Genomic DNA, 57,671 nt, shown 5'->3' with positions numbered 1-57,671 from the left:
GAAAATCCACTGTTCCTGGTTGGCGCACAGCAGGCCAATATTCTGATAGCCGCGCTTAATGACCATTTCCGTGAGTTCATACATGGCCGCCACGTTATCAATCCCGATGTTCATATCGATCGGGTCGGCGCGCATGGCCCCCATCTCCATCACCGGAATAGAGGCATTCTTCAGCCAGTGACGAACGGTGTCGGTATGTTCAACGCTGAGCAGGATAGCGGCGGCGATATTTGACGCCAGCAGCGTCTCCAGCAACTTCTCTTCCTGCTCAAGGCGGTGCTGGGATTCAGCCAGCATGATTTGATATCCGGCGGGCTGCAGCACCTGCTGTAGCCCGGCGAACATCTCCGAGCAGCCTGCTTCGGAGAGGTTAGGCACCACCATGGCTATGGTCCATGAGGAGGCCGAGGCCAGCGCGCTGGCGGCAAGATTGGGCATATAACCCAGCTCCTGCACCGCGGCTTCAATTTTTTCTCGTAGTTTATCGGAAACCTGTTCAGGCGTGCGGAGTGCACGGGACACGGTCATCGTGCCCACACCGGCAAGCTGTGCGACATCGGCGAGTGTCACTTTACCAGTACTGCGCCGTTTTCGGGTTAGAGACATACACCTTCCTGCTGACCAGACGCGTTCGTTTTCCTTCATTTCACGTGACACGCAGTATACGCCTTAAATCCCTTTTTTTGCTGTGATTTCACGCCAGGATGGTAATTTGATAGCGCTATCACACTTCTGAATGTTAGATCTTGGTAGCGCTATCTTTGTGATAATTATCACGGTTAATAATGGATGTGTTGAATAAAGTTTGCTCATCTTTTGCAGTCTGGCAGGAGTGAAAAGTGCTGAAAAAATGGATATATGATACAACCATCACGCTGCAGGACAGCGTTGAAAGCTGGCCGCAGGCCCTTGAGATCTGCGCGAAACCGCTGCTGGAGCTTAAGACGATAGCGCCAGAATACGTGACGGCAATCATTGAGCAACATCATACGTTAGGACCTTATTATGTGCTGGCACCAGGGCTGGCTATGCCGCATGCGCGGCCGGAGGAAGGCGCCAAAGGACTGGGGTTGTCATTATTAAAACTAAATCAGGGCGTCTCTTTTGGTGCCGGTGAGTTTGACCCTGTCGATGTGATTATTATGCTCGCGGCACCCGACAAAAATAGCCATATCGAGATGATCTCGGCGCTGGCTGAGTTATTTTCCAGCGAGGCCGATATGGCCGAACTGCATCAGGCGAATACGCTGGAGGAGATAAAAACGATTATTAACCGCTTCTGATTTATTTTTTAACCCGCTTTTTCACAACATTACGCGTCAGCGTGGTGGGGCGTACTCTACTCAAAATAAGGGGACAACAATGAAAATCATGGCTATTTGCGGTTCCGGTCTGGGCAGCAGTTTTATGGTTGAAATGAACATTAAAAAGGTGCTCAAAAAGCTGGAGATTGAGGCTGACGTTGAACACTCCGATCTCTCCTCGGCCACGCCGGGCGCGGCCGATCTGTTCGTGATGGCAAAAGACATTGCGGCCAGCGCCAGCGTGCCGGAAAGCCAGCTGGTGGTGATCAACAACATCATTGATATCAATGAACTGGAAGCGCAACTGCGCAGCTGGTTCGACAAACGTTAAACCTGATAAGGCGAGGTGGATATGTTTATCCTTGAAACGCTGAATTTCGTTGTTGATATATTAAAAGTCCCTTCGGTGCTGGTGGGGTTAATTGCATTAATTGGTCTGGTCGCGCAGAAAAAAGCCTTTTCTGATGTGGTGAAAGGGACCATTAAAACCATTCTTGGCTTTATTGTTTTGGGCGGCGGTGCCACGGTACTGGTTGGGTCGTTAAATCCTTTAGGCGGCATGTTTGAACATGCCTTTAATATCCAGGGAATTATTCCAAATAATGAAGCGATTGTGTCCATTGCGCTGGAGAAATACGGCGCCTCAACCGCGTTGATTATGGCCTTCGGGATGGTGGCAAATATTATCGTCGCCCGCTTTACCCGCCTGAAGTATATCTTCCTGACCGGGCATCACACCTTCTACATGGCGTGCATGATTGGCGTGATCCTGACGGTGGCGGGTTTTGAGGGGGTAGGGCTGGTGTTTACCGGTTCACTGATCCTCGGCCTGATCATGGCTTTCTTCCCGGCGATTGCGCAGCGCTACATGAAGCGCATTACCGGCAACGACGAGATTGCCTTCGGCCACTTCGGCACGCTGGGCTACGTGCTCTCCGGCTGGATTGGCAGCAAGGTGGGGAAAGGCTCGCGCTCAACCGAAGAGATGAACCTGCCGAAGAACCTGAGCTTCCTGCGCGACAGCTCCATTTCTATCTCCCTGACCATGATGATTATCTACCTGATCATGGCGGTGAGCGCCGGACGTGAGTATGTCGAGGCCACCTTAAGCGGCGGTCAGAACTACCTCGTTTACGCCATCATCATGGCGATCACCTTTGCGGCGGGCGTGTTCATCATCCTGCAGGGCGTGCGTCTGATTCTGGCGGAAATCGTCCCGGCCTTCACCGGTTTCTCGGAAAAGCTGGTACCCAATGCGCGTCCGGCTCTGGACTGCCCGGTGGTCTATCCGTATGCGCCAAACGCGGTGCTGATTGGCTTCCTGTTCAGTTTCCTCGGGGGAATTGTTGGGCTGTTCATCTGCGGGCAGTTCAGCTGGGTGCTGATCCTCCCGGGCGTGGTGCCGCACTTCTTCACTGGCGCAACGGCGGGCGTGTTCGGTAACGCCACCGGTGGACGTCGCGGGGCCATGATTGGCGCCTTTGCCAACGGTCTGCTGATCACCTTCCTGCCGGTCCTGCTGCTGCCGGTACTGGGCGCCATTGGCTTTGCCAACACCACCTTCTCGGACGCGGATTTCGGTGCTGTCGGGATTGTGCTCGGCAACCTGGCGCGCTTCCTGTCACCGCTTGCCATTACCGGGCTGGTTGTGGCGCTGTTCGCGCTGCTGGTGGTGTACAACGTGTTCGCGAAAAACAAACCTGCGGGCGGTAACGCGCAGGAAAACAGCGGAGCCAAATCATGAATGAGAAAGAGATAACTGAACTCGCGCGTCACATTCGTCTTGAGACCCTGAAATCGCTGACGCAGTTGGGGTTTGGCCACTACGGCGGCAGTATGTCGGTGGTTGAAACGCTCGCCGTGCTGTACGGCGCGGTGATGAAGATTGACCCGGCAGATCCGGACTGGCCTGAGCGAGACTATTTTGTCCTGTCGAAAGGCCATGCGGGCCCGGCGCTCTACAGCACGCTGGCTATTAAGGGCTATTTCCCTATTGAGGAGCTGAGCACCCTGAACCAGAACGGTACGCGGCTGCCCAGCCACCCGGACCGGCTGAAAACGCGCGGCGTGGATGCCACGACTGGCTCGCTGGGGCAAGGGATCTCCATCGCCGGCGGCATGGCGCTGTCGCACAAGCTGGCAGGCAGGCCGAACCGGGTCTTTTGCATCGTCGGTGACGGTGAGCTGAACGAGGGGCAGTGTTGGGAAGCCTTCCAGTTTATTGCCCACCATCGCCTGAATAACCTGACGGTGTTCGTCGACTGGAATAAGCAGCAGCTGGATGGCGAACTGGATGACATCATCAGCGCATTCGATCTGGAGGGGAAATTCCGCGCCTTTGGTTTCGACGTGGTGACGGTGAAAGGTGACGATATCCCAGGGCTGCTGGAGGTGACGTCCCGTGTGCCAGCCACGGATGCGCGCCCGCGGGTGGTGATCCTCGACAGCATTAAGGGGCAGGGGGTGCCATATCTGGAGCAGCTCAGCAACTCGCACCACCTGCGCTTGACCGCAGAGAGCAAAGCGGCCCTCAACGAGACGATTCGCCAACTGGAGGCATCACATGATTAAGGTTGCACCGCCACGACAGAAAGATGCCGTTGAGATGCGCAAGGTTTACGCGGGTTTTGTGGCAAAACAGATAGAGGCAGGCAGTGAGATTATCGCGCTGGAAGCGGACCTGATGAGCTCGATGGCGATGGACGGCGTAGCGCGCGATTATCCGCAGCACGTGATTAACTGCGGCATTATGGAAGCCAATGTCATCGGCACCGCGGCGGGGCTGGCGCTTACCGGACGTAAGCCGTTTGTTCACACCTTCACCGCCTTTGCCAGCCGTCGCTGCTTCGACCAGCTGTTTATGTCTCTGGACTACCAGCGCAACAACGTGAAGGTGATTGCCTCGGATGCGGGGGTAACTGCCTGTCACAACGGCGGGACCCATATGTCGTTTGAGGACATGGGGATCGTGCGCGGTCTGGCGCATTCGGTGGTGCTGGAGGTGACTGACGCGGTGATGTTTGAAGACGTCCTGCGCCAGCTGATTGACCTGGAAGGGTTCTACTGGGTGCGCACCATCCGTAAGCAGGCGCCGAGCGTTTATGCGCCGGGCTCCACCTTCACCATCGGCAAAGGCAACGTGCTGCGCGAGGGGAGTGATATTACGCTTATCGCCAACGGCATTATGGTGGCGGAAGCGCTTGAGGCGGCGCATCAGCTGGAGCAGGAGGGGGTCAGTGCGGCGGTCATCGACATGTTTACCCTGAAGCCCATCGACCGGATGCTGGTGAAAAACTACGCCGAGAAAACCGGACGGATTGTGACCTGTGAAAACCACAGCATTCACAACGGGCTGGGATCGGCGGTGGCGGAAGTACTGGTGGAAACCTGCCCGGTGCCGATGCGGCGGGTGGGGGTGAAGGAGCGTTACGGTCAGGTGGGGACGCAGGAGTTCCTGCAGAAGGAGTATGGCCTGACGGCACATGACATAGTGTCGGCGGCGCGAGAGCTGCTGTAATAAAAAAGGCGACCCTTTGTGGTCGCCTTTCTTGCCGGATGGCGCTCCGCTTATCCGGCCTACAAAACCGTAGGCCCGGTAAGCGTCAGCGCCACCGGGCTTTTTGGCTTACTGCTGCTGTGAAGACTGGATCGCCGTCAGCGCGATGGTGTAGACGATATCGTCAACCAGTGCGCCACGGGACAGGTCGTTCACAGGTTTGCGCATACCCTGCAGCATCGGCCCGATGGAGATCAGGTCTGCAGAACGCTGTACCGCTTTGTAGGTGGTGTTACCGGTGTTCAGATCCGGGAAGATGAACACGGTAGCGCGACCTGCAACCGGAGAGTTCGGCGCTTTGGATTTCGCAACGTCAGCCATAACGGCGGCATCGTACTGCAGCGGGCCATCGATCATCAGGTCAGGACGTTTTTCCTGCGCCAGACGGGTCGCTTCACGCACTTTCTCTACGTCGCTACCTGCACCAGAGGTACCGGTGGAGTAAGAGAGCATCGCCACGCGAGGTTCGATACCGAAGGCAATCGCGGAGTCCGCGGACTGGATTGCGATTTCTGCCAGCTGCTCTGCCGTCGGATCCGGGTTGATCGCGCAGTCGCCGTAAACGTAAACCTGTTCCGGCAGCAGCATGAAGAACACGGAAGAGACCAGAGAGCTGCCCGGTGCCGTTTTGATCAGCTGCAGCGGTGGACGAATGGTGTTTGCGGTGGTGTGAACCGCACCGGAAACCAGACCGTCAACTTCATCCTGCTCCAGCATCAGCGTACCCAGCACCACGTTGTCTTCCAGCTGTTCGCGCGCAACGGCTTCGGTCATACCCTTGCTCTTACGCAGCTCAACCAGACGGGCAACGTAGCTTTCACGAACCACTTCCGGGTCAACGATTTCGATGCCAGCGCCCAGCTCAACGCCCTGAGACGCCGCCACGCGGTTGATCTCATCCGGGTTACCCAGCAGCACACAGGTCGCGATGCCGCGCTCTGCACAGATAGCTGCCGCTTTCACAGTACGCGGTTCGTCGCCTTCTGGCAGCACAACGCGTTTGCCTGCTTTACGCGCCAGCTCGGTCAGCTGGTAACGGAATGCAGGAGGAGACAGACGGCGGCTGCGCTCGGAGGTCGCCGTCAGGGATTCAATCCAGTCTGCGTTGATGTAGCCCGCAACGTATTCCTGAACTTTCTCAATACGCTCATGGTCATCAACCGGCACTTCCAGGTTGAAGCTCTGCAGGCTCAGGGAGGTCTGCCAGGTGTTGGTGTTCACCATGAAGACCGGCAGGCCGGTCGCGAACGCGCGTTCGCACAGTTTGCTGACGCGTGGGTCCATCTCGTAAGCGCCGGTCAGCAGAATAGCGCCGATTTCCACGCCATTCATCGCGGCCAGACACGCTGCAACCAGCACGTCAGGACGGTCTGCGGAGGTCACCAGCAGGGAGCCTGCGCGGAAGTGTTCCAGCATGTGCGGAATGCTGCGTGCACAGAAGGTCACGGACTTCACGCGGCGGGTGTTGATGTCGCCTTCGTTAACGATGGTGGCGTTCAGGTGACGCGCCATATCGATTGCACGGGTGGCAATCAGATCGAAGCTCCATGGCACCGCGCCCAGTACTGGCAGCGGGCTGGATTCCTGCAGTTTCGCCGGGTCAACTTTAATGACTTTCGCTTTGGAAGAGTCGTCAAAGATCTCAGACAGGTCAGGACGCGTACGGCCTTGTTCATCCACTGGCGCGTTCAGTTTGTTGACGATCACGCCGGTGATGTTGGTATTTTTCGCACCGCCGAAGCTGCTGCGCGTCAGTTCGATACGCTCGTTCAGCTGCTCTGGGGTATCTGTGCCCTGAGACATCACGAAAACGATCTCTGCGTTCAGGGTTTTCGCGATTTCGAAGTTCAGAGACTGAGCAAACTGGTGTTTGCGGGTTGGAACCAGGCCTTCAACCAGCACCACTTCCGCGTCTTTTGTATTGGCGTGGTAGTTGGCGATGATCTCTTCCATCAGCACGTCTTTCTGGTTGCTGGACAGCAGAGATTCAACGTGGTTCATCTTCAGCGGTTCAGCCGCTGGCAGATTGGAGTTCTTGCGAACAATGGTGGTGGTCTGGTCTGGCGCATCGCCACCGGCACGTGGCTGGGCGATTGGCTTAAAGACGCTCAGACGAACGCCTTTGCGTTCCATAGCACGGATCACGCCAAGGCTGACGCTGGTCAGGCCGACGCTGGTTCCGGTAGGGATCAGCATAATAGTACGGGACACGGTTTATCCTCTTTCGTTACCGCCTGAATGTGGCGGGTTACAAAACAGCACCGCCAGCATTGCTGGCGGTGTGGAATCAGGCAGTCAGGCGGTGCGCGTCTTGCGCGATGACCAGTTCTTCGTTAGTTGGGATAACGAGAGCAGGGCGGGTGCCTTCTTTGTTGATGAAGCCAGACTTGCCGAAGCGAGCAGCCAGGTTACGCTCGTGATCAACGTCGAAGCCCAGAACGCCCAGTTTGCCCAGGGACAGTTCACGCACCATTGCCGCGTTCTCACCGATACCACCGGTGAAGACTACCGCGTCCAGACGACCGTCCATCAGCGCAGTGTAAGAGCCGATGTATTTCGCCAGACGGTGGCAGTAAACGTCCATTGCACGTTTAGCGTCTTCTTTCTCTGCGTAGTTGTCTTCAACGTAACGGCAGTCGCTGGTGACTTCGGTCAGACCCAGCAGGCCAGACTCTTTAGTCAGCATTTTGTTGATCTGGTCAACGCTCATGCCCAGGGTGTCGTGCAGGTGGAAGATGATCGCCGGGTCGATGTCACCGGAACGAGTCCCCATCACCAGACCTTCCAGCGGGGTCAGACCCATGGAAGTATCTACACATTTACCGTTGCGGATAGCAGAAACAGAACCACCGTTGCCCAGGTGGCAGGTGATGATGTTCAGTTCTTCAACCGGCTTGTTCAGTACTTTTGCGGCTTCCTGAGTCACATAGAAGTGGCTGGTGCCGTGTGCGCCATAACGACGTACGCCGTGTTCTTTGTACAGGCTGTAAGGCAGGGCATAGAGGTAAGACTCTTCCGGCATGGTCTGATGGAACGCAGTGTCGAAGACGGCCACGTTTTTGTCTTTCAGATTCGGGAAGGATTTCAGCGCTTCAGCGATACCGATCAGGTGCGCCGGGTTGTGCAGCGGTGCAAAAGAGGCAGAGTCTTTGATGCCCTGAATAACAGATTCGTCGATCACGACGGAGCTGGTGTATTTTTCGCCGCCGTGGACGATACGGTGACCAATCGCAGTCAGCTGAGCAGACAGTTCTGGTTTTTGTGCCAGAATAGTGTTAACGATAAAGTTCAGCGCTTCACTGTGAGCGGCGCCTGCACCTAAAGCCGCTTCTTGTTTGCTGCCGTCCATCTTCCACTTGATACGTGCTTCAGGCAGATGGAAACATTCGGCCAAACCAGAGAGGTATTCGTCACCGTTGAGCGCATCGATGATGGCGAATTTCAGTGAGGAGCTACCGCAGTTCAGAACCAGTACTAACTTACTCGACATGGAAGTACCTATTATTGATACGTGGCTAAAAAAACGTCAGTGAGTCTAACAGCGTAACGCATGATGACTCAGACATTTATGATTAACATCATGCCAAACGAACATTGTGGCATGATGGAAGAAATAACTATGATTTTATGCCATTTTGCACAATTTTCAGCCAATGGCATAATGTGCAATAATTTGACGAGTTAATGATTCTCGTCTATGGCCCTATCAGGCTGGCACAGGATACCCGATACGGGGTAGAGATGACAAAATATTTTGAACGTTGTCATAGCTTGTTGTGGTTTTGCACGAAAATTTTAATTTTTATATGTGAAGTTGAGGTACAGCCATGTCGACACCAGAGAACCCGTCCGTAAATTTCTTCAGTCTGTTTCGTCGGGGACAGCATTACGCAAAGACGTGGCCAATGGAAAAGCGCCTTGCGCCCATGTTCATTGAGAATCGCACTATCCGCGCCACGCGCCATGCGATTCGCTTTATGCCACCCGTCGCTGTCTTTACGCTGTGCTGGCAGATTGCGCTGGGTGGACAGCTTGGTCCTGCTGTCGCAACGGCGCTCTTCGCGCTAAGCCTGCCAATGCAGGGTCTGTGGTGGTTAGGAAAACGTTCTGTCACCCCACTGCCACCTTCTATTTTACATTGGTTTTATGAAGTCCGCGGAAAACTGGAGGAGGCCGGGCAGGCGCTCGCCCCGGTGGAAGGCAAGCCGGATTACCAGGCGCTGGCGGACACGTTAAAGCGCGCTTTTAAGCAACTGGATAAAACATTCCTCGATGACTTGTGATTGATCATCGAAACGACGATGAAAAGAAGGCACAGTAACAATCCGTTACCGTGTCTTTTTTTTAAGTGCAATGCGCTACAGGAGTCGAAAGATGGAAATGACCCATGCTCAACGTCTGATTTTGTCTAACCAGTACAAGATGATGACTATGCTTGATCCCGATAACGCTGCGCGCTACAGCCGCCTGCAGACCATTGTCGAACGCGGCTTTGGTTTGCAGATGCGTGAACTCGACCGCGAATTTGGCGAGCTGAAAGAAGAAACCTGTCGCATCGTGATCGACATTATGGAGATGTATCACGCCCTGCACGTCTCCTGGACGAATCTCAAAGATCAGCAGTCCATTGACGAGCGCCGCGTGACCTTCTTAGGCTTTGATGCGGCAACGGAAGCGCGTTATCTGAGCTATGTGCGCTTTATGGTGAATACCGAAGGGCGTTATACCCACTTTGACGCGGGCACCCACGGTTTCAACGCGCAGACCCCAATGTGGGATAAATACCAGCGTATGCTGAGCGCGTGGCATGCCTGCCCGCGTCAGTACCATTTAAGCAGCAACGAAATTCAACAAATCATTAATGCCTGACGGAGGTGCGTGTGCAGTGTAGAGGTTTTCTGTTTGATCTGGACGGTACGCTGGTGGATTCGCTGCCGGTTGTGGAGCGTTCATGGTGCCATTGGGCTGACAGACATGGCATCGACCATCAGGAGGTGCTGAATTTTATCCATGGCAAACAGGCCATTACCTCGCTACGGCACTTTCTGGCCGGACGCTCTGAGGACGATATTCAGGCGGAGTTCAAATACCTGGAACACATTGAAGCCACGGACACGGACGGGATCACCGCTTTACCTGGCGCGCGTGAACTGCTTGAGCATCTGAACGAAGCGCAGATCCCGTGGGCTATCGTCACCTCCGGCTCCATTCCCGTCGCCCACGCCCGTCATAAGGCGGCTGGTTTACCTAAGCCGGAAGTGTTTATCACGGCGGAGCGCGTTAAGCGCGGTAAACCTGAACCCGATGCCTTTTTGCTGGGGGCTGAACTGCTGGGCCTCGCTCCCGCAGAGTGTGTGGTGGTAGAAGATGCGGCGGCTGGCGTACTGGCCGGGCTGAACGCCGGAAGCCACGTTATTGCGGTGAACGTTCCGGCGGGGTCCCCCCGCCTGGAGGAGGCCGACCTGGTGCTGGATTCTCTCACTGCACTGGCTGTGTCAAAAGCACCTGACGGTGTTGTAACCGTCTCGCTAAAAGTGTAACCCCATGATATAGCCCCACGTTGATGGGGCTTTTTTATGGCAAAATTTCTCATCTCCCACTGACAAGGACATGTTGTGAACGGTGAACTGATCTGGGTCCTGAGCCTGCTTTTAATCGCCATTATCCTTTTTGCCACGGGCAAGGTACGCATGGATGCCGTCGCCTTGTTTGTCATCGTCGCCTTTGTGCTGAGCGGAACGCTCACGCTGCCGGAAGCCTTCTCCGGGTTCAGCGATCCCAACGTTATTCTGATTGCCGCCCTGTTTATTATCGGTGATGGCCTCGTGCGCACCGGCGTGGCAACGATTATGGGCGCGTGGCTGGTGAAGGTGGCTGGCAACAGCGAAACGAAAATGCTGGTCTATCTGATGCTGACGGTCGCCGGACTGGGGGCGTTTATGAGTTCAACGGGGGTGGTCGCTATCTTTATCCCGGTGGTGCTGAGCGTCTCCATGCGGATGCAGAGCTCGCCGTCGCGCCTGATGATGCCCCTGAGTTTTGCCGGTTTGATCAGCGGCATGATGACGCTGGTGGCCACGCCGCCGAACCTGGTCGTCAACAGTGAGCTGATCCGGGAAGGCTTTCAGGGCTTCAGTTTTTTCAGCGTGACTCCGCTTGGACTGGTCGTTCTGGTGATGGGCGTGGTCTACATGCTGCTGACCCGTTTTGCCCTGAAAGGCGAAAAACAGGACAAAAGCAAAGAAGGGTGGAAACGACGCACCTTCCGCGATCTGATTAAAGAATACCGCCTCACCGGGCGGGCGCGCCGCCTGGCCATTCGCCCCGGTTCGCCAATGGTGGGCCAGCGGCTTGACGATCTGAAACTGCGTGAGCGCTACGGCGCGAATGTGATTGGTGTTGAGCGCTGGCGTCGTTTTCGCCGGGTCATCGTCAACGTCAACGGGGTGTCGGAATTCCGCGCGCGGGATGTCCTGCTGATTGATATGTCCACTGCGGAGGTGGATCTGCGTGAGTTTTGTAGTGAACAGCTGCTGGAACCGATGGTGCTACGTGGGGAGTATTTCTCAGACCAGGCGCTGGATGTCGGCATGGCCGAAGTATCGCTGATCCCGGAATCGGAACTGTTGGGTAAAACCGTGCGGGAAATGGGGTTCCGTACCCGTTATGGTCTGAATGTCGTGGGGCTGAAGCGTGATGGCGTGGCGATGGAAGGGGCGGTGGTGGATGAGCCGATCCTGCTGGGTGATATCTTTCTCGTCGTCGGTAACTGGAAGCTGATAAGTCAGCTCGGGCAAAAGGGCCGCGATTTTGTGGTGCTCAACATGCCTGTTGAAGAGAGCGATGCCTCACCGGCGCACAGCCAGGCGCCACATGCGATTTTTTGCCTGGTATTGATGGTGGCGTTGATGCTGACCGACGAGATCCCCAATCCGGTCGCGGCCATTATTGCCTGTCTGTTAATGGGCAAGTTTCGCTGTATTGATGCCGAGAGCGCCTATAAGGCGATTCACTGGCCAAGCATCATTCTGATTGTGGGGATGATGCCGTTCGCCCTTGCTCTGCAAAAAACCGGCGGTGTGGATTTAGTCGTCAAAGGGCTGATGGACGTTGGCGGCGGATACGGGCCGTACATGATGCTGGTATGCCTGTTTATCATGTGCGCCACGATTGGACTGTTTATCTCCAATACCGCTACGGCGGTGCTGATGGCGCCCATCGCGCTGGCGATGGCGAAATCCATGGGCGTGTCGCCGTATCCGTTTGCGATGATGGTGGCGATGGCCGCTTCCGCGGCATTTATGACACCGGTGTCGTCACCGGTGAACACGCTGGTTCTGGGGCCGGGGAACTACCGGTTCAGCGATTTTGTGAAGCTGGGCGTGCCGTTCACCGTGCTGGTGATGCTGGTATGCGTGGTGTTGATACCGGTTTTATTCCCGTTTTAGCATGAGCGCAGAAACGTAGGCCGGGTAAGGCGAAGCCGCCTCCCGGCGAAAAATTACAACGGAGAATCCTGGCTAATCTCATCCAGCGATAAATGGAAGCTCGGTACAAACACCTGCATAAAGTAGTCCATCTCTTCGCTGCGGCGGGATTCCAGCGTTTTTTCCAGGCGCGTTTTCGCCAGTAAAAATTCGTTGTTCCCTGCGGACAACTCTTCGAGACACTTCAGATAGGCACATAGCGCGTCGGCCTGTTTTACCAGCGACTTCTCTTCCTCTGTGTACTGCTGTTCATCAATAAGCGGCTCAAAGATATCGCGTAACTCGTCTGGCACCATATCAATCAGCTTCTGCTGGGCAATCTTCTCGATGGCCTTATATTCCTGCGCAATCTGCGAGTTGAAATATTTCACCGGCGTCGGCAGATCTCCGGTTAACACCTCTGATGCATCGTGATACATCGCCAGCAGGGCAATGCGCTCAGCATTAACCTGACCGTTGAATTTGCGGTTTTTAATGGCGGCCAGCGCGTGAGCGACCATCGCCACCTGAAGGCTGTGCTCTGACACATTCTCAGTGCGGACATTGCGCATCAGCGGCCAGCGGTTGATGAGTTTCAGGCGGGAGAGATGGGCAAAGAAATGACTCTGACTCATAGGTTACCTTTTGTCTTCACTGCGACAGGACTTCATTGTGCGGGGTGGGGAGGGAAGATGCAAATTTGCAGGCCGGGTAAGCGCTGCGCCACCCGGCAGAAAGAGAGTGCTACTGATGATAACCGGAGAGGAAACGCCCGAAGCGGCTAATGGCCATTTCAAGGTCATCTTCGCGCGGCAGCGTGACGATACGTACGTGGTCCGGCCATGGCCAGTTAAATGCCGTGCCCTGAACCAGCAGCACTTTTTCCTGAAGCAGGAAGTCGAGCACCATTTTCTGATCGTCGTGAATGTTGAAGCGCTTCGCGTCGATTTTCGGGAACATATACAGCGCCCCATTTGGCTTCACGCAGGAGACGCCCGGAATATCGTTGATCAGCTCCCACGCGCGGTTACGCTGTTCGTAAAGACGACCACCGGGAACGATAAATTCGCTAATGCTCTGATAGCCGCCGAGCGCCGTCTGGATTGCGTGCTGGGCCGGAACGTTGGCACATAAACGCATGGAAGCCAGCATCTCCAGACCTTCAATATAGCCTTTGGCGTGTTTTTTCGGACCGTTTAATACCATCCAGCCCTGACGGAAACCGGCCACGCGGTAGGTCTTAGACAGGCCGTTAAAGGTCACGGTCAGCAGATCCGGAGCCAGCGCGGCGATGGAGTGGTGCTGCGCTGCATCGTAGAGGATCTTGTCGTAAATCTCGTCCGCGAAGATGATCAGGTTGTGCTGACGAGCGATCTCCACGATCTCCATCAGCAGTTCTTTTGAATAAACCGCGCCCGTTGGGTTGTTCGGGTTAATGATCACGATGCCGCGCGTACGTGGGGTGATTTTCGCGCGAATATCATCGAGATCCGGGAACCAGTCAGAAGATTCATCACACAGATAGTGTACCGCTTTGCCGCTGGAGAGCGACACGGCCGCCGTCCACAGTGGGTAGTCCGGAGCGGGAACCAGCATTTCGTCACCACTGTTCAGCAGCGCCTGCATCGCCTGCACAATCAGTTCGGAGACGCCGTTGCCAATATAGATATCTTCAACGGTAACATCACGCATACCGCGTGCCTGGTAGTGCTGCATGATGGCTTTACGTGCGGAGTACAGTCCTTTGGAATCACAATAGCCTTGAGCAGTAGGAAGGTTGCGGATCACATCAACCAGAATTTCATCCGGCGCTTCAAAACCAAATGGCGCAGGGTTACCAATGTTGAGTTTCAGAACCTTATTGCCTTCTTCTTCAAGGCGTTTCGCCTCTTTCAGAACCGGGCCGCGGATGTCATAACAGACGTTATCTAGCTTGCTGGATTTTTCGATAGGGGACATGAACCTTTAACCTTTTCGCTATTATTGCCGCTCCCTGCCGTGGAAGTCAGCACGGAATAATGTACTCCCCCCTCGCTTCGTTTTGAAGGGTGTGCAGGAGAAGATTTTGTACCGACAGCAAATTATTGATAAATCTTTTACGCTGCAGGAGCCCACTTTGCTACCGTAAAGTGGCATGCATGGCAAAATATTAGGTTTATTCTGCTATTCATTTGCTGGATTACTGTATATTGTGCTGGTAAAAAATATGTGGTGAGCCAGATGAGGGGGCAATCACCCTGCGTGACTTTTCGTAAAACCTGAATGTTAGCGTCGTCTTGCTTTAATAGCGCAGTGTGGTTAAAAGTTACTCATGTGAAATTAATGTTAAGTAGCATTAATGGATGCTCTTAATCAAAATTAAAATTTATTTATTATTAACCTATAAAATGCAACTTTAGTTAATTTTAATAAAATTTGTTTAGATGCTTAACATTCTTCTTTAATCCTCAATATTGCAATAAGACTTATAAATAAAATGGATTTGGGTTAAGATGTCTTTCAGGAAAGCAGATGCCAGAGACATGGTTTTTGTCTGTCTGGAACTGCTATTCCTGTTTAATTGATTGTTATTGTTGGAGTTATCTCTGGCGGGAAGTGTTTAAAGATCTCCTGCTACGTTGACAGCGCTGCGATAAAGATGGCAGAAAAGGTGTTACACCTTTAATGTAATTTACATAATCCTGCGAACATCTAAATATCCTGAACGTTTAAGAGAATAAAAATAACGTCATGAAACGTGCTTTCTGACTGTTGATATTAAGCAGCACAATAACTATCTGTCAGGCAGTCTGCCGGGCCGGGATGCGAGGGAAAACCTTCAGAGGGAATTGCTTAACTGTTACACACACAGCTTCAACCCGGGCAGCTCCGCACGAGCAACCTGAAAGTGAATAGATATGATAAATGCAAATCGTCCGATAATGAATCTCGACCTCGATCTGCTGAGAACGTTTGTTGCGGTCGCCGATCTCAACACTTTTGCAGCTGCTGCTGCCGCCGTTTGCCGAACCCAGTCTGCCGTGAGTCAGCAAATGCAGCGGCTGGAGCAACTGGTTGGTAAGGAGCTTTTTGCCCGTCATGGGCGCAATAAGCTCTTAACGGAACACGGTATTCAGCTACTGGGTTATGCCAGGAAAATTCTTCGCTTTAATGATGAAGCATGTATGTCATTAATGTTTAGCAACCTTCAAGGCGTGCTAACGTTAGGCGCATCTGATGAGTCAGCGGACACCATATTGCCGTTTCTTCTCAATCGCATTAGTTCGGTTTATCCGAAGCTTGCGCTGGATGTCAGCGTGAAACGTAATGCCTTTATGGTTGAGATGTTAAAGGAAAATAAAGTCGACCTGGTGGTGACGACGCACCGTCCCGGGCAGTTTGATTGCCTGACGTTGCGTACATCCCCAACGCACTGGTATTGCGCAGCCGAATACGTGCTGCAAAAAGGGGAGCCGGTGCCACTGGTGCTCCTGGATGACCCGAGCCCGTTCCGCGATATGGTGCTGACAGCGCTGAATGAAGCCAACATCCCGTGGCGCCTGGCATATGTGGCATCCACGTTACCCGCGGTTCGTGCTGCAGTGAAAGCCGGGCTTGGCGTAACGGCGCGCCCGGTGGAGATGATGAGCCCGGATCTGCGCGTGCTGGGTAAATCTGATGGACTTCCCGTGCTGCCTGATACGGAGTATCTGCTCTGCCACAACGCGTCCAGTCATAATGAACTGGCAAGCGTGGTGTTCGAGGCGATGGAAAACTACCATAACCCATGGCAGTTCGAGCGCATTACCTCCGAAGGAGGGGATGATTCTCTGATTGTTGAAGGGGACTTTGAGTGATCGCTGGCTCAAAATTCTGGTAACAAAATGTAAGTGTAAAAAAAAGCCACTCGTGTGAATTTTGCATGCAGTGGCTTTTTTTTCGCAATAATACCCGCTTCGGAAGCGCGGGTTTTAAAAATTCATATTACATATCAATAATATAAATCATTTTGCTCAAAACTTATCCATTTTCTGTTCTCACTTCATCCTTATGTCACCTATGTTAATAAAACAGGAAAGATGTTGCCGTTTTCCAGGTTGAATTAACAAAAGCGTGTCTCAGATCAAGAAAATACTCCTATTTGGGGGGAGGAATCGTTGGCAAATCCTGTCAAAATAGGAGGGTTATTTTTTTTACTTCCGAAACGGACACGATTCAACAACATACATTTGACGGAAAGTCATGTACCCACCAGGGTTAAAGGGCACCAAATGTTAATGAGAATCGCTCGATGTAATTTAATGTGAAGAAACCTTTGTTAAAGTTGACAATAGGTTATAGAAAGGAGTAAAAAACCCCATCATTTTGCTGTCTACGTCTCATTTCTGACAGTTAGTGTAAGGTTATTTGTTCCTCCCCATGAATCGATGTGATGCCCATCTGCCAGCAAGAGCAGTGTCGTTGGTATCACTTTTGATGAGTAAGCAATGAGTATGTCAACATCCACAGAAGTCATCGCTCATCACTGGGCATTCGCAATCTTTCTTATTGTAGCCATTGGCCTGTGCTGCCTGATGTTAGTCGGCGGCTGGTTCCTGGGCGGTCGCGCCCGCGCAAGGCACAAAAACACACCTTTCGAATCAGGTATTGATTCGGTCGGTTCCGCTCGCTTACGCCTGTCTGCCAAGTTCTATCTGGTAGCCATGTTCTTCGTCATCTTCGACGTGGAAGCGCTTTACCTTTTCGCATGGTCAACCTCCATCCGCGAAAGTGGTTGGGTGGGCTTTGTCGAGGCCGCAATTTTCATTTTAGTGCTACTGGCCGGTCTGGTTTATCTGGTGCGTATTGGCGCGCTTGACTGGACGCCTGCGCGTTCACGTCGTGAACATATCAACCCGGAAAACAGTATCTCTAATCGTCAGCAGTAACAGCGAGGCAATAAGATGGATTATACGCTCACCCGCATAGATCCTAACGGTGAGAATGACCGTTACCCCCTGCAAAAACAGGAGATCGTAACCGACCCCCTGGAGCAAGAAGTCAATAAAAGCGTGTACATGGGCAAACTCGAGCATGCCATGCACGATATGGTCAACTGGGGTCGTAAGAACTCCATCTGGCCTTACAACTTTGGCCTTTCTTGCTGCTACGTTGAAATGGTGACGTCATTCACTGCGGTGCATGACGTTGCGCGTTTTGGGGCAGAGGTACTGCGTGCTTCCCCACGTCAGGCTGACCTGATGGTGGTCGCCGGTACCTGCTTTACCAAGATGGCACCTGTTATTCAGCGTCTTTATGACCAGATGCTGGAGCCAAAATGGGTTATCTCCATGGGCGCATGTGCAAACTCTGGCGGTATGTACGACATCTATTCCGTCGTGCAGGGCGTAGATAAGTTTATCCCAGTGGATGTCTACATCCCGGGTTGTCCGCCACGTCCGGAAGCTTACATGCAGGCGCTGATGCTGCTGCAGGAGTCTATCGGTAAAGAACGTCGCCCACTGTCGTGGGTTGTTGGCGATCAGGGTGTGTATCGCGCGAACATGCAGTCTGAGCGCGAGCGTAAACGTGGTGAACGTATTGCCGTCACCAATCTGCGTACGCCTGACGAAATTTAATTTGCGCCTGTAGGCCTGGAGAACACCTTCGCATATCACTACTCAAATAGCGCGAAGCCAGGCTCAACAGTCACCACGGACCATTTGCAATGGTGAACAATATGACCGACTTAACCGCGCAAGAAGCCGCCTGGCAGACACGGGATCATCTGGATGACCCAGTCATTGGCGAACTGCGCAACCGTTTTGGGCCGGATGCCTTTACTGTTCAGGCTACCCGCACCGGGGTACCCGTTGTTTGGGTGAAGCGTGAGCAATTGCTGGAAGTTGTCGATTTCCTCAAGAAATTGCCAAAACCGTACGTCATGCTGTTTGACTTACACGGCATGGATGAACGTCTGCGTACCCACCGCCAGGGTCTCCCTGCTGCGGATTTTTCCGTTTTCTACCACCTGATCTCAATAGACCGTAATACGGATATCATGCTCAAGGTGGCATTGTCTGAAAACGACATGCATCTGCCGACGCTCACCAAACTTTTCCCGAACGCCAACTGGTATGAGCGTGAAACCTGGGAAATGTTCGGCATGACCTTTGACGGCCACCCGCATCTGACGCGCATCATGATGCCGCAGACCTGGACCGGCCACCCGCTGCGTAAAGACTACCCGGCACGTGCTACTGAATTCGATCCGTTTGAGCTGACCAAAGCCAAGCAGGATCTGGAGATGGAAGCCCTGACCTTCAAGCCAGAAGACTGGGGCATGAAGCGCGGTACCGACAACGAGGACTTCATGTTCCTCAACCTCGGTCCGAACCACCCGTCTGCGCACGGTGCCTTCCGTATCATTCTTCAACTTGATGGCGAAGAGATTGTCGACTGTGTTCCAGACATCGGCTACCACCACCGTGGTGCTGAGAAGATGGGCGAGCGTCAATCCTGGCACAGCTACATTCCGTATACCGACCGTATCGAGTACCTCGGCGGCTGCGTAAACGAGATGCCATACGTGCTGGCCGTTGAGAAACTGGCAGGTATTACCGTTCCGGATCGCGTTAATGTCATCCGCGTGATGCTGTCAGAACTGTTCCGCATTAACAGCCACCTGCTGTATATCTCCACCTTCATTCAGGACGTCGGCGCGATGACCCCGGTCTTCTTCGCCTTTACCGACCGTCAGAAAATCTACGATCTGGTTGAAGCGATTACCGGTTTCCGTATGCACCCTGCCTGGTTCCGTATCGGCGGTGTGGCACACGATCTGCCGCGTGGTTGGGATCGACTGCTGCGTGAGTTCCTCGACTGGATGCCAAAACGTCTGGCCTCCTATGAGAAAGCCGCGCTGCGTAACACCATCCTGAAGGGGCGTTCCCAGGGCGTTGCGGCCTACGGCGCGAAAGAAGCGCTGGAGTGGGGGACAACAGGTGCAGGTCTGCGTGCGACCGGTATTAATTTCGACGTGCGTAAAGCGCGTCCTTACTCTGGCTACGAGAACTTCGACTTTGAAGTCCCGGTGGGCGGTGGTGTTTCCGACTGCTATACCCGCGTGATGCTGAAAGTGGAAGAGCTGCGTCAGAGTCTGCGCATCCTTGAGCAGTGCCTCAACAACATGCCGGAAGGCCCGTTCAAAGCGGATCACCCGCTGACCACGCCGCCACCGAAAGAGCGCACGCTGCAACATATCGAAACCCTGATCACCCACTTCCTGCAGGTTTCCTGGGGTCCGGTCATGCCGGCGCAAGAATCCTTCCAGATGATTGAAGCGACCAAGGGTATTAACAGTTACTACCTGACCAGTGACGGCAGCACCATGAGCTACCGTACCCGTGTGCGTACGCCAAGCTTCGCGCACCTGCAGCAGATCCCGTCCGCCATTCGCGGCAGTCTGGTCTCAGACCTGATTGTGTATCTGGGTAGTATCGATTTTGTTATGTCAGATGTGGACCGCTAATTATGCACGAGAATCAACAACCACAAACCGAGGCTTTTGAGCTGAGTGAAGCAGAGCGTGCCGCCATCGAGCACGAGATGCACCACTACGAAGACCCGCGTGCGGCGTCCATTGAAGCGCTGAAAATCGTACAGAAACAGCGTGGTTGGGTGCCGGATGGGGCGATCTATGCGATCGCAGAAGTGCTGGGTATTCCGGCAAGTGACGTAGAAGGCGTAGCCACGTTCTACAGCCAGATCTTCCGTCAGCCGGTAGGCCGCCATGTGATCCGCTACTGCGACAGCGTTGTCTGTCACATTACCGGTTATCAGGGCATTCAGGCTGCCATTGAGAAGAAACTCAATATCAAGCCGGGCCAGACCACCTTTGATGGTCGCTTTACTCTGCTGCCAACCTGCTGCCTGGGTAACTGCGACAAGGGGCCGACCATGATGATTGATGAGGACACTCACAGCCATCTGACGCCGGAAGCGATTCCTGACCTGCTGGAGCAGTACAAATGAAAACTGTAATTCGTACTGCTGAAACCCATCCGCTGACCTGGCGTCTGCGCGATGACAAACAGCCGGTATGGCTCGACGAATACCAGAGCAAAAACGGCTATGCCGGTGCGCGTAAAGCCCTCGGCGGCATGGCGCCGGACGACATCGTTAACGCGGTGAAAGAGTCGGGTCTGAAAGGCCGCGGCGGCGCGGGCTTCTCCACCGGTCTGAAGTGGAGCCTGATGCCGAAAGACGAATCCATGAACATCCGTTACCTGCTGTGTAACGCCGATGAAATGGAGCCGGGCACCTATAAAGACCGCCTGCTGATGGAGCAGCTGCCGCACCTGCTGGTGGAAGGCATGCTGATCTCCGCGTTTGCGCTGAAAGCGTACCGTGGTTACATCTTCCTGCGCGGTGAGTACATCGAAGCAGCAGAGAACCTGCGTCGCGCGATTGCGGAAGCCACCGAAGCGGGCCTGCTTGGCAAAAACATTCTGGGCACTGGTTTTGACTTCGAACTGTTCGTGCACACCGGTGCCGGGCGTTATATCTGCGGTGAAGAGACCGCGCTGATTAACTCCCTGGAAGGCCGCCGTGCGAACCCGCGTTCCAAGCCGCCATTCCCGGCAAGCTCCGGCGTGTGGGGTAAGCCGACCTGCGTAAACAACGTCGAAACCCTGTGTAACGTTCCGGCAATCCTCGCCAACGGCGTGGAGTGGTATCAGGGCATCTCCTCAAGCAAAGATGCTGGTACCAAGCTGATGGGCTTCTCCGGTCGCGTGAAAAATCCTGGCGTCTGGGAGCTGCCGTTCGGTACCACCGCACGTGAAATTCTTGAAGACTACGCCGGCGGTATGCGCGATGGACTGAAATTCAAAGCCTGGCAGCCGGGTGGGGCAGGGACAGACTTCCTGACCGAAGCTCACCTTGACCTGCCGATGGAATTCGAAAGCATTGGTAAAGCAGGCAGCCGTCTGGGTACGGCGCTGGCGATGGCCGTCGACCACGAGATCGGCATGGTATCGCTGGTGCGCAACCTGGAAGAGTTCTTCGCCCGTGAGTCCTGCGGCTGGTGTACACCTTGCCGTGATGGTCTGCCGTGGAGCGTGAAGATCCTGCGTGCAATCGAACGTGGCGAAGGCCAGCCTGGCGATATCGAGACACTTGAGCAACTGTGTCGATTCTTAGGTCCGGGTAAAACCTTCTGTGCCCACGCACCAGGTGCTGTCGAACCGCTGCAGAGCGCGATTAAATATTTCCGCGACGAATTCGAAGCAGGCATCAAGCAGCCGTTCAGCAATACCCATGCGATTAATGGGATTCAGCCGAACCTGCTGAAAGCGCGCTGGTAACGACAAGAATTTTGATTAACGCTCGGTTTCGACTGAGCCAACTGGAAGCATGCTAATGGCTACGATTCATGTAGACGGCAAAGAATATGAGGTCAACGGGGCGGACAACCTGCTGGAAGCTTGTCTGTCGCTCGGCCTTGATATTCCGTATTTTTGCTGGCATCCGGCGCTGGGCAGCGTCGGTGCTTGCCGCCAGTGTGCGGTGAAGCAATATCAAAACGCGGAAGACACGCGTGGTCGCCTGGTGATGTCCTGTATGACGCCAGCCACCGAAGGCACCTTTATTTCGATTGATGACGAAGAAGCCAAACAGTTCCGCGAAAGCGTTGTGGAATGGTTGATGACCAACCACCCGCACGACTGTCCGGTCTGTGAAGAGGGCGGTAACTGCCACCTTCAGGATATGACCGTAATGACCGGTCACAGCTTCCGTCGCTATCGCTTTACCAAGCGTACCCACCGTAACCAGGATTTGGGGCCGTTCATCTCTCACGAAATGAACCGCTGCATCGCCTGCTACCGCTGCGTGCGTTACTACAAAGACTACGCAGACGGCCAGGATCTGGGCGTCTATGGTGCACATGACAACGTCTACTTCGGTCGTCCGGAAGACGGGGTGCTTGAGAGCGAATTCTCCGGTAACCTGGTGGAAATCTGCCCGACCGGCGTGTTCACCGACAAAACCCACTCCGAGCGTTACAACCGTAAATGGGACATGCAGTTTGCGCCAAGCATCTGCCAGCAGTGTTCTCTGGGCTGTAACACCAGCCCGGGTGAGCGCTACGGCGAGCTGCGTCGTATCGAAAACCGTTACAACGGTACCGTTAACCACTACTTCCTGTGCGACCGCGGTCGTTTCGGCTATGGCTATGTGAACCTGAAAGACCGTCCGCGTCAGCCGGTTCAGCGCCGTGGCGATGACTTCATTACCCTGAACGCTGAACAGGCAATGCAGGGCGCGGCAGACATTCTGCGCCAGTCGAAGAAAGTGATCGGTATCGGCTCCCCGCGCGCCAGCATCGAAAGCAACTTCGCGCTGCGCGAGCTGGTGGGTGCGGAAAACTTCTATACCGGTATCGCCCAGGGCGAGCAGGAACGTCTGCAGCTGGTACTGAAAGTGCTGCGTGAAGGCGGTATTCATACCCCTGCGCTGCGTGAAATCGAATCCTATGATGCGGTCCTGGTGCTGGGTGAAGATCTGACGCAGACCGGCGCTCGTGCGGCTCTGGCGGTTCGTCAGGCGGTGAAAGGTAAAGCCCGTGAAATGGCAGCGGCACAGAAAGTGGCTGACTGGCAGATTGCGGCAATTCTCAACATCGGCCAGCGCGCGAAGCATCCTCTGTTTGTGACGAACGTAGACAATACCCGTCTGGACGATATCGCGGCGTGGACCTACTGCGCACCGGTTGAAGATCAGGCGCGTCTTGGCTTTGCCATTGCCCACGCGCTGGACAGCAACTCCCCAGCCGTTGAACTGGATCGTGACCTGCAAAACAAGGTCGACGTGATTGTTCAGGCGCTTGCGGGTGCGAAGAAACCTCTGATTATTTCCGGGACTAACGCCGGAAGCGCCGAGATCATTCAGGCTGCAGCGAACGTTGCCAAAGCCCTGAAAGGCCGCGGTGCCGACGTTGGCGTAACCATGATTGCCCGTGCGGTAAACAGCATCGGTCTGGGTATGATTGGCGGCGGCTCGCTGGAAGAAGCGTTAAGCGAACTGGAATCCGGTGCCGCTGACGCCGTTGTGGTGCTGGAAAACGATCTGCATCGCCACGCTTCTGCCGCACGCGTAGACGCCGCGCTCTCCAAAGCGCCACTGGTGATGGTTATCGACCATCAGCGCACCGCGATTATGGATAAAGCGCACCTGGTGCTCTCTGCGGCAAGCTTCGCAGAAAGCGACGGTACCGTTATCAACAACGAAGGCCGCGCGCAGCGTTTCTTCCAGGTTTACGACCCGGCATATTACGACAGCAACACCGTGATGCTGGAAAGCTGGCGCTGGCTGCACTCCCTGCACAGCACCGTGCAGAGCCGTGAAGTGGACTGGACGCAGCTTGACCACGTTATCGACGCGGTGGTGGAAAAACTGCCTCAACTGGCAGGCATTAAAGATGCCGCACCTGAAGCAAGCTTCCGTATTCGCGGCCAGAAACTGGCGCGTGAACCGCACCGTTACAGCGGTCGTACCGCAATGCGTGCCAATATCAGCGTACACGAACCGCGCCAGCCGCAGGATAAAGACACCATGTTCGCCTTCTCAATGGAAGGGAACAACCAGCCGTCTGCGCCGCGTTCACAGATCCCATTCGCATGGGCTCCGGGCTGGAACTCCCCGCAGGCATGGAACAAGTTCCAGGCTGAAGTGGGCGGTTCACTGCGCCACGGTGATCCGGGCGTGCGTCTGATTGAAGCCTCCGAAACCGGTCTGGACTTCTTCACCACCGTGCCGGCGAGCTTCCAGGCGCAGGACGGTAGCTGGCGTATCGCCCCTTACTACCATCTGTTCGGTAGTGACGAGCTGTCCCAGCGTTCTCCGGTCTTCCAGACCCGTATGCCGCAGCCGTACATCAAGCTCAACCCGGCGGATGCCGCGAAGCTTGGCGTCAACGCGGGTGCGAACATTGCCTTCAGCTACGACGGCCAGACCATCAGCCTGCCGCTGATTATCTCGGAAAGTCTGACAGCAGGGCAGGTGGGTCTGCCGATGGGTATGCCTGGCATCGCGCCGGTTCTGGCGGGTGCGCGTCTTGATAATCTGCAGGAGGCAAAAGCATGAGTTGGTTAACGCCGGATCTTATCGACATCCTGCTGAGCATTCTGAAAGCGATTGTTATCCTGCTGGTGGTGGTCACCTGCGGCGCGTTCATGAGCTTTGGTGAACGTCGTCTGCTCGGTCTGTTCCAGAACCGTTACGGACCGAACCGCGTGGGCTGGGGTGGTTCACTCCAGCTGGTCGCGGACATGATCAAGATGTTCTTTAAAGAGGACTGGATCCCGCGCTTCTCGGACCGCGTGATCTTTACTCTGGCACCGATGATCGCCTTCACCTCGCTGCTGCTGGCGTTTGCTATCGTTCCGGTCAGCCCGACCTGGGTGGTGGCTGACCTGAACATCGGCATTCTGTTCTTCCTGATGATGGCAGGCCTCGCGGTTTACGCGGTGCTGTTCGCAGGCTGGTCCAGTAACAACAAATACTCGCTGCTGGGTGCGATGCGTGCGTCTGCGCAGACGCTGAGCTACGAAGTGTTCCTGGGTCTCTCCCTGATGGGCGTGGTGGCGCAGGCCGGTTCATTCAACATGACCGACATCGTCAACAACCAGGCCGACATCTGGAACGTTATCCCGCAGTTCTTTGGGTTTATTACCTTTGCTATCGCGGGCGTGGCGGTGTGTCACCGTCACCCGTTTGACCAGCCAGAAGCCGAACAGGAACTGGCCGACGGTTACCACATTGAATATTCCGGTATGAAATTCGGTCTGTTCTTCGTGGGCGAATACATCGGTATCGTCACCATTTCCGCGTTGATGGTAACGCTGTTCTTTGGTGGCTGGCATGGCCCGTTCTTACCGCCGTTCATCTGGTTCGCGCTGAAAACCGCGTTCTTCATGATGATGTTCATTTTGATTCGCGCAGCGTTACCGCGTCCGCGTTATGACCAGGTAATGTCCTTCGGCTGGAAAGTGTGCCTGCCGCTGACGCTCGTCAACTTGTTGGTAACGGCGGCTGTCATTCTCTGGCAGCAGCCATAAGGGGCTATAGACCATGACCTTAAAAGAATTACTGGTAGGCTTTGGCACTCAGGTACGCAGTATCTGGATGATCGGCCTGCACGCGTTTGCCAAACGCGAAACCCGGATGTACCCGGAAGAGCCGGTATATCTGCCGCCGCGCTACCGTGGCCGTATCGTGCTGACGCGCGACCCGGACGGTTCCGAGCGCTGCGTTGCCTGTAACCTGTGTGCGGTAGCGTGTCCGGTAGGCTGTATCTCTCTGCAGAAAGCAGAGACGGTAGATGGCCGCTGGTACCCTGAGTTCTTCCGCATCAACTTCTCACGCTGCATCTTCTGCGGTCTGTGTGAAGAAGCGTGCCCAACCACGGCGATTCAGCTGACTCCAGACTTTGAACTGGGTGAGTATAAGCGTCAGGATCTGGTGTACGAGAAAGAGGATCTGCTGATTTCCGGTCCGGGCAAATACCCGGAATATAACTTCTACCGGATGGCGGGTATGGCAATCGACGGCAAAGATAAGGGCGAAGCAGAAAACGAAGCTAAGCCTATCGACGTCAAGAGCCTGTTACCGTAAGGAGAGGGCAATGGAATTCGCTTTTTATATCTGTGGCCTTATCGCCATCCTGGCTACGCTGCGAGTGATTACGCACACCAATCCGGTGCATGCGCTGCTGTACTTAATCATTTCGCTGCTGGCCATTTCCGGGGTGTTCTTTGCGCTGGGCGCGCACTTCGCCGGTGCGCTGGAAATCATCGTCTACGCCGGGGCCATCATGGTGCTGTTCGTGTTCGTGGTGATGATGCTGAACCTGGGCGGCTCTGAAATCGAGCAGGAACGTCAGTGGTTAAAACCGCAGGTATGGATTGGCCCGGCAATTCTGTCGGCCATCATGCTGGTGGTGATTGTTTACGCCATTCTCGGCGTCAACGATCAGGGCATCGACGGTACGCCGATCGGCGCTAAAGAGGTCGGTATTACGCTCTTTGGCCCATACGTTCTGGCGGTTGAACTGGCCTCCATGCTGCTGCTGGCAGGTCTGGTTGTTGCCTTCCACGTTGGCCGCGAAGAGCGTGCTGGCGAGGTGCTGAGCAACCGCACTGACGACCGCGCGAAAAGAAAAACGGAGGAGCGCGCATGATCCCCTTAACACATGGACTGATCCTCGCTGCGATTTTATTCGTTCTGGGTCTGACGGGTCTGGTTATCCGCCGCAATCTGCTGTTTATGCTGATCGGTCTGGAAATCATGATTAACGCCTCTGCGCTGGCCTTCGTGGTCGCCGGAAGCTACTGGGGCCAGACCGATGGTCAGGTGATGTACATTCTCGCCATCAGCCTTGCGGCTGCCGAAGCGAGTATTGGCCTGGCGCTGTTACTGCAGCTCCATCGTCGCCGCCAGAATCTGAACATCGATTCAGTAAGTGAGTTGCGTGGATGAACATGCTTGCCTTAACCATTATTTTTCCGCTGATTGGCTTCGTGCTGCTGGCGTTTTCTCGCGGCCGCTGGTCTGAGAATCTGTCTGCGACCGTCGGCATGGGCTCTGTTGGTCTGGCCGCGCTGGTGACAGCGTATGCGGGTATCGACTTCTTTAATAACGGACGTCAGCCCTTCAGCGTTCCGCTGTGGACCTGGATGTCGGTCGGTGATTTCAACATCGGTTTCAACCTGGTGCTGGATGGTCTCTCGCTGACCATGCTCTCCGTGGTCACCGGCGTCGGCTTCCTGATCCACATGTTCGCCTCCTGGTATATGCGCGGTGAAGAGGGATACTCCCGCTTCTTCGCCTACACCAACCTGTTTATCGCCAGCATGGTGGTTCTGGTGCTGGCCGATAACCTGCTGTTGATGTATCTGGGCTGGGAAGGCGTGGGCCTGTGCTCGTACCTGCTGATCGGTTTCTACTACACCGATCCGAAGAATGGCGCAGCGGCCATGAAAGCGTTCGTCGTGACCCGTGTGGGTGACGTCTTCCTCGCGTTCGCGCTGTTCATTCTCTATAACGAACTGGGTACGCTGAACTTCCGCGAAATGGTGGAACTGGCGCCGGCACACTTCGCTGCAGGCAACAACATGCTGTGGTGGGCAACGCTGATGCTGCTGGGTGGTGCTGTGGGTAAATCCGCTCAACTGCCGTTGCAGACATGGCTGGCCGACGCGATGGCGGGTCCAACCCCTGTCTCCGCGCTGATCCACGCTGCGACCATGGTCACCGCCGGTGTCTACCTGATTGCACGTACCCATGGCCTGTTCCTGATGACTCCGGAAATTCTGCATCTGGTGGGTATCGTCGGTGCGGTCACGCTGGTGCTGGCAGGCTTTGCCGCGCTGGTGCAGACCGACATCAAACGCGTTCTTGCTTATTCCACCATGAGCCAGATTGGTTACATGTTCCTGGCGCTGGGCGTTCAGGCGTGGGACGCGGCGATTTTCCACCTGATGACGCACGCGTTCTTTAAAGCGCTGCTGTTCCTCTCATCCGGTTCCGTCATTCTGGCCTGCCATCACGAGCAGAACATCTTCAAGATGGGCGGACTGCGTAAGTCCATCCCGCTGGTTTATGTCTGCTTCCTGGTGGGCGGCGCGGCGCTGGCGGCACTGCCGCTGATCACCGCGGGCTTCTTCAGTAAGGACGAAATCCTTGCGGGTGCCATGGCGAATGGTCATATCAATCTGATGGTTGCGGGTCTGGTCGGTGCGTTCATGACCTCCCTGTATACCTTCCGTATGATTTTCATCGTATTCCACGGTAAAGAACAAATTCACGCTCACGCAGGGAAGGGGATTACCCATCACCTGCCGCTGATTGTGCTGCTGGTCCTGTCCACCTTCGTTGGCGCGATGATTGTTCCGCCACTGCAGGGCGTACTGCCAGACACCACCGAGCTTGAGCATGGTCGCGTTCTGACGCTTGAAATCACCTCCGGTGTGGTCGCTATCGCGGGCATCCTGATCGCTGCATGGCTGTGGCTGGGTAAACGTACGCTGGTGACTGCCGTTGCCAATAGTGCGCCGGGCCGTCTGCTGGGCACCTGGTGGTACAACGCGTGGGGCTTCGACTGGCTGTACGACATGATCTTCGTGAAGCCGTTCCTGGGCATTGCGTGGCTGCTGAAGCGCGACCCACTGAACAGCCTGATGAATATCCCGGCGATCCTCTCCCGCTTTGCAGGTAAAGGCCTGCTGTACAGCGAGAACGGTTACCTGCGCTGGTATGTGGCGTCCATGAGCATCGGTGCGGTTGTCGTGCTGGCGCTGCTGATGGTGTTGCGTTGATCGTTAAGTGAATTTTATTCGAATTCGTTGAAAATCAGGCCCCTGCTGGGGGCCTTAAAAAGGAATGTAAATCGCCATGTTACTACCCTGGCTAATATTAATTCCCTTCATCGGCGGCTTCCTGTGCTGGCAGACTGAACGCTTTGGCGTGAAGATGCCGCGCTGGATCGCGCTGATCACCATGGGATTGACGCTCGCGCTTGGTCTGCAACTCTGGTTGCAGGGTGGCTACTCTCTGACCCAGTCTGCGGGCATTCCGCAGTGGCAGTCTGAGTTTATCCTGCCGTGGATCCCACGTTTCGGCATTACGATCCACCTGGCGATTGACGGTCTGTCGCTGCTGATGGTGGTGCTGACCGGTCTGCTCGGCGTTCTGGCGGTACTCTGCTCCTGGCGTGAAATCGAAAAATATCAGGGCTTCTTCCACCTGAACCTGATGTGGATCCTGGGCGGCGTTATCGGCGTGTTCCTGGCCATCGACATGTTCCTGTTCTTCTTCTTCTGGGAGATGATGCTGGTGCCGATGTACTTCCTGATCGCGCTGTGGGGCCATAAGGCATCCGACGGTAAAACGCGTATCACGGCGGCCACCAAGTTCTTCATCTATACCCAGGCGAGTGGTCTGGTGATGCTGATTGCCATTCTGGCGCTGGTGTTTGTGCACCACAATGCGACTGGTGTCTGGACCTTCAACTATGAAGAGCTGCTGAAGACCCCGATGTCGCACGGCGTGGAATACCTGCTGATGCTGGGCTTCTTCATCGCCTTCGCGGTGAAAATGCCGGTGGTTCCTCTGCACGGCTGGCTGCCAGACGCGCACTCTCAGGCACCAACGGCGGGTTCCGTTGACCTGGCGGGCATCTTGCTGAAAACCGCGGCCTACGGCCTGCTGCGTTTCGCACTGCCGCTGTTCCCGAACGCCTCCGCAGAGTTCGCACCGATTGCCATGTGGCTGGGTGTGATCGGTATCTTCTACGGTGCCTGGATGGCGTTTACGCAGTACGACATCAAACGTCTGATTGCCTACACCTCCGTCTCCCACATGGGCTTCGTGCTGATTGCTATCTACACCGGCAGCCAGCTGGCGTACCAGGGCGCGGTGATCCAGATGATTGCGCACGGCCTGTCCGCAGCCGGTCTCTTCATCCTGTGTGGCCAGCTGTACGAACGTCTGCACACTCGCGACATGCGTATGATGGGCGGCCTGTGGAGCAAAATTAAATGGCTGCCAGCGCTGTCCATGTTCTTCGCAGTGGCCACCCTGGGGATGCCGGGAACCGGTAACTTCGTCGGCGAATTTATGATTCTGTTTGGCAGCTTCAAAGTGGTACCGGTGATTACCGTGATCTCCACCTTTGGTCTGGTGTTCGCTTCCGTGTACTCGCTGGCGATGCTGCACCGCGCTTACTTCGGTAAAGCGAAGAGCGAAATTGCTGCACAAGAACTGCCGGGGATGTCGCTGCGTGAGCTGTTCATCATCCTGCTGCTGGTCGTACTGCTGGTGCTGCTGGGCTTCTTCCCGCAGCCGATTCTGGATACCTCGCATAGCGCGATGGGTAACATCCAGCAGTGGTTTGTTAATTCTGCTTCTACTACAAGGCCGTAATTCGCCATGACAATAACTCCACAACAACTGATCGCGCTGCTACCGCTGCTGATCGTCGGATTGACGGTGGTGGTTGTGATGCTCTCCATTGCGTGGCGACGCAATCACTTCCTGAATGCCACGCTGTCGGTCATCGGCCTGAACGCCGCGTTAGTCTCTCTCTGGTTTGTTGGCCAGGGTGGGGCGATGGACGTCACCCCGCTGATGCGCGTTGACGGTTACGCCATGCTGTATACCGGTCTGGTTCTGCTGGCGAGCCTGGCAACCTGTACCTTTGCGTACCCGTGGCTTGAAGGCTACAACGACAACAAAGAAGAGTTTTACCTGCTGGTTCTGATTGCCGCACTGGGCGGCATTCTGCTGGCGAACGCAAACCACCTGGCTGCGCTGTTCCTCGGCATTGAGCTGATCTCTCTGCCGCTGTTCGGTCTGATTGGTTACGCCTTCCGTCAGAAGCGCTCGCTGGAAGCAAGCATCAAGTACACCATCCTGTCTGCGGCGGCGTCCTCGTTCCTGCTGTTTGGTATTGCGCTGCTGTACGCACAGTCCGGTAATCTCTCCTTCATGGCGCTCGGCAAGAGCCTCGGCGATGGCATGCTGCATGAGCCGCTGCTGCTGGCGGGCCTGGGCATGATGATTGTTGGCCTTGGCTTCAAACTCTCTCTGGTTCCGTTCCACCTCTGGACGCCAGACGTCTACCAGGGTGCGCCAGCGCCGGTGTCTACCTTCCTGGCGACGGCGAGCAAAATCGCTATCTTCGGGGTGGTGATGCGTCTGTTCCTGTACGCACCGGTGGGTGACAGCGAAGCGGTTCGCGTGGTGCTGGGCATCATCGCGTTCGTCTCCATCATCTTCGGTAACCTGATGGCGCTGAGCCAGACCAACATCAAACGTCTGCTGGGTTACTCCTCGATCTCGCATCTGGGCTACCTGATGGTGGCGCTGATTGCGCTGCAGAGCGGTGAGATGTCGATGGAAACCGTGGGCGTCTATCTGGCCGGTTATCTGTTCAGCAGCCTCGGCGCGTTCGGCGTGGTGAGCCTGATGTCCAGCCCGTACCGTGGCCCGGATGCCGATTCACTGTTCTCCTACCGTGGTCTGTTCTGGCACCGTCCGATCCTGTCCGCGGTGATGACGGTGATGATGCTCTCTCTGGCGGGTATCCCGATGACGCTGGGCTTTATTGGTAAGTTCTACGTGCTGGCTGTCGGTGTGCAGGCGCATCTGTGGTGGCTGACCGCGGGCGTGGTGATCGGCTCTGCGATTGGTCTGTACTACTACCTGCGTGTGGCCGTGAGTCTGTACCTGAGTGCACCTCAGCAGCTCAACCGTGACGCCCCAACCAACTGGCAGTACAGCGCCGGCGGTATTGTGGTCCTCATCTCCGCACTGCTGGTACTGATCTTCGGTATCTATCCGCAGCCGCTGATTGATATCGTGCAGCGAGCGATGCCGCTGATGTAAAACAAAAAACCCGCCTCGGCGGGTTTTTTTATGGTTTTCTCCCTCTCCCCGTGGGAGAGGGCCGGGGTGAGGGCACCAGCCCGCACCAGATTTAAGCCAGCTGTTTCCTGCTAATCAACGGCCCGTCAATCTTCTTCATCGAGCGGTCCAGCACTTCCTCAATCACCGATGACAGTTCGTTCAGCTCAAACTTCGCCACATAACCGTCCGCCTTCACCTTACGAATATGATCTTCGTTGGCATTGCCGGAAAGGGAGGAGTGGATCACCACCGGAATATCTTTCAGCAGCGGGTCGGTTTTGATTTTACGCGTCAGCGTAAAACCGTCCATCTCTGGCATTTCGAGGTCGGTCAGTACCAGGGCAATCTTATCGGTAATCGGCACCCCTTCCGCCTGCGCCTGTGCCGCCAGGACGCCAATTTTCTCCCACGCGTCTTTACCGGTGATATGCAACTGCGCCGGAATTTCCATTGCCTGCAGACCCTTTTCCAGCATGGAGCGCGCCACTTTGGAATCTTCCGCGACAATCGCGACAGCGCCAGGCTTAATATGAAATTTGGTGGTCTTCAGATTGGTGGCATGAAGATCGTGGTTGGCCGGCGTGATGTCATACAGGATCTGCTCAACGTCCAGCACCATCGCCAGTTCGTTGGTATCCGTCTTCTCGTCAAGACACGCAATACTGGTGATGTAGCGCCCGCTGACGGCGGTTTCCGCGGCGTGCACCTGTTTCCAGTCCAGACGCATGATGTTCTCAACCGATTCCACGGCGAACGCCTGCACGCTACGTGCATATTCGGTGATCAGCAGAATGTTCAGCCCGGTAGTGGGCTTACAGCCCGCCACGGCGGCCAGATCAATCACCGGAATCACCTGATCGCGAATATTCACCATTCCCATCAGCGGTGATTTCATCCCTGCGGGTTTCGTGAACTCCGGCATCGGCACAATTTCACGCAGTTTAAAGACGTTAATGCCAAACAGCTCAGATTTATTTTCGTTAAGAGAGGTGCCGAGACGGAACAGCAACAGTTCAAAACGGTTCGACAGGGTCAGATTCGCCCTGTCATCAATATCTTTCTGGAAATTATCCATTCTACCCTCGAGAGAAATGCTGACCTTTTAATCGTTATCGGCATCCTGAGAGAAAAATGAAGGACTAAACGCTGACCTGAGCGAAATCTTCGGCCAGCTCACATTCCGGGAACAGCGCGCGACACTCTGCCAGCAGGCCTGCACACCCCCGTGCGTCGTAGCGTGAGCTGACATGGGTGATGATGAGCCTGCCGACCCCTGCATCACGGGCAAGCTGCGCTGCCTGTCGCGTTGAGCTATGGCCCCGGCTGTTGGCTTTTTCTTCCATCGCCGTTTCAAGCGTGGCTTCATGCACCATCACGTCCACGCCCTGCGCCAGGGTTAACGCTGCCGGGCAAGGGGCCGTGTCGCCAAAAATCGCCAGTTTTTTGCCGGGCTGCGGGGCGGCGAGATAATCCTGACCGTTGATGACGCGCCCATCCTCCAGCGTGACGGTCTCTCCGTGCTTCAGGCGCTGGAACAGCGGCCCGGGTTTGACGCCATCGGCCATTAGCGCGGCGGCATCCAGCGCGCCGGGTTTGTCATGCGCTTCAATGCGGTAGCCGTAGCACGCCACAGGATGATTGAGCGGGTGGGCGGTGACGTGATAATCCCCGTCATCGAAAACCAGACCGTCGTTAATCTCAACGATTTCCAGCGGATAATCCGTCCACGACCCGCTCAGGCGCAGCGTGGTTTCAACAAATTCACGCACACCCGCAGGCCCGTAAATCGTCAGCGGGTTGGCGTTGCCGGCCATGGAGCGACTGCACAGCAGCCCGGGCAGGCCAAAAAGATGGTCGCCATGCAGGTGTGTGATAAAGATTTTATCCAGCTTGCCAGGGTGATAAGCGGTGCGTAACAGCTGATGCTGCGTCCCTTCGCCACAGTCAAACAGCCACAGCCCACCGCGGGTTGGGTGTTTAAGATCCAGCAGAATCGCCGTCACATTTCGTGAGCGGGTTGGCACGCCAGCGGACGTACCCAGAAAAATCAGTTCCATAACGCAATCAGCCCTTTGCCGAACGGGGAGGGGTTTAGTATAACGTGATGAACCCCAGGAAGGAGACTGACATGATCCAGTGGCAAGATTTACACCATAGTGAACTCACCGTTAATGCGCTGTATGCCCTGCTTAAACTGCGCTGTGAAGTGTTTGTGGTCGAACAGACCTGCCCGTATCAGGACATCGATGGCGATGATCTGGTTGGCGAGAACCGCCATATCCTCGGCTGGCGCGATAACGAGCTGGTGGCGTATGCGAGGATTCTGAAAAGCGAAGACGATATTGAGCCCGTGGTCATTGGCCGCGTCATCATCAGCGGTAGCGCGCGTGGTGAAAAACTGGGCTATCAGCTGATGGAAAAAACGCTGGCAGCGTGCCAGAAACAGTGGCCAGACAAGGCGTTATACCTGGGGGCGCAGGCGCACCTTCAACCCTTCTATGGCCACTTTGGTTTCGTGCCGGTTACTGAAGTCTACGACGAAGATGGCATTCCCCACATTGGTATGGCGCGGGAAGCGAAGCAGGCGTAATGGCGAGTCGTTGGCTATAGTTAGCGGACTGGTGTACTAACATGGAGAAAAATATGTCATTTCAATCCTGGGATACCCGTATCGATGACGATCTGGCCTTACTGAGTGAAACGCTGGAAGAGGTGTTACGTTCCTCGGGCGACCCTGCCGATCAGAAATATATTGAGCTTAAAGCCCGTGCCGAACAGGCGCTGCATGAGGTTAAAAATCGCGTCAGCCACGCATCGGATACCTATTACTACCGCGCCAAAAAAGCGGTGTATCGTGCCGATGATTACGTGCATGAAAAACCGTGGCAGGGTATTGGCGTCGGGGCCGCCGTAGGGCTTGTACTCGGTCTGCTGTTAGCCCGCCGTTAGGCCGCTTAACCACTCCCTATACGTGGGTACTGATATTTCTGATGGTACCCCGTATACTAAGCGTTTTCACAGGGAGAGGTTCGCGTGCATTCGATTTCCACCGCGCTGGAACGTCTGCGTACTCAGCTTGCGCAAGCGTTACCTGCTATAACCGGTTTACGTCATTTCGACGTCTCTTTCCCGTTAAACGATGCTTTCGATCCGCTCGCCTGGCTGGGCGCGCAGCAGTGCTATCCTCAGTTTTACTGGCAACAGCGTAACGGCGATGAAGAGCTGGCAGCGCTGGGGGCGGTTACCCGGTTTTCCTCTCTGACAGAAGCCTCGCAGTTTTTGCGCGCGCAACACGCGGCAGGTGATACCCGCATTTGCGGCCTGAACGCGTTTAACCCGGAGCAGGGCAGTCTCTTTCTACCGCGCCTGCTCTGGCGACGTAGCGCGGGTCACGCCACGCTGCGCCTGCAGCTGTGGAGCGACAGTTCGCTGCAGGACGATGCCCTGGCCGCACGGGATTTCTTACAGCAGCTCCGTCCTGCAAAGCCTGTCCGCCCGCTCTCCGTTCAGGTTGAGCACGAAGCCCATCAGCCGCAACAGCCCGAATGGCTGAGGCTGGTCCGCAAAGCGACAGACACCATCGCACGCGGTGATTTTGAAAAGGTTGTCCTCGCCCGCGCTACCGACCTGCAGTTTACACAGCGCGTTAATCCCGTTGCGCTGATGGCGGCCAGCCGCGCCCTGAATTTAAATTGCTATCATTTCTGCATGGTATTCGACGCCAGCAACGCCTTTCTCGGCTCAACGCCCGAACGTCTCTGGCGGCGGCGCGGCAAGCTGCTGCGCACGGAAGCCCTGGCGGGTACGGTCGCCAGCCATCCCGATGATAAGCAGGCGCAGCGCCTGGGGGAGTGGCTGCTGAATGATGATAAAAACCAGCGTGAAAATATGCTGGTCGTGGAAGATATTTGCCAGCGCCTTCAGCGCCATACGCAGACCCTTGAAGTACTGCCGCCTCAGGTGGTGCGCCTGCGTAAAGTGCAGCATTTGCGCCGCTGTATCTGGACCGAGCTAAAACAGGCCGATGATGAGCAGTGTCTGCACATGCTGCAGCCAACGGCGGCCGTTGCCGGATTACCGCGACAGCCAGCGCGCGAGTTTATCCAGAAGGTGGAGCCTTTTAACCGCGAGTGGTACGCCGGTTCGGCCGGGTATTTATCGCCTGACCAGAGTGAGTTCTGCGTGGCGCTGCGCTCCGCCCGCGTCCAGGAGGACTCCCTGCGTCTCTACGCCGGCGCCGGCATTGTCAGCGGGTCTGACCCGGAGCAGGAGTGGCAGGAGATTGAAAACAAAGCCGCCGGATTGCGCTCTCTGCTACTAAGGGATTAATACAGATTCGCGCAATCCCGATTCATATCAAAATTCCAGTTTTTTCTATTATTTATACTGTGTCGTATTCTTGATACCGGACAATCTCATGTCAGTAAGTTCTTTTAACCGACGCTGGGCGGCGGTGATCCTTGAAGCCCTGACGCGCCATGGCGTCAGGCACGTGTGTATTGCACCGGGTTCTCGCTCAACGCCGCTGACGCTGGCGGCTGCCGAAAACCGGGCCTTGATTCATCACACCCACTTCGATGAACGCGGCCTCGGTCATCTGGCGCTGGGTCTGGCGAAAGCCAGCAAAGAACCTGTGGCGGTGATTGTCACCTCCGGTACCGCGGTGGCAAATCTCTATCCGGCACTGATTGAAGCCGGGTTAACCGGTGAAAAGCTGATCCTGCTCACCGCCGACCGCCCTCCCGAACTTATCGACTGCGGCGCCAACCAGGCGATTCGTCAGCCGGGGCTCTTTTCTTCTCATCCTTCGCAGACGATATCGCTTCCTCGCCCCACTCAGGATATTCCGGCAAGCTGGCTGGTCTCTACCGTCGATCATGCCATGGAGACGTTGCGCGGCGGAGCGTTGCATATCAACTGCCCGTTTGCCGAGCCGTTGTACGGTGAAATGGACGACACGGGGCTTGAATGGCAGCATTCCCTGGGTAGCTGGTGGGAGAGTGAGAAACCGTGGCTGCGCGAGCAGACGCATCTTGAAAGCGCAAAACAGCGGGACTGGTTCTTCTGGCGGCAGAAGCGCGGCGTGGTTGTCGCCGGGCGTATGAGCGCCGCGGAAGGCAAGCTGGTGGCCGAATGGGCGCAAACGCTCGGCTGGCCGCTGATTGGCGACGTGCTTTCCCAGACCGGTCAGCCGCTGCCGTGCGCCGACCTCTGGCTGGGTAATGCGAAAGCGGTCACCGAGCTGTCGCAGGCGCAGATTGTGGTCCAGCTTGGATCGAGTTTAACCGGCAAACGGTTACTGCAGTGGCAGGCGACCTGCACGCCCGAAGAGTACTGGCTGGTGGACGCGCTGGAAGGGCGGCTCGACCCGGCGCACCATCGTGGTCGTCGTCTGGTCAGCTGTATCGAAACCTGGCTGACGCTCCATCCGGCTGAAAAACGTAAACCCTGGGCGGTTGCCATCCCGGAACTCTCGCGCCAGGCGTGGGAACGAACAACGGCGCATTGTGAGGCATTTAGCGAAGCCGGGCTGGCGCACCGTATTCACCAGCTCCTGCCTGAACAGGGGCAACTGTTTGTCGGCAACAGCCTGGTCGTGCGTTTGATTGACGCCTTTTCACAGTTGCCAGCTGGCTACCCGGTGTACAGCAACCGTGGTGCCAGCGGCATCGACGGGCTTATTTCGACAGCGGCGGGCGTGCAGCGAGCCAGCGCGAAATCGACGCTGGCCATCGTGGGCGATCTCTCCGCGCTCTACGATCTCAATGCGCTGGCGCTACTGCGTCAGGCGTCCGCCCCGTTCGTGCTGATGGTGGTAAACAACAACGGCGGGCAAATTTTCTCCCTGTTGCCCACGCCGCAGACCGAGCGCGAGCGATTCTATCTGATGCCGCAGAACGTGCAGTTCGAACACGCCGCAGCGATGTTCAGCCTGAAATATCATCGTCCGGAAAGCTGGGAGCAGCTGGGGGCCGCGCTAGCGACCGCCTGGAAACAGCCGGGTGCGACGCTGATTGAGCTGGTGGTGAACGAGGCTGACGGTGCGCAGGCGCTGCAAAGCCTGCTGGCGCAGGTGAGCCAGCTGTGATCCTCCCGGCGGTACAGCAGGCCGGTAAGCCAGGCTACCCCTGGTTGGTTTTTCTGCACGGCTTTTCCGGCGACAGCCGCGAGTGGCAGAAGGTGGGTGAAAAACTCAGCGACTACCCCCGGCTGTATCTCGATCTGCCGGGGCACGGCGGATCCCGGCAGGTTGGCGTGGCGGGGTTCGAAGAGATGAGCACATTACTCACCCGAACTTTAGTTAGTTACAACATACTTAACTTCTGGCTCATCGGGTACTCCCTCGGCGGCCGCATTGCGATGTTCCACGCCTGCCAGCAGCCAAAGGGGATGCTGGGCCTGATAGTTGAAGGCGGGCATCCGGGCCTGCAGGATGCCGAAGCGCGTCATACGCGCCTGGCATCGGACCGCAACTGGGCGAGACGTTTTCGCACCGAACCGCTGGATAAGGTATTCACTGACTGGTATCAACAGCCCGTTTTTGCCACCCTGACGAACACTCAGCGCGACGCGCTGATTACCTTGCGCAGCCAGAACAGCGGCGTGGCGCTGGCGATGATGCTCGAGGCGACGTCGCTGGCGGTGCAGCCCGATTTACGCGCCGCGCTTAGCGCACGCGATTTCGCTTTTGATTATCTCTGTGGCGAACGCGATGAGAAGTTTGCGGCCCTTGCCGCTGAACTGAACGCCGTTCGCCATCTCATTCCAAACGCCGGACACAACGCCCATCGGGAAAACCCCGAAGCGGTGAGCGCCAGTCTGGCTCAGATACTGCGTCTTCGAATAAAGGACACTCTATGATCTATCCTGATGAAAACATGCTCTATGCACCGGTTGAATGGCAAGACTGCTCCGAAGGCTATACCGACATTCGTTACCACAAATCCACCGACGGCATTGCCAAAATCACCATTAACCGTCCGCAGGTGCGTAACGCCTTCCGTCCGCTGACCGTTAAAGAGATGATTCAGGCCCTGGCGGATGCGCGCTACGACGACAATATCGGCGTGATTATCCTGACCGGCGAAGGGGATAAGGCGTTCTGCTCCGGCGGCGATCAGAAAGTACGCGGTGACTACGGCGGATACCAGGACGATGCGGGCACGCACCACCTGAACGTGCTCGATTTCCAGCGTCAGATCCGCACCTGTCCAAAACCGGTGGTGGCGATGGTGGCAGGTTACTCCATCGGTGGCGGTCACGTGCTGCACATGATGTGTGACCTGACCATCGCCGCAGAGAACGCCATCTTCGGCCAGACCGGTCCGAAAGTGGGATCCTTCGACGGCGGCTGGGGCGCCTCCTATATGGCACGCATCGTCGGGCAGAAAAAAGCCCGCGAAATCTGGTTCCTGTGCCGTCAGTACAACGCCCGGGAAGCGCTGGATATGGGGCTGGTCAATACCGTGGTCCCGATTGCCGACCTTGAAAAAGAGACCGTCCGCTGGTGTCGCGAAATGCTGCAAAACAGCCCCATGGCGCTGCGTTGCCTGAAAGCGGCCCTCAACGCCGACTGTGACGGCCAGGCAGGCCTGCAGGAGCTGGCGGGCAACGCCACCATGCTGTTCTACATGACCGAAGAGGGTCAGGAAGGGCGCAACGCGTTTAACGAAAAACGCCAGCCAGACTTCAGCAAATTCAAACGGAACCCGTAATGCGTCGCGCGCAGGTTTACCGCTGGCAGATACCGATGGACGCGGGCGTGGTGCTGCGTGAACGGCGGTTAAAAACCCGTGACGGCGTTTTCGTGCATCTGCAGCAGGGCGAGCGGGAAGGCTGGGGCGAGGTGTCGCCGCTGCCGGGCTTTAGCCTGGAGTCGCTGGAGGAGGCGCAGGCCGCGCTGGTGGCCTGGGCAGATGCCTGGCGCGAGGGGGCCAATCCACCGCTGCCGGACGTGCCTTCCGCCGCCTTTGGCATCAGCTGCGCGCTGGCGGAGCTCGACGGTAGCCTGCCGGAAGCAGCCGATTATCGCGCGGCGCCGCTCTGCACGGGCGATCCGGACGAACTCTTCGCGTTGCTCTCCGCCATGCCGGGTGAGAAGGTCGCAAAAATCAAAGTCGGCCTCTACGAAGCGGTACGCGACGGCATGGTGGCCAACCTGCTGCTGGAAGCGATCCCCGACCTTCGTCTGCGTCTGGATGCGAACCGCGCCTGGACGCCGCTGAAGGCGCAGCAGTTTGCAAAGTACGTCAACCCGGCATACCGCAGCCGCATTGCCTTTCTGGAAGAGCCGTGTAAAACCCGCGACGATTCGCGCGCGTTTGCCCGCGAAACGGGGATTGCCATCGCCTGGGATGAAAGCCTGCGCGAAGCGGATTTTGCCTTCGTTGCCGAGCCCGGCGTCAGCGCGGTGGTGATTAAACCGACCCTGACCGGCAGTCTGGCGAAGGTGCGCGAGCAGGTTGCAGCGGCGCACGCCGCAGGGCTGACGGCGGTGATCAGCTCCTCTATAGAATCCAGCCTTGGGCTGACGCAGCTGGCGCGTATTGCCGCCTGGTTAACGCCGGACACGGTGCCTGGCCTCGACACGCTGAACCTGATGCAGGCTCAGCTTATCCGCACGTGGCCGGGCAGTACGCTGCCGTGCCTGAATACCGGGGCGCTGGAGCCGTTGTTATGAGTTTTGCCGACTGGCCCTGGCGTCACTGGTGCCTGCATTTTGCGGATAAACCGGCCCTGAGACTGAACGACGAGGTGCTTACCTGGCAACAGCTGTGCGTCCGCGTCGACCGTCTCGCGGCGGGGTTTCACCAGCAGGGCGTGGCGGAGGGCGACGGCGTGCTGCTGCTGGCCCATAACCATCCGCAGACCCTGCTGGCATGGCTGGCGCTGCTCCAGTGCGGCGCGCGTATCCTTCCTGTTAACCCACAGCTGCCGCGCCCGCTGCTGGAGGTGTTACTCCCGCAGATGACGCTGCGCTTTGCGCTGGCGCTGGACGGCAGCTATGACGCTCTTCCTGCCCTGAGCATGCGCGATCGTGAAGGGGAACATCGCGTCGCGTGGCAACCGGCGCGGCTGGCGTCCATGACGCTCACCTCAGGCTCCACCGGGCTGCCAAAAGCGGCGGTCCATACCTGCGCGGCCCATCTTGCCAGCGCGCGCGGCGTACTGTCGCTGATGCCCTATGGCGGTGACGATGACTGGCTGCTTTCGCTGCCGCTGTTTCATGTCTCCGGCCAGGGAATTTTATGGCGCTGGCTGCAGGCGGGGGCGCGGTTAACCGTGCGCGAGAAACAGCCTCTGGAGCAGGCTTTGCGCGGCTGCACGCACGCCTCGCTGGTGCCAACCCAGCTCTGGCGTCTTCTGAATACCGACAGCCACATTGCCCTGAAAGCGGTTTTGCTTGGCGGGGCGGCGATCCCGGTGGCGTTAACGCAACAGGCGCGGGAGCAGGGGATCCGCAGCTTCTGCGGTTACGGCCTGACCGAATTTGCCTCTACCGTCTGCGCGAAAGAGGCGGACGGCGAGCCGGACGTGGGCTCTGCGCTGCCGGGCAGAGAGGTGCAGATCGTGAACGGTGAGGTCTGGATCAAGGCGCACAGCATGGCCTCAGGCTACTGGCGGGACGGTGCGTTAATTCCGCTGACCAACGTGCAGGGATGGTTCGCCACCCGCGATCGCGGTGAATGGTATGATGGCCGCCTGACGATTCTGGGTCGTATGGACAACCTCTTTTTTAGCGGGGGAGAAGGGATCCAGCCGGAAAGCCTTGAGCGGGTTATCGCAACACACCCGCAGATTAATCAGGTGTTTATCGTCCCGCTGGACGACGCCGAATTTGGCCAACGTCCGGTGGCGGTGGTGGAGTGTGAACCGGGAACGGATATCACCTGTTTCCCTGACTGGGTCAGGGATAAGCTGGCGCGGTTTGAGCAACCCATCCGCTGGCTGCTGCTGCCGACCGAGCTCAAAAATGGCGGCATCAAAGTCTCCCGTCGCGCGCTGCAGCAGTGGGTCAATGCATCACTTAAGGGATAAGCGCCGTTTCAAATAGTGACAATCTTTCGACCTGCCGCACGCAGAGTCCTTGATCCCCGGAAGACTCCGGTTAAAATCTCGCGGTTTTGGGACTTCTCTATAAAATGTGCGGGATCGCAATAATGAAAAAAGTGGCATTAATGGGCTTGGGCCTGATGGTTGTTTCTGCGGCGGCAAACGCCATTAGCATTAACGGCTCGGCGGGTCAGGATTATACCCACCTGGGCTTCGGCATGGGAACGGAAACCTCCGGTCTGGCGATGACCGGTGGCTGGACGCATAACGATGACGACGGCGACGCGGCAAGCCTCGGTCTCGGTCTGAACGTTCCGCTGGGCCCGTTCCTGGCGACTGTTGGCGGTAAAGGTATCTACACCAACCCGAATGACGGTGACGAAGGGTACGCGGCGGCGGTGGGCGGCGGCCTGCAGTGGAAAATTGGCGACAGCTTCGGCCTGTTCGGCGAGTACTACTACTCACCGGACTCGCTTTCCAGCGGTATCGACAGCTATGAAGAGGCCAACGCCGGTGCGCGCTGGACCATCATGCGTCCGATTACCATTGAAGCGGGCTATCGTTATCTGAACCTGGCCGGCAAAGACGGCAACCGCGACAATGCGCTGGCTGACGGTCCATACGTGGGCGTTAGCGCAGGCTTCTAAACACACCGGCGCGGCACGCTGTCGCGCCAGTTTCTCTCTTCTCCCACCCACGTTTGCGCTATAGTGTTCTGACCAAATAAGCGGGAGAACATAATGATTAACGTGGAGATGTTATCCACCGGCGACGAAGTGCTGCATGGACAAATTATTGATACCAATGCCGCCTGGCTTGCCGATCTTTTCTTTGAGCAAGGATTACCGTTAACGCGCCGCAATACCGTGGGCGACAATCTTGAGTCGCTGGTGAGTGTTCTGCGCGAACGCAGCGAACACTGTGACGTGCTGATTGTTAACGGTGGGCTCGGCCCCACCAGCGACGACCTCAGCGCGCTGGCCGCTGCGACTGCCAAAGGCGAAGGGCTGGTGCTGCATGAAGCGTGGCTCTCGCAGATGGAGCGCTTTTTCGCCGAACGCGGTCGCGTCATGGCCCCCAGCAACCGCAAACAGGCTGAGATCCCCGCCAGCGCGGAGCTGGTCGATAACCCGGTTGGTACCGCATGTGGGTTTGCCATGCAGTTGAACCGTTGCCTGATGTTCTTTACGCCGGGCGTGCCCTCAGAATTTAAGGTGATGGTCGAGCAGCAGATCCTGCCGCGCCTTCGCCAGCGCTTTACCCTGCCGGAACCCCCGCTTTGCCTGCGCCTGACCACTTTTGGCCGCTCTGAAAGTGATCTGGCCCAGAGCCTCGATCACCTCTCACTCCCGCCGGGCGTCTCCATGGGCTATCGCTCCTCCATGCCAATCATTGAGCTTAAGCTGACCGGGCCAGCAACGCAGAAAGAGGCGATGCTGGCCTTGTGGCCTGAGGTGCAGCGCGTGGCGGGCGAAAGCCTGATTTTCGAAGGCACGGAAGGGCTACCGGCGCAGATTGCGAAGCATCTGCAGTCGCGCCAGCTGAGCGTGACCTTAAGCGAGCAGTTCACCGGCGGCCTGCTGGCGCTGCAGTTGTCTCGCGTCAACGCGCCGCTGTTGGCCAGCGAAGTGGTGCCGTTCCAGCAGGAGACCCTGGCGCAGACCGCCCGTTGGGCATCTGAAAGAAGGGTAAAACATTTTGCCGGACTGGCGCTGTTTGTCGGGGGGCTGGATGAGGAATACCTTAACTTCGCGCTGGCCACGCCGGAAGGCACCTGGGCACTGCGGGTTAAGATGAGTATCACCCGCCACAGCCTGGCGGTGCGTCAGGAGGTTTGTGCGATGATGGCCCTGAACATGCTGCGCCGCTGGTTGAATGGCAAAGAGGTGGCCAGCGAGCACGGCTGGATCCACGTTGTCGAGTCGCTGTTCGTTGAGTAAAACGTTGGCCGGGGCCTTTCGCCCCGGCCATGTTCAGCCCAGCGCCTTCGCCAGCAGGGTAATCGGATGTTCACAGCGTAAGCTTGTGGACATCTCAATCTGCCACTTGCAGGTTTCGCAGTCGGTCACCACGATATCCGCGCCGCTCTCTTCAATCTGACGGAACAGCGGGGCGCCAATTGCCTGTGACGTGTCGTAGTTTTCCCGTTTAAAGCCGTAGGTTCCCGCAATTCCGCAGCAGCGCGAATCCAGCACCGTCAGCTCCAGGCCCGGGATTAACCGCAGCAGCTCCAGCGTATACAGCGACCAACCCATTTTCTCCATATGACACGGCGTGTGATACACCACTTTCAGGGGCAATTTTCTGAGCGGCAGGGTCTGCCCGCTGTCCAGTTTGCGCCACAGGAAACGCGTCGCCAGCTCGATGTGCTCGCGCAGCCCGCGGTTATCCACATCCAGCAGATGGGGGTACTCATCGCGCAGGGTAAAGGTACAGGTGGAGGAGGTCGTCAGCACCGGAATACCTTTCTCGACGATGGCTTCGCGCAGCGACGTGACGTTGCTCTGCGCCTGCCTGCGCGCTTTATCGGTAAACCCGTTGGCAATCAGCGGCACGCCGCAGCACTTCTCCTTGTTCAGTAGCTGTACGCCTGTTCCCATGGCGTTCAGCACCTTCAGCAGATCTTTCCCCAGCTGCGGGTGGTTGTAGTTCACGTAGCAGCCGTGGAAAAAAGCCACCTGGTCGGCATACTGCGCCTGCTTCGCCGCGACGGACGTGTACCAGCGGCGGAAGGTGCCGTGAGAATATTTCGGCAGGCTGCGGTGATGATCGATCTTAAGGGTGGCATCCAGCAGCTGTCGTACCGGTTTGAGGGAGGTTGCGGCGTTTACCAGCGGAGCGAACGGTGTCGACAGGCTGCCCATCAGATCGGTATGGCTCAGAATGGCGTCTCGCAGTGACGGTTTTTGCGTGCTGTAGCGCGCCCGGGCGCGCTGGATGATATCGCCGATTTTCACATCTGATGGGCAGGCGACTTCACAGCGTTTGCAGTTGATGCAGTACTTCAGGGCTTCGTCGTACAGCTTGCCGTCCTTCAGGCGCAGGCGTTCGCCGTCCGGCCCGGCCTGTTTCGGGCCTGGATAGCGTGGATTGACGCCGCTGACCGGGCAGACCGTGGTACACACCGTGCATTTGATGCAGCTTTCAAAACGGGTATCGTTCATTGTTCAGCCTCCATGCGCTGGCTAATCTGCTCTGCCGCATACAGCGCCGTAACGGCGCAGACGCCGCCACCGCAGCCCTGGGCGATGGGGTCGTATCCACCCAGCAGCGAGCCAATGGCAAAAAGATTACTGACGGGCTTACCGGCAAGCTGCGGATGTAGCCGGTTATCGACGATGACGCCAAACTGTTGCCAGGGCTGCGGCGAGAAGAAATCGCTCTGGTACCAGTCCGCGCGGGAGGCGCTCTGCCGGACATCCAGCCCCATAATCGCTTCCCGGATGCCCTCCCGGCTACTCAGCAGCCCGTTACTGAAGAAACTGCCGCTGGCCAGCACCGTATAACGGGCCCGAAGGGGGATATCATCGTGGTTGCGCGTCCAGATTTCGTTCACCGCGCCGTCCGTCAGGGTAATTTTTTTCACTTCATCCCCTGCCATCCAGACGCCACCCTGCGCAACAAACTGGCGCTGGAGTTGGGTATGCAGGCGAATGCCGGGTACGGAAGGGGGCAGCGTGGGCAACAAACCGAGCGTGCAGGGCAGACGGTCTGAGAGCCAGCGCCAGAGTCGGTTGTCGTTTAAGCCAAAGCAGGCGGGCATCAATAGCGCATCGCATCCTGCCGCAAGCGGGCTGAGTGCCTCATACAGCAGCGGCCATTTCTCTTCGTTATCAAGGAAACGGGCGATATTCACCGCGCGAAATTCACTTGGGTTATCGCGCAGAACGTCCAGCTCTGGCAGCTCTATCTCTGCGGTGTCAGCATTAACCCCCTGGCGACAGAGTGACGCTGCCGCGAGATGGGGCTGAAAATCCAGAAAACCGCTGATGCCCACCACCCGCACGCGCGCGGCGCTGAACGGGGCAACGGGCACCTCCTCCGGGCTGAGCCAGGCGGAACGCAGGGTGCCAAGCGGCGTGACGCGCTGATGATTTTGCCTGGCGCTTCCCTGCAGACGTGCTCCGCACTCTGCCAGCAGCGCTTCGGTTTCCAGGGCAAAGCGGTCAATATGTTGCGCGCCAATCAGGTGATACGGGTGCTCCGGCGGCAGCTTTTCGCGGCAGGTTTCGTCCACCAGATCCAGCGAGCCTGACGAAAAGTGCAGGGCGCTCTGTCCCCGGGTGATAATGGCGCAGCGCAGCCCCTGCTTTGTGAGTTTGATTCCACAAAGCAGGCCTGCCAGCCCGCCGCCGACAATCACGGCATCAAATTTCATCGTGTTGCTCCTTCTCAAGACCGCACAGTCCCTGGTAGACCCAGCGGGTAAACTCGCTTTCCCGCAGGGCATCACCCCAGGCGACAGGCTGAATCCCCTTCCAGCGTTCGTTTAAAAACGCGCTGAGCTGATCGAGCGACTGGGTGGCGGTGGTGGTATGAAAACGCTGCAGCAGCCCGGCGGCACGGCAGGCGCAGAGCTCACCCTGGCAGGTTCCCATTCCGACGCGGGTGCGGCGGCGGAGATCGAGCAGGCTATTGACCGTCAGGTTCTCCACCGCGTACTGCACTTCACCAGCGGTCACGGCTTCGCACTCGCACACCAGGCTGCGGCTCAATCGTCCTTCACCGAGCCACTGTGGCGTTCTGTCGCCGTGGCGGTAAATTGCGGACCCGCGCAGCGGCGCGGGCAGGGAGATGATTTTTTGCAGCGTTTTCTCGGTAGACTGGCGCGATCCGGGTAAAGGCTGCTCTGCCGTCACGCACCGTTCGGTATTGCCCAGCTTGCGACAGACGGCATCTGTCGCCCATTCGGCCATCAGACGATAGGTCATCAGCTTGCCGCCTGTAATCGTGATAAACCCGTCCAGTCCATCGCGCGCGGCGTGATCGAGCAGCACAATGCCGCGGCTGACGTTACGCCCGCTCGGATCGTCGTCGCTGGCCACCAGCGGGCGGACGCCGGCATAGGCGCGGAGGATCCGGGTCTGCGCCATGACCGGGGCCAGTTTTTCCCCTTCGCGCAGCAGGATGTCCACCTCTTCGGCGGTCACGCGGTTGTAATCAATTTCGCTGTAGTCCACGTGGGTGGAGGTGGTGCCGATTAACGAAATGGTATCGCCCGGCACCAGAATATCGGCATCGGAGGGTTTGCGGCAGCGGTTGATCACATGGTTATTAATGCGGTGGTCGAGGATCAGCAGGGAGCCTTTCGCCGGGAACATGCGTACCGACAGGTCAGCATATTCCGCAATACGTTGACCCCAGATCCCGGCGGCATTGATGACGACGGAGGCAAACAGCTCGCTGTGTTCGTTGTATTGCGTATCAAACACCCGCACGCCGCAGATGCGATGGCCTTCACGGATCAGCCCGGTTACTTCGTGCCCGGTCAGGATGTGCGCCCCATGCTCGCGGGCGTCCAGCATATTGGCGGCCGTCAGGCGAAAGGGATCAACCGTCCCGTCGGGCACTTTGACCGCGCCCGTCAGGGCAGGGTTGACGGCGGGTTCAATGCGGCGCGCGAGGGCCGGGTCGATGGCCTCGGCCTGAATCCCCGCCGCATGACATGCCGCCATAAAAGTTGACTGAAAGGCGAGATCGTCTTCGGGAAGGGTGATAAACAGACCGTCGGTCGGCTCAATGCAGTGGCGGGCAATACGCCGCAGGATCTGATTTTCGGCGATACATTCGCGTGCTGATTCGCCGTCCGTCACGGCGTAGCGGGCGCCGCTGTGAAGCAGTCCATGATTGCGTCCGGTTGCGCCTGTCGCAATGTCATGGCGCTCCACCAGCGTGACGCTTAACCCCCGCAGGGCACAATCGCGTGCGATGCCGGCGCCGGTTGCGCCACCGCCAATGATAATCACATCGCGAAAGCGTGGATCGTGAATTGTCATTGTCATCCCTCAGTGTTCGTTTTTTATCATTTAGCCACATGAATACTGTGGTTTGTTTGATTTCGAACACAAACGAGCGAAATTCGAAAGTGAAACGTGATTTCATGCGCTTTTTTGCGCATCCTGTCATATTTCTGTAACAATTTGTGCGTTGATTCACAGTAACAATCACCGTGATTTCTTAACATCGCGACCTCTCTGAAGTATGGGGCAGTTAAACCCCTGTAAATTCAATAGCTGGCCACGGAGGCTGTCATGCTCAGTATCTTCAAACCTGCGCCGCATCGGGCGCGTCTCCCAGAGGCAGAAATTGATCCGCTATACCGCCGTCTGCGTTGGCAAATTTTCCTCGGGATCTTCTTCGGGTACGCGGCGTACTACCTTGTGCGCAAAAACTTCGCGCTTGCTATGCCGTATCTGGTGGAGCAGGGCTTTTCGCGCGGCGATCTGGGGTTCGCGCTGTCGGGGATCTCCATCGCCTACGGTTTTTCCAAATTCATCATGGGGTCCGTCTCGGATCGCTCGAATCCGCGCGTGTTCCTGCCGGCGGGTCTGATCCTCGCGGCTGCGGTCATGCTGTTTATGGGCTTTGTGCCGTGGGCAACCTCCAGCATTGCCATCATGTTCGTGCTGCTGTTCCTCTGCGGCTGGTTCCAGGGGATGGGATGGCCGCCATGCGGACGTACCATGGTGCACTGGTGGTCGCAGAAAGAGCGTGGCGGCATCGTGTCGGTATGGAACTGTGCGCATAACGTGGGGGGCGGCATTCCACCTCTGCTGTTCCTGCTGGGGATGGCCTGGTTTAACGACTGGCATGCGGCGCTCTACATGCCGGCCTTTGGCGCCATTCTGGTGGCGATTATTGCCTTCGCCCTGATGCGTGACACGCCGCAGTCCTGCGGCCTGCCCCCGATTGAAGAGTACAAAAACGACTACCCGGATGATTACAGCGAGAAGCACGAAGAAGAGCTGACGGCAAAGCAGATCTTCATGAAGTACGTGCTGCCTAACAAGCTGCTGTGGTATATCGCGGTCGCCAACGTGTTCGTTTATCTGCTGCGCTACGGCATTCTCGACTGGTCGCCGACTTACCTGAAAGAGGTGAAGCACTTCGCGCTGGATAAATCCTCCTGGGCCTACTTCCTGTATGAATATGCGGGGATCCCGGGCACCCTGATTTGCGGCTGGATGTCGGACAAAGTGTTTAAAGGCAACCGCGGTGCGACGGGCGTCTTCTTTATGACTCTGGTCACCATCGCCACCGTGGTCTACTGGCTCAACCCGCCGGGCAACCCATCAGTTGATATGGCCTGTATGATCGTCATCGGCTTCCTGATTTACGGTCCGGTAATGCTGATTGGTCTGCACGCTCTGGAGCTGGCACCGAAAAAAGCGGCAGGCACGGCGGCGGGCTTTACCGGTCTGTTTGGCTATCTGGGCGGTTCGGTCGCGGCGAGCGCCATTGTCGGCTACACCGTTGACTTCTTCGGCTGGGACGGCGGCTTTATGGTGATGATTGGCGGCAGCGTGCTGGCGGTCCTGCTGCTGGTTGTTGTGATGATCGGTGAAAAACGTCACCACTCGGAAGTGCTGGCACGTCGTCAATAAGGAGCATTGTTATGAAATTAACACAGTTAGCGACGGGCCTGCTGCTGGCGGGCCTGATGACCGGGTCCGCGCTGGCGGCAGATAAAATCGTCATCGCCCACCGCGGTGCGAGCGGCTATTTGCCGGAGCATACGCTGCCGGCAAAAGCGATGGCCTATGCGCAGGGCGCGGATTATCTGGAGCAGGATCTGGTGATGACGAAGGATGACCAGCTGGTTGTCCTGCACGATCACTACCTTGACCGCGTGACGGACGTGGCGGAGCGTTTCCCGGACCGCGCCCGCAAAGATGGCCGCTACTACGCCATTGACTTTACGCTGGCAGAAATCCGCTCGCTGAAGTTCACGGAAGGCTTCGAGATTGAAAATGGCAAGAAGAAGCAGGTTTATCCGGGGCGTTTCCCGATGGGCAAATCTGACTTCCGGATCCATACCTTCCAGGACGAGATTGAGTTTGTTCAGGGGCTGAACCACTCAACCGGGAAAAATATCGGCATCTACCCGGAAATCAAGGCGCCGTGGTTCCACCACCAGGAAGGGAAAGACATTGCCGCGAAAACGCTGGAAGTGCTGAAGCAGTACGGCTACACCAGCAAGAAGGACAAGGTTTATCTGCAGTGTTTTGACGCCGCTGAGCTCAAGCGCATCAAAACCGAGCTGGAGCCGAAGATGGGGATGGATCTCAATCTGGTGCAGCTGATTGCCTACACCGACTGGAATGAAACCCAGGAGAAGCAGCCGGACGGCAAGTGGGTAAACTACAACTACGACTGGATGTTTAAGCCGGGCGCGATGAAGCAGATAGCGCAGTACGCTGACGGTATCGGGCCGGATTACCACATGCTGGTGGCAGAGGGCTCTACACCGGGCCACGTGAAGCTGACGGCGATGGTGAAAGAGGCGCATGCCAGCAAGATGCAGGTCCATCCGTACACGGTGCGCGCAGACCAGCTGCCGCCGTATGCCACGGACGTGAATCAGCTTTATGAAGTGTTGTACAACCAGGCGGGCGTGGACGGACTGTTTACGGATTTCCCGGATAAAGCGGTGAGTTTTTTGAAGGATAAACGCTGAAATTGCCGGGTGGCGGCTGCGCCTTACCCGGCCTACGAACTGCGGTTTTGTAGGTCGGGTAAGCGAAGCGTCACCCGACACAATCACATCTCGATTTCTATATCGCCTTTTGCCCGGCAGCAGCAGGGCAAAATTTCCCCTTCGTTGATAAAGGCCAGCGGTTCGGTCAGCCAGTCCACCTGGCCTGCGACCAGGCGGCAGCGGCAGGAGCCGCAATAACCTTCACGACACTGGTACTCCACCTCCACCTGATGCGCTTCAAGCGCCACCAGCAGGGAAGGGTGCTCTTCCTGGCACAGCACTTCGGTGCCCGAAAGGCTCAGCGTGACGCGCGTCATCAGAGCTGGAAGTCGCTCAGGTCGTCAGTGTTCACTTCAGAATCAATCTGACCGACCAGGTAAGAACTGACTTCCACTTCCTGTGGCGCCACCTGCACGTTATCGGACACCAGCCAGGTGTTGATCCACGGGATAGGGTTAGAGCGCGTCTGGAACGGCAGGTCGAGACCAACCGCCTGCATACGGATGTTGGTAATGTACTCAACGTACTGGCACAGAATATCTTTGTTCAGGCCAATCATGGAGCCGTCGCGGAACAGATAGTCTGCCCACTCTTTCTCCTGCTGGGCCGCCAGCACGAACAGGTCATAGCACTCCTGTTTGCACTCTTCGGCAATTTGCGCCATCTCCGGGTCGTCCGAACCGCTGCGCAGCAGATTCAGCATGTGCTGGGTACCGGTCAGGTGCAGGGCTTCGTCACGGGCGATCAGACGGATGATTTTGGCGTTACCTTCCATCAGCTTGCGCTCGGCAAAGGCGAAGGAGCAGGCAAAGCTCACGTAGAAGCGGATCGCTTCCAGCGCGTTGACGCTCATCAGACACAGATACAGCTGCTTTTTCAGCGCACGCAGGTTCACGGTGATGGTTTTACCGTTCACATGGTGAGTGCCTTCGCCCAACAGATGCCAGTAGCTGGTCATCTCAATCAGCTCGTCGTAGTAATGGGCAATGCCTTCCGCGCGCTTCTGGATCTGCTCATTGGTGACGATATCGTCAAATACCACCGCCGGATCGTTGACGATGTTGCGGATGATATGGGTGTAAGAGCGGGAGTGGATCGTCTCGGAGAACGCCCAGGTTTCCACCCAGGTTTCGAGCTCAGGAATGGAGATCAGCGGCAGCAGCGCCACGTTCGGGCTACGTCCCTGAATGGAGTCCAGCAGCGTCTGGTATTTCAGGTTGCTGATAAAGATATGTTTTTCGTGATCCGGCAACGACTGGTAGTCAATACGGTCGCGGGAAACGTCCACTTCTTCCGGACGCCAGAAGAAGGAGAGTTGCTTTTCAATCAGCTTTTCAAAGATGTCATATTTTTGCTGATCGTAGCGTGCCACGTTGACCGGCTGGCCGAAGAACATCGGCTCTTTGAGCTGGTCGTTTTTCGTCTGTGAAAAGGTGGTATATGCCATTGCGGTGAGTCCTGTTGAGATTTTATTGCCCGGCGGCACTGCGTTTGCCGGGCCTACAAAATCGTAGGCCGGGTAAGCGTAGCGCTACCCGGCAAAGTGCTTAGATCTTACATGCGCCGCTTTCGCAGCCATCGTCCTGAATTGACGGAACCAGGTCGTCCTGCGCGTCTTCCGCACCATCACGGGTGTTGTGATAGTACAGGGTTTTCACGCCAAATTTGTAGGCGGTCAGCAGGTCTTTCAGCAGTTGCTGCATCGGAACCTTGCCAGACGGGAAGCGCGTCGGGTCGTAGTTGGTATTGGCAGAGATCGACTGGTCGATAAATTTCTGCATGATACCCACCAGCTGCAGGTAGCCGTCGTTGTTAGGCATTTCCCACAGCAGCTCGTAGTTGTCACCCAGTGTCTCGTAATCCGGCACCACCTGACGCAGCACGCCGTCTTTCGAGGCTTTGATGCTAACGTGGCCGCGCGGTGGCTCAATACCGTTGGTGGCGTTGGAGATCTGCGAAGAGGTCTCGGACGGCATCAGGGCAGAGAGCGTGGAGTTACGCAGGCCGTAGGTCTTGATGGACTCGCGCAGGCCTTCCCAGTCGAGATGCAGCGGCTCGCTGACAATCGCATCCAGGTCTTTCTTGTAGGTGTCGATAGGCAGAATGCCTTTCGCATAGGTGGTTTCGTTGAACCACGGGCACGCGCCTTGCTCTTTCGCCAGCTCGTTAGAGGCTTTCATCAGATAGTACTGAATGGCTTCAAACGTCTGGTGGGTCAGGTTGTTGGCGCTGCCGTCAGAGTAACGCTTGCCGTTTTTCGCCAGCCAGTAGGCGAAGTTGATCACGCCGATACCCAGGGTACGACGGCCCATCGCACCGCGTTTTGCGGCCGGGATTGGGTAATCCTGGTAGTCCAGCAGGGCGTCGAGGGCGCGGACGGCCAGCACAGCCAGCTCTTCCAGCTCGTCCAGGCTCTTAATCGCACCCAGGTTGAACGCGGACAGCGTACACAGCGCAATTTCACCGTTTTCGTCGTTCACGTCTTCCAGCGGTTTGGTCGGCAGGGCGATCTCCAGGCACAGGTTAGACTGGCGCACTGGTGCAACAACCGGGTCAAACGGGCTGTGGGTGTTGCAGTGGTCAACGTTCTGGATGTAGATACGACCGGTAGAGGCACGTTCCTGCATCATCAGGGAGAACAGATCGACCGCTTTCACGCGCTGTTTACGGATGCTGTCATCTTTTTCGTATTTGGTATACAGACGCTCGAACTCGTCCTGATCGGCGAAGAACGCGTCATACAGGCCCGGGACGTCAGACGGGCTGAACAGGGTGATATCTTCGCCTTTCAGCAGACGGGTATACATCAGCTTGTTGATCTGTACGCCGTAGTCCATGTGACGCACGCGGTTGCCTTCCACGCCGCGGTTGTTTTTCAGGACCAGCAGGCTTTCCACTTCCAGGTGCCACATTGGGTAGAACAGGGTCGCTGCACCACCGCGCACGCCGCCCTGAGAGCAGGATTTCACGGCCGTCTGGAAGTGTTTGTAGAACGGGATACAGCCGGTGTGGAACGCTTCACCGCCGCGAATCGGGCTGCCCAGCGCACGAATGCGACCGGCGTTGATACCGATACCGGCACGCTGGGAAACGTATTTCACAATGGCGCTGGAGGTGGCGTTGATGGAATCCAGGCTGTCACCGCACTCGATCAGTACGCAGGAGCTGAACTGACGGGTTGGAGTACGCACGCCAGACATGATTGGCGTAGGCAGAGAAATCTTGAACGTAGAAACCGCATCGTAGAAACGCTTTACGTAGTCCAGACGGGTTTCACGCGGATAGTTGGAGAACAGGCAGGCGGCCACCAGAATATAGAGGAACTGGGCGCTTTCGTAGATCTCACCGGTTACACGGTTCTGAACCAGGTATTTGCCTTCGAGCTGCTTCACTGCCGCATAGGAGAAGTTCATATCGCGCCAGTGATCGATAAACCCGTTCATCTGCTCGAACTCTTCTTCCGTATAGTCTTCCAGCAGATGCGTGTCGTATTTGCCCAGTTCAACCATTTTCACCACGTGGTCGTACAGCTTCGGCGGCTCAAACTGGCCGTAGGCTTTTTTACGCAGGTGGAAAATGGCCAGACGTGCCGCAAGGTACTGATAATCCGGTGCTTCGCGGGAGATCAGGTCTGCCGCCGCTTTGATGATGGTTTCGTGGATATCAGACGTTTTAATGCCGTCGTAGAACTGGATGTGAGAACGCAGTTCAACCTGGGAGATAGATACGTTGTTCAGTCCTTCTGCTGCCCAGTCGAGAACTCGATGGATTTTGTCCAGATTGATACGCTCGGTAGTACCGTCGCGCTTTGTCACCAGCAGACTCTGATTCATGTGGGGTTTACCTGTCCGTGAAATAAAAAATATCCCCCGCTTATCCACAGAACCGTCTTGTGACTAACTCTGTGGATAAATACTACATATAGGGGGTTTGCGATAAGTAAAACGCTATATGGTGAGTATTCTAGTAAGGATTCTTTTCAGCACAAGGGTTGATTTTGACGTTAAATTGAGGTTGTGAAAGGGTAAAAAAGGCTAAGTCCTCGTGCTGTAAGGCCTGGAAGAGATGTCAATAATTAAGAAAAAAAATACAAAATTTGATCGAGTGCTGATTTCTTCGACGGGTGGTCAGAATTGCGCAACATGATGTCGCGCAATCTTTATAAGAATAACGAATGACGTTAGTCGTTTTTGGCGGTTGTGTGCAACATATAGTTAACATCAACGCCCGGTGCGAGTTTGAATTTATTGGTCAGCGGATTGTAGTGCAGGCCGGTAATGTGCTGCTCTTTGAGCCACGTCTGGTCAACCCAGCTTAACAACTCCGCAGGCTTGATGAATTTCTTCGCGTCGTGCGTCCCTTTCGGCACCATGCGCAGCACATACTCCGCACCGACGACGGCCATCAGCCAGGCTTTACCATTACGGTTGATGGTTGAGAAGAAGACCTGGCCGCCCGGTTTCACCAGTTTTGCACAGGCGTGCACCACGGATTGCGGATCGGGAACGTGCTCCAGCATCTCCATGCAGGTCACCACATCGTACTGATGAGCATGTTTCGCCGCGTGTTCTTCGACGGTTTCCTGCACATATTCAACCTGAATACCCGACTCCAGGGCATGCAGACGGGCAACCTGCAACGGCTCGAAGCCCATATCCAGACCCGTGACGTTCGCCCCTTCGCGCGCCATGCTCTCAGCCAGGATACCGCCGCCGCAGCCGACATCGAGCACTTTCTTACCGAACAGACCGCCGGAACGCTCCGCGATATAGCCCAGACGCAGCGGATTAATGCGATGCAGCGGTTTGAACTCACCTTCGAGATCCCACCAGCGGGAGGCCACCGCTTCAAATTTGGCAATCTCTTCGTGGTCAACGTTGTGAGCCACCGGGGATTTTTCGGCATTCATGGGCGCTTTTACTCCTTATTTAGCAAGACGAATGAGTATATCAGGCAATCCCCGTGAATAAAGCGTATAGGTTTACCTGTATCACCTCGGCTGTGTTATAATTTGCGACCTTTGAATCCGGGATACAGTAGAGGGATAGCGGTTAGATGAGCGACCTTGCGAGAGAAATTACACCGGTTAACATCGAGGAAGAGCTGAAGAGCTCCTATCTGGACTATGCGATGTCGGTCATTGTTGGCCGTGCGCTGCCGGACGTCCGCGATGGCCTGAAGCCGGTACACCGTCGCGTACTATACGCCATGAACGTATTGGGCAATGACTGGAATAAAGCCTACAAAAAATCTGCCCGTGTCGTTGGTGACGTAATCGGTAAATACCATCCCCATGGTGATTCCGCGGTGTACGACACTATCGTCCGTATGGCGCAGCCATTCTCGCTGCGTTACATGCTGGTAGATGGTCAGGGTAACTTTGGTTCTATCGACGGCGACTCCGCCGCGGCAATGCGTTATACGGAAATCCGTCTGGCGAAGATTGCCCATGAGCTGATGGCCGACCTGGAAAAAGAGACGGTTGATTTCGTTGATAACTACGACGGCACGGAAAAAATTCCTGACGTTATGCCAACGAAAATCCCTAACCTGCTGGTCAACGGTTCGTCCGGTATCGCCGTAGGTATGGCAACCAACATTCCGCCGCACAACATCACGGAAGTGATCAACGGCTGCCTGGCCTATATCGACGATGAAGACATCAGCATTGAAGGGCTGATGGAACACATCCCGGGCCCGGACTTCCCGACGGCGGCGATCATCAACGGTCGTCGCGGTATCGAAGAAGCGTACCGTACCGGTCGCGGCAAGATCTACATCCGTGCCCGCGCTGAAGTGGAAGCGGACGCCAAAACCGGCCGCGAAACCATCATTGTTCACGAGATCCCGTATCAGGTGAACAAAGCGCGTCTGATTGAGAAAATCGCCGAGCTGGTAAAAGAAAAACGCGTTGAAGGCATCAGCGCGCTGCGTGACGAGTCTGATAAAGACGGGATGCGCATCGTGATTGAGATTAAACGCGACGCGGTGGGTGAGGTTGTGCTGAACAATCTGTACTCCCAGACTCAGCTTCAGGTCTCCTTCGGTATCAACATGGTTGCACTGCACCATGGTCAGCCGAAGATCATGAACCTGAAAGAGATCCTGAGCGCGTTCGTGCGTCACCGCCGTGAAGTGGTGACCCGCCGTACCATCTTTGAACTGCGCAAAGCGCGTGACCGTGCCCACATTCTTGAAGCGCTGGCGGTTGCGCTGGCCAACATCGACCCGATCATCGAACTGATCCGTCGCGCGCCGACCCCGGCGGAAGCGAAAACCGCGCTGATTTCCCGTCCGTGGGATCTGGGCAACGTTGCGGCGATGCTGGAGCGTGCGGGTGATGACGCGGCGCGTCCTGAGTGGCTGGAGCCTGAGTTTGGCGTGCGTGACGGTCAGTACTACCTGACTGAACAGCAGGCCCAGGCGATTCTGGATCTGCGTCTGCAGAAACTGACCGGTCTTGAGCATGAAAAACTGCTCGACGAATATAAAGAGCTGCTTGAGCAAATTGCCGAGCTGCTGCACATCCTGGGCAGCGCAGAGCGCCTGATGGAAGTGATCCGTGAAGAGCTGGAGCTGGTCCGCGATCAGTTCGGCGATGAGCGTCGCACCGAAATCACCGCCAACAGCGCGGACATCAACATCGAAGACCTGATCAACCAGGAAGACGTTGTTGTGACCCTGTCTCACCAGGGCTACGTGAAGTACCAGCCGTTGACCGACTACGAAGCACAGCGTCGTGGCGGTAAGGGCAAGTCTGCGGCACGTATTAAAGAAGAAGACTTTATTGACCGTCTGCTGGTGGCGAACACCCATGACACGATCCTCTGCTTCTCCAGCCGGGGTCGTCTGTACTGGATGAAAGTCTATCAGCTGCCGGAAGCGAGCCGTGGCGCACGTGGTCGTCCAATCGTAAACCTGCTGCCGCTGGAAGCGAACGAACGTATCACCGCCATTCTGCCGGTACGTGAGTACGAAGAGGGCGTGAACGTCTTTATGGCAACCGCCAGCGGTACCGTTAAGAAAACCGCGCTGACCGAATTCAGCCGTCCACGCTCTGCCGGTATCATCGCGGTGAACCTGAACGAAGGCGACGAGCTGATTGGCGTCGATCTGACCTCGGGCTCCGATGAAGTCATGCTCTTCTCTGCTGCCGGTAAAGTGGT

50 protein-coding genes (2 of these 50 cut by a window edge) are annotated in these 57,671 nt (G+C 56.5%); 36 read left to right on the top strand and 14 right to left on the bottom strand.

The features are described from left to right. A protein-coding gene (locus tag SP99_RS15710; RefSeq protein WP_045285787.1) for a LacI family DNA-binding transcriptional regulator crosses the window boundary here: on the bottom strand, positions 1–606 show its 5' portion. Its footprint begins 414 nt before the window's first position; 606 of the gene's 1,020 nt are visible here — the first part of the coding sequence; its start codon is at positions 604–606; the stop codon falls past the left edge of the window. Positions 607–839: 233 nt separating this feature from the next. On the opposite strand from SP99_RS15710, the gene SP99_RS15705 reads away from it, so the two are divergent. The 5 genes from SP99_RS15705 to SP99_RS15685 all read left to right on the top strand — a co-directional run bounded on the left by SP99_RS15705 (position 840) and on the right by SP99_RS15685 (position 4,821). Next, positions 840–1,283, top strand: coding sequence for a PTS sugar transporter subunit IIA (locus SP99_RS15705; RefSeq protein ID WP_047959152.1), 444 nt, complete (start codon positions 840–842; stop codon positions 1,281–1,283). A gap of 79 nt (positions 1,284–1,362) precedes the next feature. After that, positions 1,363–1,635: a PTS sugar transporter subunit IIB gene (locus tag SP99_RS15700; RefSeq protein ID WP_045285786.1), complete on the top strand. Its 273-nt coding sequence runs from the start codon at positions 1,363–1,365 to the stop codon at positions 1,633–1,635. A gap of 21 nt (positions 1,636–1,656) precedes the next feature. After that, positions 1,657–3,048 carry a PTS ascorbate transporter subunit IIC gene (locus SP99_RS15695; RefSeq protein WP_047959151.1) on the top strand — a complete coding sequence of 464 codons (1,392 nt, stop codon included), beginning with the start codon at positions 1,657–1,659 and terminating at the stop codon, positions 3,046–3,048. Beyond that, a complete protein-coding gene (locus tag SP99_RS15690) occupies positions 3,045–3,875 on the top strand; it encodes a transketolase (RefSeq protein ID WP_047959150.1) in 831 nt (276 codons plus the stop codon). Before SP99_RS15695 ends, SP99_RS15690 begins: the two co-directional genes overlap by 4 nt. Beyond that, positions 3,868–4,821, top strand: coding sequence for a transketolase family protein (locus tag SP99_RS15685; protein WP_025757175.1), 954 nt, complete (start codon positions 3,868–3,870; stop codon positions 4,819–4,821). The genes SP99_RS15690 and SP99_RS15685 overlap by 8 nt, the downstream gene beginning before the upstream one ends. A gap of 108 nt (positions 4,822–4,929) precedes the next feature. Here the strand turns inward: SP99_RS15685 and pta are convergent, their stop codons facing one another. Then, positions 4,930–7,071: a phosphate acetyltransferase gene (gene pta, locus SP99_RS15680; protein ID WP_025757176.1), complete on the bottom strand. Its 2,142-nt coding sequence runs from the start codon at positions 7,069–7,071 to the stop codon at positions 4,930–4,932. Between the two features lie 76 nt (positions 7,072–7,147). Next, positions 7,148–8,350: an acetate kinase gene (gene ackA, locus SP99_RS15675; protein WP_025757177.1), complete on the bottom strand. Its 1,203-nt coding sequence runs from the start codon at positions 8,348–8,350 to the stop codon at positions 7,148–7,150. Between the two features lie 337 nt (positions 8,351–8,687). Here ackA and yfbV point away from each other — a divergent pair, with 337 nt between their 5' ends. The 4 genes from yfbV to SP99_RS15655 all read left to right on the top strand — a co-directional run bounded on the left by yfbV (position 8,688) and on the right by SP99_RS15655 (position 12,308). Beyond that, positions 8,688–9,143 (top strand): terminus macrodomain insulation protein YfbV, encoded by a 456-nt coding sequence (gene yfbV / locus SP99_RS15670; RefSeq protein ID WP_045285783.1) that lies wholly within the window; start codon positions 8,688–8,690, stop codon positions 9,141–9,143. Between the two features lie 91 nt (positions 9,144–9,234). After that, positions 9,235–9,729: a YfbU family protein gene (locus SP99_RS15665; RefSeq protein WP_008502874.1), complete on the top strand. Its 495-nt coding sequence runs from the start codon at positions 9,235–9,237 to the stop codon at positions 9,727–9,729. An 11-nt stretch (positions 9,730–9,740) separates the two neighbouring features. Further along, entirely contained in the window at positions 9,741–10,400 is a 660-nt protein-coding gene (locus SP99_RS15660) for a sugar phosphatase (RefSeq protein ID WP_025757179.1), read from the top strand. 75 nt (positions 10,401–10,475) lie between these two features. Next, positions 10,476–12,308 carry an SLC13 family permease gene (locus tag SP99_RS15655; protein ID WP_025757180.1) on the top strand — a complete coding sequence of 611 codons (1,833 nt, stop codon included), beginning with the start codon at positions 10,476–10,478 and terminating at the stop codon, positions 12,306–12,308. Positions 12,309–12,361: 53 nt separating this feature from the next. On the opposite strand, the gene yfbR is transcribed toward SP99_RS15655, so the two are convergent. Both yfbR and alaA read right to left on the bottom strand, forming a co-directional pair. Continuing rightward, positions 12,362–12,961, bottom strand: a complete 600-nt coding sequence (gene yfbR, locus SP99_RS15650; RefSeq protein ID WP_045285782.1) for a 5'-deoxynucleotidase — start codon at positions 12,959–12,961, stop codon at positions 12,362–12,364. Between the two features lie 109 nt (positions 12,962–13,070). Continuing rightward, positions 13,071–14,285 (bottom strand): alanine transaminase AlaA, encoded by a 1,215-nt coding sequence (alaA, locus tag SP99_RS15645; protein WP_003861471.1) that lies wholly within the window; start codon positions 14,283–14,285, stop codon positions 13,071–13,073. Positions 14,286–15,223: 938 nt separating this feature from the next. Between alaA and lrhA the strand changes: the two genes are divergently transcribed. The 14 genes from lrhA (at position 15,224) to nuoN (ending at position 31,733) form a co-directional block, all read left to right on the top strand. After that, positions 15,224–16,162: a transcriptional regulator LrhA gene (lrhA, locus tag SP99_RS15640; protein WP_045286090.1), complete on the top strand. Its 939-nt coding sequence runs from the start codon at positions 15,224–15,226 to the stop codon at positions 16,160–16,162. A 630-nt stretch (positions 16,163–16,792) separates the two neighbouring features. Beyond that, positions 16,793–17,233: an NADH-quinone oxidoreductase subunit NuoA gene (gene nuoA, locus SP99_RS15635; protein ID WP_014171000.1), complete on the top strand. Its 441-nt coding sequence runs from the start codon at positions 16,793–16,795 to the stop codon at positions 17,231–17,233. 15 nt (positions 17,234–17,248) lie between these two features. Continuing rightward, positions 17,249–17,923 (top strand): NADH-quinone oxidoreductase subunit NuoB, encoded by a 675-nt coding sequence (gene nuoB, locus SP99_RS15630; protein ID WP_003861482.1) that lies wholly within the window; start codon positions 17,249–17,251, stop codon positions 17,921–17,923. 89 nt (positions 17,924–18,012) lie between these two features. After that, the gene (gene nuoC / locus SP99_RS15625; protein WP_025757183.1) at positions 18,013–19,815 is read left to right on the top strand and encodes an NADH-quinone oxidoreductase subunit C/D; all 1,803 of its coding nucleotides are present in this window, start codon (positions 18,013–18,015) and stop codon (positions 19,813–19,815) included. 2 nt (positions 19,816–19,817) lie between these two features. Continuing rightward, entirely contained in the window at positions 19,818–20,318 is a 501-nt protein-coding gene (nuoE, locus tag SP99_RS15620) for an NADH-quinone oxidoreductase subunit NuoE (protein ID WP_003861486.1), read from the top strand. After that, a complete protein-coding gene (gene nuoF / locus SP99_RS15615; protein ID WP_008500209.1) occupies positions 20,315–21,652 on the top strand; it encodes an NADH-quinone oxidoreductase subunit NuoF in 1,338 nt (445 codons plus the stop codon). Before nuoE ends, nuoF begins: the two co-directional genes overlap by 4 nt. A gap of 55 nt (positions 21,653–21,707) precedes the next feature. Further along, positions 21,708–24,431, top strand: a complete 2,724-nt coding sequence (gene nuoG / locus SP99_RS15610) for an NADH-quinone oxidoreductase subunit NuoG (protein ID WP_047959149.1) — start codon at positions 21,708–21,710, stop codon at positions 24,429–24,431. Then, complete coding sequence (gene nuoH, locus SP99_RS15605; RefSeq protein ID WP_008500211.1) at positions 24,428–25,405, top strand: NADH-quinone oxidoreductase subunit NuoH; 978 nt, start codon at positions 24,428–24,430, stop codon at positions 25,403–25,405. The genes nuoG and nuoH overlap by 4 nt, the downstream gene beginning before the upstream one ends. A gap of 13 nt (positions 25,406–25,418) precedes the next feature. Further along, positions 25,419–25,961 (top strand): NADH-quinone oxidoreductase subunit NuoI, encoded by a 543-nt coding sequence (gene nuoI, locus SP99_RS15600; protein WP_003861491.1) that lies wholly within the window; start codon positions 25,419–25,421, stop codon positions 25,959–25,961. 10 nt (positions 25,962–25,971) lie between these two features. Continuing rightward, the gene (gene nuoJ / locus SP99_RS15595) at positions 25,972–26,526 is read left to right on the top strand and encodes an NADH-quinone oxidoreductase subunit J (RefSeq protein ID WP_008500212.1); all 555 of its coding nucleotides are present in this window, start codon (positions 25,972–25,974) and stop codon (positions 26,524–26,526) included. Next, complete coding sequence (gene nuoK / locus SP99_RS15590; RefSeq protein ID WP_003861496.1) at positions 26,523–26,825, top strand: NADH-quinone oxidoreductase subunit NuoK; 303 nt, start codon at positions 26,523–26,525, stop codon at positions 26,823–26,825. Before nuoJ ends, nuoK begins: the two co-directional genes overlap by 4 nt. After that, positions 26,822–28,663 carry an NADH-quinone oxidoreductase subunit L gene (gene nuoL / locus SP99_RS15585; RefSeq protein WP_023325763.1) on the top strand — a complete coding sequence of 614 codons (1,842 nt, stop codon included), beginning with the start codon at positions 26,822–26,824 and terminating at the stop codon, positions 28,661–28,663. The genes nuoK and nuoL overlap by 4 nt, the downstream gene beginning before the upstream one ends. Positions 28,664–28,739: 76 nt before the next feature. Further along, positions 28,740–30,269, top strand: a complete 1,530-nt coding sequence (gene nuoM / locus SP99_RS15580) for an NADH-quinone oxidoreductase subunit M (protein ID WP_025757186.1) — start codon at positions 28,740–28,742, stop codon at positions 30,267–30,269. Between the two features lie 6 nt (positions 30,270–30,275). Further along, positions 30,276–31,733 carry an NADH-quinone oxidoreductase subunit NuoN gene (gene nuoN, locus SP99_RS15575; RefSeq protein WP_023312531.1) on the top strand — a complete coding sequence of 486 codons (1,458 nt, stop codon included), beginning with the start codon at positions 30,276–30,278 and terminating at the stop codon, positions 31,731–31,733. A gap of 91 nt (positions 31,734–31,824) precedes the next feature. Here the strand turns inward: nuoN and SP99_RS15570 are convergent, their stop codons facing one another. Both SP99_RS15570 and rbn read right to left on the bottom strand, forming a co-directional pair. Beyond that, a complete protein-coding gene (locus SP99_RS15570) occupies positions 31,825–32,829 on the bottom strand; it encodes a chemotaxis protein (protein WP_045286087.1) in 1,005 nt (334 codons plus the stop codon). A 64-nt stretch (positions 32,830–32,893) separates the two neighbouring features. Beyond that, positions 32,894–33,811 (bottom strand): ribonuclease BN, encoded by a 918-nt coding sequence (rbn, locus tag SP99_RS15565; protein WP_047959148.1) that lies wholly within the window; start codon positions 33,809–33,811, stop codon positions 32,894–32,896. Between the two features lie 71 nt (positions 33,812–33,882). On the opposite strand from rbn, the gene SP99_RS15560 reads away from it, so the two are divergent. The 10 genes from SP99_RS15560 (at position 33,883) to SP99_RS15515 (ending at position 43,747) form a co-directional block, all read left to right on the top strand. Then, a complete protein-coding gene (locus SP99_RS15560; RefSeq protein WP_025757189.1) occupies positions 33,883–34,344 on the top strand; it encodes a GNAT family N-acetyltransferase in 462 nt (153 codons plus the stop codon). A 53-nt stretch (positions 34,345–34,397) separates the two neighbouring features. After that, positions 34,398–34,703, top strand: coding sequence for a stress response protein ElaB (elaB, locus tag SP99_RS15555; protein WP_008500219.1), 306 nt, complete (start codon positions 34,398–34,400; stop codon positions 34,701–34,703). Between the two features lie 84 nt (positions 34,704–34,787). Next, a complete protein-coding gene (gene menF / locus SP99_RS15550; RefSeq protein ID WP_047959147.1) occupies positions 34,788–36,083 on the top strand; it encodes an isochorismate synthase MenF in 1,296 nt (431 codons plus the stop codon). An 88-nt stretch (positions 36,084–36,171) separates the two neighbouring features. Next, complete coding sequence (menD, locus tag SP99_RS15545) at positions 36,172–37,842, top strand: 2-succinyl-5-enolpyruvyl-6-hydroxy-3-cyclohexene-1-carboxylic-acid synthase (RefSeq protein WP_047959146.1); 1,671 nt, start codon at positions 36,172–36,174, stop codon at positions 37,840–37,842. Beyond that, positions 37,839–38,615, top strand: coding sequence for a 2-succinyl-6-hydroxy-2,4-cyclohexadiene-1-carboxylate synthase (menH, locus tag SP99_RS15540; RefSeq protein WP_047959145.1), 777 nt, complete (start codon positions 37,839–37,841; stop codon positions 38,613–38,615). The genes menD and menH overlap by 4 nt, the downstream gene beginning before the upstream one ends. Then, entirely contained in the window at positions 38,612–39,469 is an 858-nt protein-coding gene (gene menB / locus SP99_RS15535; RefSeq protein ID WP_047959144.1) for a 1,4-dihydroxy-2-naphthoyl-CoA synthase, read from the top strand. The genes menH and menB overlap by 4 nt, the downstream gene beginning before the upstream one ends. Continuing rightward, the gene (menC, locus tag SP99_RS15530; RefSeq protein WP_047959143.1) at positions 39,469–40,434 is read left to right on the top strand and encodes an o-succinylbenzoate synthase; all 966 of its coding nucleotides are present in this window, start codon (positions 39,469–39,471) and stop codon (positions 40,432–40,434) included. The genes menB and menC overlap by 1 nt, the downstream gene beginning before the upstream one ends. After that, positions 40,431–41,792 (top strand): o-succinylbenzoate--CoA ligase, encoded by a 1,362-nt coding sequence (menE, locus tag SP99_RS15525; RefSeq protein ID WP_047959142.1) that lies wholly within the window; start codon positions 40,431–40,433, stop codon positions 41,790–41,792. The genes menC and menE overlap by 4 nt, the downstream gene beginning before the upstream one ends. 122 nt (positions 41,793–41,914) lie before the next feature. After that, complete coding sequence (locus SP99_RS15520) at positions 41,915–42,454, top strand: YfaZ family outer membrane protein (RefSeq protein ID WP_047959141.1); 540 nt, start codon at positions 41,915–41,917, stop codon at positions 42,452–42,454. 93 nt (positions 42,455–42,547) lie between these two features. Then, positions 42,548–43,747, top strand: coding sequence for a nicotinamide mononucleotide deamidase-related protein YfaY (locus SP99_RS15515; RefSeq protein ID WP_047959140.1), 1,200 nt, complete (start codon positions 42,548–42,550; stop codon positions 43,745–43,747). A gap of 33 nt (positions 43,748–43,780) precedes the next feature. On the opposite strand, the gene glpC is transcribed toward SP99_RS15515, so the two are convergent. The 3 genes from glpC to glpA are packed head-to-tail and all read right to left on the bottom strand — an operon-like array spanning position 43,781 to position 47,803. After that, the gene (glpC, locus tag SP99_RS15510) at positions 43,781–44,971 is read right to left on the bottom strand and encodes an anaerobic glycerol-3-phosphate dehydrogenase subunit GlpC (protein WP_047959139.1); all 1,191 of its coding nucleotides are present in this window, start codon (positions 44,969–44,971) and stop codon (positions 43,781–43,783) included. Next, positions 44,968–46,185, bottom strand: a complete 1,218-nt coding sequence (glpB, locus tag SP99_RS15505) for a glycerol-3-phosphate dehydrogenase subunit GlpB (RefSeq protein ID WP_025757199.1) — start codon at positions 46,183–46,185, stop codon at positions 44,968–44,970. The genes glpC and glpB overlap by 4 nt, the downstream gene beginning before the upstream one ends. Next, positions 46,175–47,803 (bottom strand): anaerobic glycerol-3-phosphate dehydrogenase subunit A, encoded by a 1,629-nt coding sequence (gene glpA, locus SP99_RS15500; protein WP_047959138.1) that lies wholly within the window; start codon positions 47,801–47,803, stop codon positions 46,175–46,177. Before glpA ends, glpB begins: the two co-directional genes overlap by 11 nt. A 255-nt stretch (positions 47,804–48,058) precedes the next feature. On the opposite strand from glpA, the gene glpT reads away from it, so the two are divergent. Next, on the top strand, positions 48,059–49,411 hold the full coding sequence (glpT, locus tag SP99_RS15495) for a glycerol-3-phosphate transporter (protein ID WP_047959137.1): 1,353 nt from the start codon (positions 48,059–48,061) through the stop codon (positions 49,409–49,411). An 11-nt stretch (positions 49,412–49,422) separates the two neighbouring features. Then, the gene (glpQ, locus tag SP99_RS15490) at positions 49,423–50,484 is read left to right on the top strand and encodes a glycerophosphodiester phosphodiesterase (RefSeq protein ID WP_047959136.1); all 1,062 of its coding nucleotides are present in this window, start codon (positions 49,423–49,425) and stop codon (positions 50,482–50,484) included. An 83-nt stretch (positions 50,485–50,567) separates the two neighbouring features. On the opposite strand, the gene yfaE is transcribed toward glpQ, so the two are convergent. The 4 genes from yfaE to ubiG all read right to left on the bottom strand — a co-directional run bounded on the left by yfaE (position 50,568) and on the right by ubiG (position 55,414). After that, positions 50,568–50,822 carry a class I ribonucleotide reductase maintenance protein YfaE gene (gene yfaE, locus SP99_RS15485; protein ID WP_025757202.1) on the bottom strand — a complete coding sequence of 85 codons (255 nt, stop codon included), beginning with the start codon at positions 50,820–50,822 and terminating at the stop codon, positions 50,568–50,570. Continuing rightward, positions 50,822–51,952 carry a class Ia ribonucleoside-diphosphate reductase subunit beta gene (gene nrdB / locus SP99_RS15480; RefSeq protein ID WP_045286072.1) on the bottom strand — a complete coding sequence of 377 codons (1,131 nt, stop codon included), beginning with the start codon at positions 51,950–51,952 and terminating at the stop codon, positions 50,822–50,824. Before nrdB ends, yfaE begins: the two co-directional genes overlap by 1 nt. Positions 51,953–52,052: 100 nt before the next feature. Next, positions 52,053–54,338 carry a class 1a ribonucleoside-diphosphate reductase subunit alpha gene (nrdA, locus tag SP99_RS15475; protein WP_025757204.1) on the bottom strand — a complete coding sequence of 762 codons (2,286 nt, stop codon included), beginning with the start codon at positions 54,336–54,338 and terminating at the stop codon, positions 52,053–52,055. A 347-nt stretch (positions 54,339–54,685) separates the two neighbouring features. Then, on the bottom strand, positions 54,686–55,414 hold the full coding sequence (gene ubiG / locus SP99_RS15470) for a bifunctional 2-polyprenyl-6-hydroxyphenol methylase/3-demethylubiquinol 3-O-methyltransferase UbiG (RefSeq protein ID WP_025757205.1): 729 nt from the start codon (positions 55,412–55,414) through the stop codon (positions 54,686–54,688). Positions 55,415–55,560: 146 nt separating this feature from the next. On the opposite strand from ubiG, the gene gyrA reads away from it, so the two are divergent. Continuing rightward, on the top strand, positions 55,561–57,671 hold the 5' portion of the coding sequence (gyrA, locus tag SP99_RS15465) for a DNA topoisomerase (ATP-hydrolyzing) subunit A (protein ID WP_047959135.1). Its footprint extends 526 nt past the window's final position; only the first 2,111 of its 2,637 coding nucleotides appear in the window; its start codon is at positions 55,561–55,563; its stop codon lies off the right edge, out of view.

Origin of the sequence: Enterobacter sp. BIDMC92 (assembly GCF_001030225.1) — a bacterium.
Classification (GTDB): Bacteria; Pseudomonadota; Gammaproteobacteria; order Enterobacterales; family Enterobacteriaceae; genus Enterobacter; species Enterobacter sichuanensis.
The sequence above is the reverse complement of the archived record's forward strand: the minus strand, read 5'-3'. Positions and strand labels throughout refer to the sequence as shown.

Coding starts and splice junctions, on each gene's coding strand:
- yfbV (WP_045285783.1), top strand. CDS start 8,688: ATGTCGACACCAGAGAACCCGTCCGTAAATTTCTTCAGTCTGTTTCGT.
- menC (WP_047959143.1), top strand. CDS start 39,469: ATGCGTCGCGCGCAGGTTTACCGCTGGCAGATACCGATGGACGCGGGC.
- nuoE (WP_003861486.1), top strand. CDS start 19,818: ATGCACGAGAATCAACAACCACAAACCGAGGCTTTTGAGCTGAGTGAA.
- nuoF (WP_008500209.1), top strand. CDS start 20,315: ATGAAAACTGTAATTCGTACTGCTGAAACCCATCCGCTGACCTGGCGT.
- nuoL (WP_023325763.1), top strand. CDS start 26,822: ATGAACATGCTTGCCTTAACCATTATTTTTCCGCTGATTGGCTTCGTG.
- rbn (WP_047959148.1), bottom strand. CDS start 33,811: ATGGAACTGATTTTTCTGGGTACGTCCGCTGGCGTGCCAACCCGCTCA.
- nuoG (WP_047959149.1), top strand. CDS start 21,708: ATGGCTACGATTCATGTAGACGGCAAAGAATATGAGGTCAACGGGGCG.
- SP99_RS15665 (WP_008502874.1), top strand. CDS start 9,235: ATGGAAATGACCCATGCTCAACGTCTGATTTTGTCTAACCAGTACAAG.
- SP99_RS15570 (WP_045286087.1), bottom strand. CDS start 32,829: ATGGATAATTTCCAGAAAGATATTGATGACAGGGCGAATCTGACCCTG.
- SP99_RS15560 (WP_025757189.1), top strand. CDS start 33,883: ATGATCCAGTGGCAAGATTTACACCATAGTGAACTCACCGTTAATGCG.
- nuoB (WP_003861482.1), top strand. CDS start 17,249: ATGGATTATACGCTCACCCGCATAGATCCTAACGGTGAGAATGACCGT.
- SP99_RS15520 (WP_047959141.1), top strand. CDS start 41,915: ATGAAAAAAGTGGCATTAATGGGCTTGGGCCTGATGGTTGTTTCTGCG.
- nrdA (WP_025757204.1), bottom strand. CDS start 54,338: ATGAATCAGAGTCTGCTGGTGACAAAGCGCGACGGTACTACCGAGCGT.
- menB (WP_047959144.1), top strand. CDS start 38,612: ATGATCTATCCTGATGAAAACATGCTCTATGCACCGGTTGAATGGCAA.
- yfbR (WP_045285782.1), bottom strand. CDS start 12,961: ATGAGTCAGAGTCATTTCTTTGCCCATCTCTCCCGCCTGAAACTCATC.
- ubiG (WP_025757205.1), bottom strand. CDS start 55,414: ATGAATGCCGAAAAATCCCCGGTGGCTCACAACGTTGACCACGAAGAG.
- SP99_RS15700 (WP_045285786.1), top strand. CDS start 1,363: ATGAAAATCATGGCTATTTGCGGTTCCGGTCTGGGCAGCAGTTTTATG.
- nuoH (WP_008500211.1), top strand. CDS start 24,428: ATGAGTTGGTTAACGCCGGATCTTATCGACATCCTGCTGAGCATTCTG.
- glpT (WP_047959137.1), top strand. CDS start 48,059: ATGCTCAGTATCTTCAAACCTGCGCCGCATCGGGCGCGTCTCCCAGAG.
- SP99_RS15690 (WP_047959150.1), top strand. CDS start 3,045: ATGAATGAGAAAGAGATAACTGAACTCGCGCGTCACATTCGTCTTGAG.
- menD (WP_047959146.1), top strand. CDS start 36,172: ATGTCAGTAAGTTCTTTTAACCGACGCTGGGCGGCGGTGATCCTTGAA.
- ackA (WP_025757177.1), bottom strand. CDS start 8,350: ATGTCGAGTAAGTTAGTACTGGTTCTGAACTGCGGTAGCTCCTCACTG.
- yfaE (WP_025757202.1), bottom strand. CDS start 50,822: ATGACGCGCGTCACGCTGAGCCTTTCGGGCACCGAAGTGCTGTGCCAG.
- alaA (WP_003861471.1), bottom strand. CDS start 14,285: ATGTCCCCTATCGAAAAATCCAGCAAGCTAGATAACGTCTGTTATGAC.
- nuoN (WP_023312531.1), top strand. CDS start 30,276: ATGACAATAACTCCACAACAACTGATCGCGCTGCTACCGCTGCTGATC.
- menE (WP_047959142.1), top strand. CDS start 40,431: ATGAGTTTTGCCGACTGGCCCTGGCGTCACTGGTGCCTGCATTTTGCG.
- glpQ (WP_047959136.1), top strand. CDS start 49,423: ATGAAATTAACACAGTTAGCGACGGGCCTGCTGCTGGCGGGCCTGATG.
- nrdB (WP_045286072.1), bottom strand. CDS start 51,952: ATGGCATATACCACCTTTTCACAGACGAAAAACGACCAGCTCAAAGAG.
- nuoM (WP_025757186.1), top strand. CDS start 28,740: ATGTTACTACCCTGGCTAATATTAATTCCCTTCATCGGCGGCTTCCTG.
- SP99_RS15685 (WP_025757175.1), top strand. CDS start 3,868: ATGATTAAGGTTGCACCGCCACGACAGAAAGATGCCGTTGAGATGCGC.
- glpA (WP_047959138.1), bottom strand. CDS start 47,803: ATGACAATTCACGATCCACGCTTTCGCGATGTGATTATCATTGGCGGT.
- nuoJ (WP_008500212.1), top strand. CDS start 25,972: ATGGAATTCGCTTTTTATATCTGTGGCCTTATCGCCATCCTGGCTACG.
- nuoC (WP_025757183.1), top strand. CDS start 18,013: ATGGTGAACAATATGACCGACTTAACCGCGCAAGAAGCCGCCTGGCAG.
- nuoK (WP_003861496.1), top strand. CDS start 26,523: ATGATCCCCTTAACACATGGACTGATCCTCGCTGCGATTTTATTCGTT.
- lrhA (WP_045286090.1), top strand. CDS start 15,224: ATGATAAATGCAAATCGTCCGATAATGAATCTCGACCTCGATCTGCTG.
- elaB (WP_008500219.1), top strand. CDS start 34,398: ATGTCATTTCAATCCTGGGATACCCGTATCGATGACGATCTGGCCTTA.
- glpB (WP_025757199.1), bottom strand. CDS start 46,185: ATGAAATTTGATGCCGTGATTGTCGGCGGCGGGCTGGCAGGCCTGCTT.
- nuoA (WP_014171000.1), top strand. CDS start 16,793: ATGAGTATGTCAACATCCACAGAAGTCATCGCTCATCACTGGGCATTC.
- glpC (WP_047959139.1), bottom strand. CDS start 44,971: ATGAACGATACCCGTTTTGAAAGCTGCATCAAATGCACGGTGTGTACC.
- nuoI (WP_003861491.1), top strand. CDS start 25,419: ATGACCTTAAAAGAATTACTGGTAGGCTTTGGCACTCAGGTACGCAGT.
- SP99_RS15515 (WP_047959140.1), top strand. CDS start 42,548: ATGATTAACGTGGAGATGTTATCCACCGGCGACGAAGTGCTGCATGGA.
- SP99_RS15695 (WP_047959151.1), top strand. CDS start 1,657: ATGTTTATCCTTGAAACGCTGAATTTCGTTGTTGATATATTAAAAGTC.